The organism is Brevibacillus choshinensis (assembly GCF_001420695.1).
Taxonomy (GTDB): Bacteria; Bacillota; Bacilli; order Brevibacillales; family Brevibacillaceae; genus Brevibacillus; species Brevibacillus choshinensis.
Genome location: NZ_LJJB01000010.1, coordinates 725,474 through 783,144, shown reverse-complemented (window position 1 = coordinate 783,144; position 57,671 = coordinate 725,474). Strand labels below are relative to the sequence as shown.

At 48.2% G+C, this 57,671-nt stretch carries 58 protein-coding genes (2 of these 58 running past the window's edge); 45 read left to right on the top strand and 13 right to left on the bottom strand.

Annotated elements, in window-relative coordinates:
- The 3 genes from AN963_RS14015 to AN963_RS14005 all read left to right on the top strand — a co-directional run.
- Positions 1-379: the 3' portion of a DUF86 domain-containing protein gene (locus tag AN963_RS14015; protein WP_055745186.1), read on the top strand. The gene continues 56 nt to the left of window position 1, outside the view; the window shows 379 of its 435 coding nt (coding positions 57-435); its start codon lies off the left edge, out of view; its stop codon occupies positions 377-379.
- 96 nt (positions 380-475) lie between these two features.
- Positions 476-1,105 (top strand): helix-turn-helix transcriptional regulator, encoded by a 630-nt coding sequence (locus AN963_RS14010; RefSeq protein WP_055746301.1) that lies wholly within the window; start codon positions 476-478, stop codon positions 1,103-1,105.
- Positions 1,106-1,217: 112 nt separating this feature from the next.
- On the top strand, positions 1,218-2,006 hold the full coding sequence (locus AN963_RS14005) for a TIGR01457 family HAD-type hydrolase (RefSeq protein WP_055745185.1): 789 nt from the start codon (positions 1,218-1,220) through the stop codon (positions 2,004-2,006).
- Here AN963_RS14005 and AN963_RS14000 read toward each other — a convergent pair.
- Entirely contained in the window at positions 1,995-2,510 is a 516-nt protein-coding gene (locus AN963_RS14000) for a phosphatidylglycerophosphatase A family protein (protein WP_055745184.1), read from the bottom strand. The two genes, AN963_RS14005 and AN963_RS14000, sit on opposite strands and share 12 nt — an antisense overlap.
- 119 nt (positions 2,511-2,629) lie before the next feature.
- On the opposite strand from AN963_RS14000, the gene AN963_RS13995 reads away from it, so the two are divergent.
- Genes AN963_RS13995 through AN963_RS13985 form a run of 3 tightly spaced genes read left to right on the top strand, consistent with a single transcriptional unit; the run spans position 2,630 to position 5,548 of the window.
- On the top strand, positions 2,630-3,715 hold the full coding sequence (locus AN963_RS13995; protein ID WP_055745183.1) for a hypothetical protein: 1,086 nt from the start codon (positions 2,630-2,632) through the stop codon (positions 3,713-3,715).
- Complete coding sequence (locus AN963_RS13990) at positions 3,672-4,631, top strand: 2-hydroxyacid dehydrogenase (RefSeq protein ID WP_055745182.1); 960 nt, start codon at positions 3,672-3,674, stop codon at positions 4,629-4,631. The genes AN963_RS13995 and AN963_RS13990 overlap by 44 nt, the downstream gene beginning before the upstream one ends.
- A complete protein-coding gene (locus AN963_RS13985) occupies positions 4,628-5,548 on the top strand; it encodes an alpha/beta hydrolase (protein ID WP_055745181.1) in 921 nt (306 codons plus the stop codon). Before AN963_RS13990 ends, AN963_RS13985 begins: the two co-directional genes overlap by 4 nt.
- A gap of 72 nt (positions 5,549-5,620) precedes the next feature.
- On the opposite strand, the gene AN963_RS13980 is transcribed toward AN963_RS13985, so the two are convergent.
- Positions 5,621-5,848, bottom strand: a complete 228-nt coding sequence (locus AN963_RS13980; RefSeq protein ID WP_049741606.1) for a NifU family protein — start codon at positions 5,846-5,848, stop codon at positions 5,621-5,623.
- 187 nt (positions 5,849-6,035) lie between these two features.
- On the opposite strand from AN963_RS13980, the gene cysK reads away from it, so the two are divergent.
- The 5 genes from cysK (at position 6,036) to AN963_RS13950 (ending at position 10,461) form a co-directional block, all read left to right on the top strand.
- A complete protein-coding gene (gene cysK, locus AN963_RS13975) occupies positions 6,036-6,959 on the top strand; it encodes a cysteine synthase A (protein WP_055745179.1) in 924 nt (307 codons plus the stop codon).
- A gap of 1 nt (position 6,960) precedes the next feature.
- Entirely contained in the window at positions 6,961-8,094 is a 1,134-nt protein-coding gene (locus AN963_RS13970; protein ID WP_055745178.1) for a bifunctional cystathionine gamma-lyase/homocysteine desulfhydrase, read from the top strand.
- A gap of 36 nt (positions 8,095-8,130) precedes the next feature.
- Positions 8,131-8,469, top strand: coding sequence for a YuzD family protein (locus AN963_RS13965; protein WP_055745177.1), 339 nt, complete (start codon positions 8,131-8,133; stop codon positions 8,467-8,469).
- A 630-nt stretch (positions 8,470-9,099) separates the two neighbouring features.
- On the top strand, positions 9,100-9,993 hold the full coding sequence (locus AN963_RS13955) for a hypothetical protein (RefSeq protein WP_055745175.1): 894 nt from the start codon (positions 9,100-9,102) through the stop codon (positions 9,991-9,993).
- 126 nt (positions 9,994-10,119) lie between these two features.
- Positions 10,120-10,461: a hypothetical protein gene (locus tag AN963_RS13950; RefSeq protein WP_055745174.1), complete on the top strand. Its 342-nt coding sequence runs from the start codon at positions 10,120-10,122 to the stop codon at positions 10,459-10,461.
- A gap of 156 nt (positions 10,462-10,617) precedes the next feature.
- Here AN963_RS13950 and AN963_RS13945 read toward each other — a convergent pair whose 3' ends face one another.
- The gene (locus AN963_RS13945) at positions 10,618-11,685 is read right to left on the bottom strand and encodes an NAD(P)/FAD-dependent oxidoreductase (RefSeq protein ID WP_055745173.1); all 1,068 of its coding nucleotides are present in this window, start codon (positions 11,683-11,685) and stop codon (positions 10,618-10,620) included.
- Positions 11,686-11,858: 173 nt separating this feature from the next.
- On the opposite strand from AN963_RS13945, the gene AN963_RS13940 reads away from it, so the two are divergent.
- The gene (locus AN963_RS13940) at positions 11,859-12,122 is read left to right on the top strand and encodes a DUF1450 domain-containing protein (RefSeq protein WP_055745172.1); all 264 of its coding nucleotides are present in this window, start codon (positions 11,859-11,861) and stop codon (positions 12,120-12,122) included.
- A 164-nt stretch (positions 12,123-12,286) separates the two neighbouring features.
- Here AN963_RS13940 and mqnE read toward each other — a convergent pair whose 3' ends face one another.
- A complete protein-coding gene (gene mqnE / locus AN963_RS13935; protein ID WP_055746300.1) occupies positions 12,287-13,390 on the bottom strand; it encodes an aminofutalosine synthase MqnE in 1,104 nt (367 codons plus the stop codon).
- 412 nt (positions 13,391-13,802) lie between these two features.
- Here mqnE and AN963_RS13930 point away from each other — a divergent pair, with 412 nt between their 5' ends.
- The 4 genes from AN963_RS13930 to AN963_RS13915 all read left to right on the top strand — a co-directional run bounded on the left by AN963_RS13930 (position 13,803) and on the right by AN963_RS13915 (position 17,003).
- Positions 13,803-14,024 (top strand): aspartyl-phosphate phosphatase Spo0E family protein, encoded by a 222-nt coding sequence (locus AN963_RS13930; RefSeq protein ID WP_055745171.1) that lies wholly within the window; start codon positions 13,803-13,805, stop codon positions 14,022-14,024.
- Positions 14,025-14,175: 151 nt separating this feature from the next.
- Complete coding sequence (erpA, locus tag AN963_RS13925) at positions 14,176-14,535, top strand: iron-sulfur cluster insertion protein ErpA (protein WP_055745170.1); 360 nt, start codon at positions 14,176-14,178, stop codon at positions 14,533-14,535.
- 154 nt (positions 14,536-14,689) lie between these two features.
- Complete coding sequence (locus AN963_RS13920; protein ID WP_055745169.1) at positions 14,690-16,177, top strand: DUF4153 domain-containing protein; 1,488 nt, start codon at positions 14,690-14,692, stop codon at positions 16,175-16,177.
- 19 nt (positions 16,178-16,196) lie between these two features.
- A complete protein-coding gene (locus AN963_RS13915) occupies positions 16,197-17,003 on the top strand; it encodes a metallophosphoesterase (protein ID WP_055745168.1) in 807 nt (268 codons plus the stop codon).
- A 63-nt stretch (positions 17,004-17,066) separates the two neighbouring features.
- Here the strand turns inward: AN963_RS13915 and AN963_RS13910 are convergent, their stop codons facing one another.
- Positions 17,067-18,509: a M20 family metallopeptidase gene (locus tag AN963_RS13910; protein ID WP_055745167.1), complete on the bottom strand. Its 1,443-nt coding sequence runs from the start codon at positions 18,507-18,509 to the stop codon at positions 17,067-17,069.
- A gap of 49 nt (positions 18,510-18,558) precedes the next feature.
- Positions 18,559-19,800 carry an MFS transporter gene (locus AN963_RS13905; protein WP_055745166.1) on the bottom strand — a complete coding sequence of 414 codons (1,242 nt, stop codon included), beginning with the start codon at positions 19,798-19,800 and terminating at the stop codon, positions 18,559-18,561.
- Between the two features lie 242 nt (positions 19,801-20,042).
- Here AN963_RS13905 and AN963_RS13900 point away from each other — a divergent pair, with 242 nt between their 5' ends.
- Both AN963_RS13900 and AN963_RS13895 read left to right on the top strand, forming a co-directional pair.
- On the top strand, positions 20,043-21,359 hold the full coding sequence (locus AN963_RS13900; RefSeq protein WP_055745165.1) for a helix-turn-helix domain-containing protein: 1,317 nt from the start codon (positions 20,043-20,045) through the stop codon (positions 21,357-21,359).
- Between the two features lie 131 nt (positions 21,360-21,490).
- Entirely contained in the window at positions 21,491-21,886 is a 396-nt protein-coding gene (locus AN963_RS13895) for a cupredoxin domain-containing protein (RefSeq protein ID WP_236707985.1), read from the top strand.
- A gap of 331 nt (positions 21,887-22,217) precedes the next feature.
- Here the strand turns inward: AN963_RS13895 and AN963_RS13890 are convergent, their stop codons facing one another.
- On the bottom strand, positions 22,218-22,643 hold the full coding sequence (locus AN963_RS13890; protein ID WP_236707984.1) for a DUF6157 family protein: 426 nt from the start codon (positions 22,641-22,643) through the stop codon (positions 22,218-22,220).
- A 203-nt stretch (positions 22,644-22,846) separates the two neighbouring features.
- On the opposite strand from AN963_RS13890, the gene AN963_RS13885 reads away from it, so the two are divergent.
- Together AN963_RS13885 and AN963_RS13880 are read left to right on the top strand one after the other, a co-directional pair.
- Entirely contained in the window at positions 22,847-23,206 is a 360-nt protein-coding gene (locus AN963_RS13885) for a hypothetical protein (RefSeq protein ID WP_055745163.1), read from the top strand.
- A 166-nt stretch (positions 23,207-23,372) separates the two neighbouring features.
- A complete protein-coding gene (locus AN963_RS13880; protein ID WP_083496940.1) occupies positions 23,373-23,981 on the top strand; it encodes a coiled-coil domain-containing protein in 609 nt (202 codons plus the stop codon).
- Between the two features lie 20 nt (positions 23,982-24,001).
- On the opposite strand, the gene AN963_RS13875 is transcribed toward AN963_RS13880, so the two are convergent.
- Together AN963_RS13875 and AN963_RS13870 are read right to left on the bottom strand one after the other, a co-directional pair.
- Complete coding sequence (locus tag AN963_RS13875; RefSeq protein ID WP_055745162.1) at positions 24,002-24,286, bottom strand: hypothetical protein; 285 nt, start codon at positions 24,284-24,286, stop codon at positions 24,002-24,004.
- Between the two features lie 223 nt (positions 24,287-24,509).
- Positions 24,510-25,520: an NAD(P)/FAD-dependent oxidoreductase gene (locus AN963_RS13870; protein WP_055745161.1), complete on the bottom strand. Its 1,011-nt coding sequence runs from the start codon at positions 25,518-25,520 to the stop codon at positions 24,510-24,512.
- Between the two features lie 331 nt (positions 25,521-25,851).
- Here AN963_RS13870 and AN963_RS13865 point away from each other — a divergent pair, with 331 nt between their 5' ends.
- The 7 genes from AN963_RS13865 to AN963_RS13840 all read left to right on the top strand — a co-directional run bounded on the left by AN963_RS13865 (position 25,852) and on the right by AN963_RS13840 (position 30,614).
- A complete protein-coding gene (locus AN963_RS13865) occupies positions 25,852-27,042 on the top strand; it encodes an NAD(P)/FAD-dependent oxidoreductase (protein ID WP_055745160.1) in 1,191 nt (396 codons plus the stop codon).
- A 3-nt stretch (positions 27,043-27,045) separates the two neighbouring features.
- On the top strand, positions 27,046-27,297 hold the full coding sequence (locus tag AN963_RS13860) for a hypothetical protein (RefSeq protein ID WP_055745159.1): 252 nt from the start codon (positions 27,046-27,048) through the stop codon (positions 27,295-27,297).
- 146 nt (positions 27,298-27,443) lie between these two features.
- Entirely contained in the window at positions 27,444-27,920 is a 477-nt protein-coding gene (locus AN963_RS13855) for an NUDIX domain-containing protein (RefSeq protein ID WP_055746297.1), read from the top strand.
- Between the two features lie 182 nt (positions 27,921-28,102).
- Positions 28,103-28,243 carry a YuiA family protein gene (locus AN963_RS31190; protein WP_161827283.1) on the top strand — a complete coding sequence of 47 codons (141 nt, stop codon included), beginning with the start codon at positions 28,103-28,105 and terminating at the stop codon, positions 28,241-28,243.
- Positions 28,244-28,440: 197 nt separating this feature from the next.
- Positions 28,441-28,701: a YuiB family protein gene (locus AN963_RS13850; RefSeq protein WP_055745158.1), complete on the top strand. Its 261-nt coding sequence runs from the start codon at positions 28,441-28,443 to the stop codon at positions 28,699-28,701.
- A gap of 222 nt (positions 28,702-28,923) precedes the next feature.
- Positions 28,924-29,871 (top strand): MBL fold metallo-hydrolase, encoded by a 948-nt coding sequence (locus tag AN963_RS13845; protein WP_055745157.1) that lies wholly within the window; start codon positions 28,924-28,926, stop codon positions 29,869-29,871.
- Between the two features lie 125 nt (positions 29,872-29,996).
- Positions 29,997-30,614, top strand: a complete 618-nt coding sequence (locus AN963_RS13840) for a 3D domain-containing protein (protein WP_055745156.1) — start codon at positions 29,997-29,999, stop codon at positions 30,612-30,614.
- 107 nt (positions 30,615-30,721) lie between these two features.
- Here the strand turns inward: AN963_RS13840 and AN963_RS13835 are convergent, their stop codons facing one another.
- Both AN963_RS13835 and AN963_RS13830 read right to left on the bottom strand, forming a co-directional pair.
- On the bottom strand, positions 30,722-31,489 hold the full coding sequence (locus AN963_RS13835; RefSeq protein ID WP_055745155.1) for a cobalamin-binding protein: 768 nt from the start codon (positions 31,487-31,489) through the stop codon (positions 30,722-30,724).
- Positions 31,490-31,513: 24 nt separating this feature from the next.
- The gene (locus tag AN963_RS13830) at positions 31,514-31,990 is read right to left on the bottom strand and encodes a divergent PAP2 family protein (RefSeq protein ID WP_055746296.1); all 477 of its coding nucleotides are present in this window, start codon (positions 31,988-31,990) and stop codon (positions 31,514-31,516) included.
- A 188-nt stretch (positions 31,991-32,178) separates the two neighbouring features.
- Between AN963_RS13830 and AN963_RS13825 the strand changes: the two genes are divergently transcribed.
- From AN963_RS13825 to glsA, 9 genes are all read left to right on the top strand, one after another.
- Complete coding sequence (locus tag AN963_RS13825; protein ID WP_055745154.1) at positions 32,179-32,550, top strand: DUF309 domain-containing protein; 372 nt, start codon at positions 32,179-32,181, stop codon at positions 32,548-32,550.
- Between the two features lie 69 nt (positions 32,551-32,619).
- Positions 32,620-34,119, top strand: coding sequence for a leucyl aminopeptidase (locus AN963_RS13820; protein WP_055745153.1), 1,500 nt, complete (start codon positions 32,620-32,622; stop codon positions 34,117-34,119).
- A gap of 21 nt (positions 34,120-34,140) precedes the next feature.
- Positions 34,141-34,572 carry a CoA-binding protein gene (locus AN963_RS13815; RefSeq protein ID WP_055745152.1) on the top strand — a complete coding sequence of 144 codons (432 nt, stop codon included), beginning with the start codon at positions 34,141-34,143 and terminating at the stop codon, positions 34,570-34,572.
- A 159-nt stretch (positions 34,573-34,731) separates the two neighbouring features.
- A complete protein-coding gene (locus AN963_RS13810; protein WP_055745151.1) occupies positions 34,732-35,331 on the top strand; it encodes a sulfite oxidase-like oxidoreductase in 600 nt (199 codons plus the stop codon).
- A gap of 242 nt (positions 35,332-35,573) precedes the next feature.
- Positions 35,574-38,933 carry a right-handed parallel beta-helix repeat-containing protein gene (locus AN963_RS13805; RefSeq protein ID WP_055745150.1) on the top strand — a complete coding sequence of 1,120 codons (3,360 nt, stop codon included), beginning with the start codon at positions 35,574-35,576 and terminating at the stop codon, positions 38,931-38,933.
- A 325-nt stretch (positions 38,934-39,258) separates the two neighbouring features.
- Entirely contained in the window at positions 39,259-42,609 is a 3,351-nt protein-coding gene (locus AN963_RS13800; RefSeq protein WP_055745149.1) for a right-handed parallel beta-helix repeat-containing protein, read from the top strand.
- A gap of 243 nt (positions 42,610-42,852) precedes the next feature.
- A complete protein-coding gene (locus AN963_RS13795) occupies positions 42,853-44,277 on the top strand; it encodes an aldehyde dehydrogenase family protein (protein WP_055745148.1) in 1,425 nt (474 codons plus the stop codon).
- Between the two features lie 19 nt (positions 44,278-44,296).
- Positions 44,297-45,958 (top strand): acetolactate synthase large subunit, encoded by a 1,662-nt coding sequence (locus tag AN963_RS13790; RefSeq protein WP_236707983.1) that lies wholly within the window; start codon positions 44,297-44,299, stop codon positions 45,956-45,958.
- A gap of 30 nt (positions 45,959-45,988) precedes the next feature.
- On the top strand, positions 45,989-46,927 hold the full coding sequence (glsA, locus tag AN963_RS13785; protein WP_055745146.1) for a glutaminase A: 939 nt from the start codon (positions 45,989-45,991) through the stop codon (positions 46,925-46,927).
- Positions 46,928-46,979: 52 nt separating this feature from the next.
- Here glsA and AN963_RS13780 read toward each other — a convergent pair whose 3' ends face one another.
- Both AN963_RS13780 and AN963_RS13775 read right to left on the bottom strand, forming a co-directional pair.
- Entirely contained in the window at positions 46,980-47,405 is a 426-nt protein-coding gene (locus tag AN963_RS13780; protein WP_055745145.1) for a hypothetical protein, read from the bottom strand.
- A gap of 17 nt (positions 47,406-47,422) precedes the next feature.
- Positions 47,423-48,904, bottom strand: a complete 1,482-nt coding sequence (locus AN963_RS13775; RefSeq protein ID WP_055745144.1) for an FTR1 family iron permease — start codon at positions 48,902-48,904, stop codon at positions 47,423-47,425.
- Positions 48,905-49,234: 330 nt separating this feature from the next.
- On the opposite strand from AN963_RS13775, the gene AN963_RS13770 reads away from it, so the two are divergent.
- The 9 genes from AN963_RS13770 to AN963_RS13730 form a co-directional block, all read left to right on the top strand.
- Positions 49,235-49,549: a metal-sulfur cluster assembly factor gene (locus AN963_RS13770; protein WP_055745143.1), complete on the top strand. Its 315-nt coding sequence runs from the start codon at positions 49,235-49,237 to the stop codon at positions 49,547-49,549.
- A gap of 364 nt (positions 49,550-49,913) precedes the next feature.
- Positions 49,914-50,675, top strand: coding sequence for a DeoR/GlpR family DNA-binding transcription regulator (locus tag AN963_RS13765; protein ID WP_055745142.1), 762 nt, complete (start codon positions 49,914-49,916; stop codon positions 50,673-50,675).
- 76 nt (positions 50,676-50,751) lie between these two features.
- Positions 50,752-51,846 carry a zinc-binding dehydrogenase gene (locus tag AN963_RS13760; protein WP_236707982.1) on the top strand — a complete coding sequence of 365 codons (1,095 nt, stop codon included), beginning with the start codon at positions 50,752-50,754 and terminating at the stop codon, positions 51,844-51,846.
- 291 nt (positions 51,847-52,137) lie between these two features.
- Positions 52,138-53,190: an ABC transporter ATP-binding protein gene (locus tag AN963_RS13755; RefSeq protein ID WP_055745140.1), complete on the top strand. Its 1,053-nt coding sequence runs from the start codon at positions 52,138-52,140 to the stop codon at positions 53,188-53,190.
- A complete protein-coding gene (locus AN963_RS13750; RefSeq protein WP_055745139.1) occupies positions 53,183-54,061 on the top strand; it encodes a carbohydrate ABC transporter permease in 879 nt (292 codons plus the stop codon). Before AN963_RS13755 ends, AN963_RS13750 begins: the two co-directional genes overlap by 8 nt.
- A 129-nt stretch (positions 54,062-54,190) precedes the next feature.
- Positions 54,191-54,982: a carbohydrate ABC transporter permease gene (locus AN963_RS13745; protein WP_055746295.1), complete on the top strand. Its 792-nt coding sequence runs from the start codon at positions 54,191-54,193 to the stop codon at positions 54,980-54,982.
- A gap of 21 nt (positions 54,983-55,003) precedes the next feature.
- Entirely contained in the window at positions 55,004-56,317 is a 1,314-nt protein-coding gene (locus AN963_RS13740; RefSeq protein WP_055745138.1) for an ABC transporter substrate-binding protein, read from the top strand.
- Positions 56,318-56,335: 18 nt separating this feature from the next.
- Positions 56,336-57,097, top strand: coding sequence for a glycerophosphodiester phosphodiesterase family protein (locus AN963_RS13735; RefSeq protein WP_055745137.1), 762 nt, complete (start codon positions 56,336-56,338; stop codon positions 57,095-57,097).
- A 50-nt stretch (positions 57,098-57,147) separates the two neighbouring features.
- A protein-coding gene (locus AN963_RS13730) for a ribulokinase (protein ID WP_055745136.1) crosses the window boundary here: on the top strand, positions 57,148-57,671 show its beginning. The gene runs 1,147 nt beyond the window's last position; the window shows 524 of its 1,671 coding nt (coding positions 1-524); it begins with the start codon at positions 57,148-57,150; the stop codon falls past the right edge of the window.

Here is a 57,671-nt window from a genome sequence, read left to right as displayed (position 1 = left end):
GCTTGACTTGTTAGACAAGCTAAAGGAACGGGGAGCGGAAGCGGTTTTGGCGGACGAAGTGGCTGTTGCAGCGATGGAGCGGGCCCTGCACTTGTCCATCGAGGGGATTGTTGACGTAGGAAATGCCTTGATCGACGGCTTTATCATGCGTGATCCAGGCAGCTACAGTGATATCGTGGAAATTTTGCGTGATGAGCAAGTCATTACGGGGGATCAGGCCATCATCTTGACTCGTGTCACCGAATTCCGCAAGCATTTGGTCAATGAGTACACCAGTGTACCGAGCGCCGAGATGTTTGCATTAGTTGTAGAAGCAGGATCTGCGCTACGCGAGTTCGATCCGGCTGTGCGTGCCTTTTTGGACAAAGAACTCTTTTAAAAAGATGGCTCCAGCGGATTTTTTATACAAAACACTTTCATTAGTTTACTAAAGCCACCTAATCCGCTACAATTAGGAGAAAGGGCGGTGATACGTATGACAAACGAAGGAACGTCCACCCGTGACCAAATTCTCCACATGCTCAAGGTGAAAGGCTCACTGTCAGTTAGTGACATGGCTGTAGAGCTGGGAATTACAGAAATGGCTGTAAGACGCCATCTGAATACCCTCGAGAGGGACAACTTGATCAAGTCTACGCTTGTTCGGCAAGCGATGGGACGTCCAACCAATGTATATTCCTTGTCGCAGGAGGCAGACGAACTGTTTCCGCGCAATTATTCTCATTTGACGTTAGATTTTCTGCAAGACCTAAAGGATATGGACGGCATCGGTAAAGTAGAGATGCTGTTTCGCCGTCGGGAGAACCGTCTCGAAGAAACCTATCGCACTCACATGCAAGGCGACCTGGAAGAGAGAGTAGCCAAGCTTGCTGAGCTGCAAAACGATAAAGGGTACATGGTGGAATGGGAAAAGGATCCGGAAACAGAAAACTACCGTATTCAAGAGTTTAACTGTCCGATCTCGCAAGTTGCCCGCGAATTCAACCAGGCTTGTAACTGTGAGCTGTCCTTGTTCCGACGCGTGCTAGATGCCAATGTGGAACAGACTTCCTGTATGGCAAAAGGCGGAGATAAATGCGTGTTTGAAGTGAAGCAAGGACGCTAACGCTTATGGCTACGAATCGATAAAAAATCCACTCCATGGCGGGTGGATTTTTGTTTGAACGGACAAATCAGTGCTACGGCAAACGACATGATTAACAAAGGGGACCGATAGGATGACGACGGCGACAGCGTACAAAGGCTATTTGCTTGATTTGGATGGCACGATTTACCGGGGAGGAGAAGCCATTCCCGGGGCAGCAGCATTTATCTCCTATCTAAAGGAACAGCGAATTCCCTACCTGTATTTGACGAATAATTCGTCTGCATCTCCGGAGCATGTAGCAGACCGGCTATGTGCAATGGGAATCGATGCGAAGCCTGCAGACGTATACACCTCCAGTATGGCAACAGCCACATACCTGAAAGAACGTGCGTCTGCAGGAACGAAAGTTTATATGATCGGCGAGCAAGGCTTGCGTGAACAATTGACCGTGAGCAGTTTCGAGATCACGGAAGACTCGCCAGCGTATGTCGTGGTAGGGATCGATCGTGAATTCACCTATGAAAAGCTGGCGACAGCCGCTCGTGCTGTACGCGCTGGTGCAGTCTTGCTCGCGACCAACACGGATGCTGCCTTGCCGACTGAAATAGGCTTGTACCCGGGGAATGGTTCCCTCGTAGCTGCTGTCTCAGTGGCAGCTGCGACAAAACCAATCGTGATCGGGAAGCCGCAGTCCATTATCGTCAATTATGCGCTGGATATTCTCGGTATCCGTGCGGAAGAGACCCTGATCGTCGGAGACAATCTCTATACCGATATTGAAGCGGGTGCCAATAGTGGGCTGGACAGTATGCTCGTGCTGACGGGGTACTCGAACCGAGAGGAAGCAGCTGTACATCCTGCCCGCCCTACGCATATTGCCGAGGATTTGACGGATTGGATGAAGAAGTTAACCCTCTAGGCATTCTTCTTGTTGTTTTTGGCGGTGGGCGATTCGGCTCGAGGCAGCAGCAGCAATCGCCCCCACCAGATCATCGAGGAATGTGTGTACACCGTTTCGGCGGTCATTGAGAAATTCTAATTTTCCATGCTTCAATTTGTCTACATAACCAAAGTTCGTAAACCCGATGCTGCCATATAGATTGACGATGGCGAGCGCCAGTACTTCATCCACGCCGTACAGAGGTTCATCTGCCTCAATGATGGATTGAAGAGGCTGCAGCAGCTTGTTTTCTTCCGCTAATATATCCAGCTGAATGCCAGTTAAGAGTGCATTTTGCACTTCCCTCTTTTTCAACACTGCCCCTACACTCTCCAGACACATTTCCTTTGTCAGATCAGGAACGTAGTTGATTTGCAGGAACTTCACGATCTCAGCGATGTCATCCAGACTGACACCACGTTTCCCCAACAGATCAATCACGACCTCCAGACACGAATCACTATTAAGTGGATGCTCGCTCATGCGTATTCCCTCCTTATGCTCCCAACCGTGCGACTAGTATCTGCAACGAGATAGGCACCTATCCCGATGCTTCTACATATTATGCGCCATGTGAAGGTCTGCAAGGAGAGTGAAAATCGATGGAAGACAAAGACTTATTGCAAGAGGAATACGGGTTTGTCCTGGAAGATGTTCGCTCGAATGGGGCGAGCAAGGTACTGAAGACGGATAAAGGATTGTTTTACCTGTTCGCAGCACCGGAAGGATATAAATATAAGAGCAAGTTTATCGACCGAGTTCGAAAGCATGTAAATGAGCAGCAGGACATCGGGATGCTCAAGCTGGTAAAAACAGTCGGGGGTCTGGGACATATCGTCTCGGATGAACAGCTGTATTACTTGTACAGGGGAGTACGAGAAAGAACGCCAGAGGATCCTTACTTTACGATCGGTCAGTCATTGGCGAAGTTCCATCTGGCCACTAGCTCGTTCAAAGGCGACAAATTGTTCATCCCATACAGTTCTTTGGGTAGCTGGCCCAGCATGTGGAGACGGAAACTGCGTCATTACAATGAATTCCGGGATGAGCTGGATGAGCTGGAAGGCGAACTAACTTCCATGGATGAGTTTTTGCTGACCAGCTTTACGTACGTGCACCAGCTGGGTGAAATCGCCGTTCACTATTTGCTCGCGTCCGGGTACGACAAGGTCGTAAAGGAAACCGCCAAGTATGGCAAAGTTGCCTACCAAAATTTTGATCAAGGGTATATGCTATGGAATGAGAAGGATGCACGACTGGTGGCTGGAGAATGGAACTGGGTGCTCGACATGCGAGCTCGTGACATTGGTCAATGGCTGAAGGCGGAAACGAAGCGCAGCGGATGGCAGAATGAAAAAGCGGCAAGCTTTCTCGATGGCTACAACAGCGTATCACCGCTCTTGCCTGACGAATATGCGGTCGTCTACGGGCTAATGCTCTATCCAGGAAGATTTCTCAAGCTGGTGGAGGCGTACCAAGAGCTTCCTTATGAAGAAAAGCTGGAAGTAAACGGAGAACTATGGCATTCCCAGCTGGAAGACGAGCTGGCGCGTATGGAAGAGGCACTCCGTCAGTATCCACATCTGGTCGCACAGCGGTACGGCGCGTCCATTCCACAAATTGATTGGTTGTGGAGGCCGGAAGATGAAGAAGCCAAAGGTGTTAGTGACGAGGCAAGTAGCGAATGAAGCCATTTCTCTCTTGAAGACAGTGGCAGATGTAGAAGTTTGGGTGCAGGATGAGCCAATTCCCCGAGAGCTCTTGTTGGAAAAGGTGGAGCAGGCAGACGCGATTTTGACGATGCTGACAGAACGAATAGACGAGGAATTGCTGAGTCGGGCAAAGCAATTGCGGATCGTGGCAAATATGGCAGTGGGTTACGATAACATCGACCTCGCTGCATGCAAGAAGCGTGATATCTGGGTCACCAATACGCCTGATGTATTGACAGAAGCGACAGCTGATTTGGCGTTTGCACTGCTGATGGCAACAGGAAGGCGATTAACAGAGGCAAATCGTTTTTTGTTGAACGGGGAGTGGACGTCGTGGAGTCCATCTCTGATGGCGGGTCAAAATGTATACGGAGCCACACTGGGGATCATTGGCATGGGAAGAATTGGCGAAGCAGTCGCCAGACGTGCCAAAGGATTTGGTATGCGGATTCTTTATCACAACCGCAATCGCAAACAACAGGCAGAGGCTGAGACGGGAGCACAACAGGCCACTCTAGAAGCATTGCTACGTGAGTCTGATTACGTGCTGCTGCTGACCCCTTTGACGGCTGAAACCCGTTTGCTGATGGGTGAGCAGGAATTTTCCTGGATGAAGCCCACCTCTGTCTTTATCAATGTGTCTCGAGGGGGCACGGTGGATGAGGCAGCACTTTATCAGGCTCTGGTAAAGAAGCAGATCTGGGCGGCGGGTCTGGATGTTTTCCAGCAAGAGCCGGTTCCTCAGGATCATCCATTGCTATCTTTACCGAACGTAGTGGCATTGCCTCATATCGGTAGTGCCACTGAGCAGACAAGAGGGGAAATGGCGAGACTGGCAGCAGCGAATATCGTAGCTGTATTGGAAGGCCAAAGGCCACTGACGGCGTTATGAGCACCTTCCTTCTGAGTGTTGCAGGACTCTTGGTGTTGTTTGTACTCTGCGCTTCCGGTATTGCCTTTCACGTCACGTGGAAGCTGACCCATCCGGCACGCAAGGCGGTAGACATGGTCCCTGCTGATTTTGGCATCAAACATACAGAGGAAGTCAGCTTTCCCAGTCGAGAAGGAGCGATTTCACTTTCAGGCTGGTATTTCTCAGCGGAACAAAATGGGTATGATCCACACAGACGCACACTTATTTTTGCCCATGGGTACAGTCAAAACCGTCTGGAACCGCATCTCCCAGCCTTATCATTGGCCGCAAAGCTTTTGGCAGGCGGCTACGATGTGCTGATGTTTGATTTTCGCAATGCTGGCCATTCAAGCCCATCCTTGACGACGATCGGACTTCGTGAGCAGCATGACTTACTAGGGGCGATCGACTTCGTTGCCACTACTCGTCCTGGGCAGGAGATGGGGCTAATCGGTTTTTCCATGGGGGCGGCCACCTCGCTCTTGGTAGGGGGCAAGGACGAGCGGATTGCGGCGATTGTCGCAGACTCTCCGTTTTACTCTCTACGAGAATACTTGCAAGAAAATTTGCCGCAATGGACGGGCCTGCCCCGTTTTCCCTTCAACTGGTTGATCTTGACGCTGTGTCCGATTCTGTTGGGAGCCAATCCGCGTGAAGTAAAGCCATATTTGGCCGTGAAGCTGGCAAAGAAACCGATCTTCTTTATCCATGGGACAGGGGATTCCACCATTCCTTTTGACAACAGCGAACGGCTGCGGGCATTGGTTTCAGACAAAAAAGCTTCCATCTGGCTCGTCCCGCACGCCGGTCATGTTCGTAGCTATGCGTTGGTCCCTGACGAATACGCTGAGCGTGTCATCAATTTTCTGGAAAAAGCGTTGGGAAACGTAAAGTAAGGGTGTCCACTCGCGGGAATGAAAAAAAGCAGCTACGTCTCACCTGTAGCTGCTTTCATGTCGGTACCCTGATTAGAATACTTGTTGTACTTCTTTGATGCCTGGAATTTCTTCGACCAGGGCGCGCTCGATACCCGCTTTCAGGGTGATGGTAGAGGAAGGGCAGCTTCCGCATGCACCCATCAGACGCAGCTTCACAATACCTTCTTCCACATCAACGAGTTGTACGTCGCCACCGTCACGTTGCAGGTACGGACGCAGTTTATCGAGAACTTCTTGTACTTGATCCATTATATCCATGAAACATTCACTCCTTTCCAACCTCACCTTTATTATAATCATAGACGAGTGAGAAATCCATGGCTTACATGCCCTGTTGACACTTTCCAAAGAAGGTGTTTGCGATGTGCACCTTGCATGGACTTTTTGTCTAAGCCACATGTTATAATGAAACGGCAAGTACTTCAACATAAGGAGTAAGATTTACGTGAATGTATTTGGCAATGTAAAAGAATTGATTGGCAACACGCCCATCGTAGAAATTACACAATTTGATTTGCCAGAGGGTGTCCGCTTGTTTGCCAAGCTGGAGTACTTCAATCCAGGCGGCAGCGTCAAGGACAGATTGGGCATGGAATTGATCCGCGCAGCAGAGGAAAACGGACAGCTGAAACCAGGCGGGACTATCATCGAACCAACGGCTGGGAATACAGGAATCGGAGTTGCGTTGGCCGCTGTAGGAACAGGTTATAAAGTAATTTTTTGCGTGCCTGAAAAGTTCTCTGAGGAAAAACAGGAGCTGATGCGCGCCCTCGGGGCAGAAGTGGTCAATACGCCGACGGAGCAAGGCATCAAGGGAGCGATCGCGAAGGCACAGGAATTGGCAGCTTCGATCCCAGGCTCTTTTGTACCGCAGCAGTTTGCAAATCCTGCAAATCCAGACGCTCATTACAAGACCACAGGGCCTGAAATCTGGAAACAGATGGATGGTGCGGTGAACGTTTTTGTTGCTGGTGCAGGCTCCGGCGGAACGTTCATGGGGGTCGCCCGCTATTTGAAAGAACAAAATCCTTCGGTCAAGACCGTGATTGTGGAGCCAGAAGGGTCGATCGTGAATGGCGGAGAACCTGGTCCGCACAAAACAGAAGGAATTGGCATGGAGTTTTTGCCGCCTTTCATGGACACGAGCTATTTCGACGCGATTCACACGATTATGGATACAGAAGCATTCGATCTGGTGAAGCAGCTGGCTGCCAAGGAAGGGATGCTGGTGGGAAGCTCCGCCGGTGCAGCGATGGCAGCAGCCCTGCGTGAAGCCAAGGAAGCCGCTCCAGGAACCAACATCGTCATCCTGTTTGCAGACAGCAGCGAGCGCTATCTCAGCAAAAAAATCTATCAGGGAGGAATCTAAGATGCGTATCAAGACGCGTTTGATCCATGGCGGTATCGAGGGAGATCCACACACAGGAGCTGTATCTGTTCCGATTTATCAAGTGAGCACCTACAAACAGGAAGCGATCGGCAAGCACAAAGGATTTGAGTATTCCCGTACAGGTAATCCGACTCGCCATGCTCTGGAGACGTACATCGCTGAGCTCGAAGGTGGCGCTCGTGGCTTTGCATTTGGATCCGGTATGGCAGCACTGTCCACGATCCTTTCGCTGTTCAACAAAGGGGATCATCTCGTAGTGGGTGACGACGTTTACGGCGGTACGTACCGTGTCATTACCCGCGTATTTTCTCGTCTCGGTCTGGAAGCTACGTACGTAGATACCAATGATTTGCAAGCTGTCGAGGCAGCCGTGCGCCCCGAAACGAAGGCAATCATTATGGAAACTCCGACTAATCCGCTCTTAAAAGTAAATGATATCAGCGCATTGTCTGGCATTGCAAAAGCAAAGGGCTTGCTCTTGGTAGTCGACAATACGTTTATGACTCCGTATTGGCAAAACCCGCTCGATCTGGGGGCCGACATCGTGTTCCATAGTGCGACCAAATATCTGGGCGGACATAGTGACGTCGTGGCAGGCTTGGTTGTTGCCAAAGATGAACAGCTGGGCGAAGATCTGCATTTCGTGCAAAATGCAATCGGAGGCATTCTCGGTCCACAAGACTCCTGGCTTTTGCTGCGCGGTATGAAAACACTGGGTGTCCGTATGGAAGAGCATGAGCAAAATGCGCGCACTCTCGCGAAATGGCTCGCAGAACGCAGCGACATCGAGCGTGTTATCTACCCTGGTTTGTCCAGCCATCCAGGTCACGAGCTGATTCAAAAACAAGCTCGCGGCTTTGGCGGTATGATTTCCTTTGATGTTGGAAGCGCAGAGCGTGCAGACCAAGTACTGTCCAAAGTGAAGCTCTACACACTGGCGGAATCTCTGGGGGCCGTCGAAAGTCTGATCAGCGTACCAGCACGCATGACTCATGCTTCCATTCCGGTTGAGCGTCGCGCTGAGCTGGGCATTACGGAGGGCTTGGTACGCATTTCCGTAGGTATTGAGGATGTAGAAGATTTGATCGAGGATCTGGAACAAGCACTCTCCTAAGGTTGAGAGAACAGTCCACATGGGGAGGCCGGGAGCATGAGCGTAGAAATCAAGGTGTTTGGGACTGAGCAATTGTGCGCGAGCTGCGTCAATCTGCCGTCTGCCAAGGAAACAGCTGAATGGCTGCAAGCAGCGCTCTCCCGCAAATATGGAAGCGACAGTATCCGCATCCTGTACAGTGACTTTCAACAGTCTCAGACAGACGATGACAAAAACTGGGCGGAACGGATTGTTGAGGAAGATCTATGGTATCCACTTGTCGTAATTTCCGGGGAAATTGTCGGTGAGGGAAATCCGAAGCTCAAAGACATTTACGCCAAGCTGGAAAGCATGGGATTGAGGCCATTGGCTGATCTCGTGGACAGCGAATCGTAATGATAGAAAACGGTCAGGCGAAGCATTCGTCTGATCGTTTTTTTTGGAAACAGAAAAGGTATGGTGATACCAACTTAGCGGAGGTGGGGGGAAGCAGGTTTCCGATCTTCGCTCCGCCTGGAAACCTGCTTCCCCTTCGAGCTGTAGTGGTTTCTACTTATCAGGTAATAAGATATTCAAGGAAAAAGCTTATTCTGTCTATCGTTTGAGCTTCGAAGGGCGTTGAAACAAAAGAAGAACGAGGTCATCCAATTTGTTGGACGTATCACAAAAACTACGGGATAGGGACAACCAAGCTTTCGTTCTTCGTAGGCATTCTCCCGGGTGGAATTTTTCTCAAAAAAACTACTTGGAAAGCCCGCAGAATAAGGCAAGTGGGAGAGCCAAAGCTGGCCGAGGAAAAAAGGGGAAAAAGCGAAGATCTTTGGAGCCGGACAGGGATGACCCCAAATGGGTGTTCCTATGAAGCTGGAGCGTTTTCTCCCTTTTCCTCTCCTCCACTACAGTTAGAATCATTCAATTTTCCCGCCTTTTTCTAATTTGTAATCCCTCTGTAAATCATTTGTAACGATATTTCACCGGATTCGTCCTATAGTTGTGAATGTAACCAACTACTAGGGGGAAAACGCAATGAACAAAAAATGGATGAAGCCTGTTACATTTCTACTGCTTGCTGGAGTAATCGGAGGTTCCGGTCTCGCAGCTTCCCATACAAAGGTCGCTCATGCAGAAACCGAAGTAGGCAAACCTTTTGCCGCAGCTTCTGAATTGAAAATGGATAAAAACTATTATGTCATCGACCAAAAATCGACAGATGTGACCGGAGACAAGGTAGCAGATACTGTCTACTTGCTGGGCATCAAGGAAAAACAAGACGACATTTTCGCTTCCAACATGAACATCGTTGTTCAAGATGGGAAAACGAAAGCATACAGCAAAACAGAATTAGGCGATCTGGGCGGTTATGAAGGGACTTTGACACTCGTTGACTTCACAGGTGATCATGTAGCAGACGCCTTTGTAAAAACCGCAACAGGCGGCAGTGGAGGCATCTACGAACACGTTATTGCGACATTTGCAGACAAACAATCCAAAGTTATTTTTGGCGAAGATGAAAACGAAGGAATCAAATACGAAGGAACTTTCGTGGATGGTTTTAAAGTGGAAGGAAAAGGGAAGCATCTCGACAAATCGCTCACTTTTGATGTCAGTGCGAACAAGGATCTGTATGTAGCTGCCAAACTGTACGATCAAGCCGGGAAACTGGTAGCAAATAAAGAAGATTTGTCTGTCTATTCCTATCCGTTCAGTGCATTGACTCCGATCGACATGGATGGCAACGGAACGTTTGAACTGGTGGGGGAACAACGCGTCGTAGGAATCAATAACGCCGACACTGTCTCCCACATCAACTCTGTTTGGGGCTTTGGCGCAGACGGAAAATGGAATCCGTGGGAAGTAGAGTACTCGACCTTCCTGATCAAACATCCAGGTGAAGCGATTCAGACCCAAATCGGGAAATAAAGCATGAAAATCAACCCTCGCTCTGGAAGGAATGGAGCGGGGGTTTCATGTTTCGGCAGCGTTCTACAGCCCTCTTCCAACTCATATACTTCATGGGTGCGACCAACCCCAAAGGAGGACGAGCGGATGGAAGAGCATCTGGCCCGTTATTACGAACTCAAGGAAACACAGAAACGGGTGGAGGAAGAGCTGAATGATTTGCGGAACAAGCTGGTGGAGAGCTGCCAAAACACGGACAGCCTAGAGGAAGGGGCCTACAAACTGACGATTTCCTATCAGGAGCGTCGGGAGTACAACGATGATCGGCTGTACAATGCATTGCCAGATCCTACTCTCTGGCGACTGTTGTCGAGAGCGGATACCGGGAAAATCACCAGTCTGATCAAACTAAATGTCATTCATGAACGTGTGCTGGCTGGCACTTACGAGACGAAAAGGGTACCCGTGGTGCGAGTCCAAAAGAGATGATTGAGAAGTGTCCTTCCATCGAGAAGGGCACTTCTTTTTGTACAGATAAGAATTTATAAGATTCTTATCCAGTTTTTCTAATGAAAGGAAGGTTGTGGGGAGAGGATTCGAACAAAAAGAAAACCTGTTAGACCACGGTCAACAGGTTTTGGTTCACTATCCCATATGCTTTTTGTACATCCACAGCTGACCGCTCTTGATGACGCGAGCCATTTGACCAACCAGAGATACTTTCCCCATGCTAGCAAAGCCTTCTTTTTTGCCGAGGGAACCGAGGAAGCCTTTGTGCTTGAGAGCTGGCAAGGAGGTTGGATAGTCCTCTCCTTTAATATCCTTCTTCAGCATCATGGCAATTTGTTCGCCCTGTATCTCAGCCGTTTGAGCGCTTGGTGCGATAATGGTGCTCGCACAGTCACCCACGACGTAGACGTTCGGATGGGATGGGATTTGATGATACTGATTCAATTTGGCGCGTCCAATGTTGTCTGTCTCGATCGGTAGTGAGCGCACAATCCGGTTCGCTTGGATACCGGCCGTCCATACGATCACATCGCTCTCCACAGGTTGGTTGTGGTTGTACACAACACCAGGCTCGATACCGGTTACACAAGCCATGGAGACGAGCTGTACTTCATGCTCGATGAACCATTGAGAAGCATACTCCTGCAGTTTTTTCGGGAATGGGCTTAGAATACTTTGCCCGCGGTCTACAATGCGTACGTTCAGGTCTGGGCGACTCTCACGCAACTCAGCAGCCATTTCTACGCCACTCAGTCCTCCACCCACAACAGTAACTGTACCGTACGGATTCACATTATTAATGGCCGAATAAGTGCTGCGGGTCGCTCCCATGGATTGAATCGAGCAAGTATACTGCTCAGCACCAGGGATATCGTGGTAACGGTCCTCACAGCCCAAGCCAATTACGAGCCAGTCGTAGGAAATGGTGTCCCCATTGGAAAAATTAACTACCTGCTCGTCCATATCCAATCCGGAAATTTCCCCGTATTTGATCGTCAGGCGAGGATCATTGGGAAAAGTGACTCGCAAGTGAGATTCCGGTGTTGTCCCTGCAGCCAGAGCATAGTACTCTGTTTTCAAGCCGTGAAACGGCATCCTGTCTACGAGGGTAATAAACACGTCGTCTGGTAATTCAGGGGACAGGACTCGCTCAATAATACGAAGACCCCCGTATCCTCCACCAAGGATCACAAGTCGTTTCATAGAAGGTCTAGTCCTTTCTTCTGTCCGTTTTATACAGCACCCATTCTATTTTTAGTCTCTTTCGCCAAAAATGCAAGCAGAATCTTTTTCCCGTTTTCTCCGCTGGATTTTTACAGCAGACGCGGTACAATAAAGGACGTGACGATGTCGAAATTATCGGTAGGTGAAGATAGATGAAGCCTTTAGTAGAATTTTGTGCGAGCAACGTTTCTTCCTATACCCAATCCGTCGTAGATGCGCTGGAAAACGATCCGGAGCTGGACGTCGATGTACTGGAGTATGGCTGTTTGGGTTATTGCGGCGAATGTTATATGCAGCCGTTTGCGTTGGTCAATGGCAATCTGGTGCAAGCCGAGACCGCCGAAGAGCTGTTAACGAAGATCAAGAACAAGCTGCGTGAGGAAGACGAAATGATGAACTTGGACTTTCCTCTGTAAAGCAGCTTCTCTTTACTATGTTCAACCCGATCCATTCAAAAACATGGAAATATCATTAATGAACAGTCTACAATACGTACCATTACGGATTGTCCAAATAGAAAGAAGCTGATGCCACTTTGTCGAGGCACCAGCTTCTTTTATTTATACATGGAGATAAGGAATTAATGTTCTTTTACGACATTGTAGAAGGTGTCGCGTTCCAGAGCACGTTTGCCTGCACCTTTGATCAGCCAAACCAATTCATCGACTGTCAAAGCTTGTTGAGTCAGGGCACCGGCAGCATGGCTGATGCGCTCTTCCACGAGTGTACCGTGAGCATCGGACATCCCCATCGTCAATGACAGCTGAGTCAATTGCGTACCAATATTAATGAAGTACGCTTTGATGTGTTGGAAGTTATCCATCATCAGACGGCTGATCGCCATTGTTTTCAAGTCGTCGATCGCGGAGTTGCGGCGCTTGATACCTGCACTAGCTTTGATTGGTTGTACAGCGAGTGGAATAAAGACCAGGAACCCGTTGGTTTCATCCTGCAGCTCGCGCAGACGCATCATGTGGATCACGCGCTCTTCCAAAGTCTCGATCGAACCGTAGAGCATGGTGGAGTGTGTTTTCAGCCCCAATTGATGAGCGGTACGGTGTACTTGCAGGTACATGTCTGTGCTTGCTTTCTCCGGGCTCATTTTCATCCGATAGCGCTCGGTCAAGATTTCAGCACCACCGCCTGTCAAGCTTTCCAGACCAGCGTTCATCAGTTCTTTTAACACGCCTTCGATAGAAAGACCAGAGATACGGGAGAAGAACTCGATTTCAGCACCGGTATACGATTTGATGGTTACATCTGGATACGCTTTTTTCAATGTACGCAGCGTGTCGATGTAATACTCGAAAGGCATGTGCTGATTGTGTCCGCCTACGATGTGGAATTCGCGAATCCCAGGATGGAAGCGAGTTTCTACGTAGTGTAGCAACTCTTCGGTGCTCATAGTGTAAGCTCCGTCTTCATCCTTGTCACGACGGAAGCCACAGAATTTGCAATGGGCTTCACAGACGTTTGTCGGGTTAATGTACATATTTTGTACAAAATACACATTGTTGCCATTCTTCCGCTGATTCACGAGGTTCGCGAGCTGGCCGATCGTCAACAGATCGTGGGAATTGAAAAGAGTAACACCGTCTTCCAAAGTGAGGCGTTCGCCGTGCTGTACTTTTTCTGCGATACCGGCGAGCGATTTGTCTTGGATGGCAATGGTTTCAAGCGCCATACCAAACACTTCCTTTCTTTCATTAAATAAAGTGTAATTTTTGTGAGGTTCGTCCAATTTTACCCAATCGTGTACGTTCATGGGATTGGAGTCGTCTCTGATGTATGAAGATGATCCCCCTGCTTCTTCAGTGGAGATTCGGCTGCATTTCGGTCGCGATAGGCGTAAAAATGAGACCTAAACGATCGACGAGAGAATGCAAAAATCGGGCAACAAGGCACCTATATTATAAACCTCTTGGATGGAGGGAACAATATCATAAGTTCACCAACTCTCGACTGTAAAAAAATTACAATTCTCGGCAAAATATTGCGCTGTAGTAGGGGAATGTAGGAAATTTTGTTTGCGAAATCTTAGGTAATCTTGTAAAATATAGGTAGTTAGCCTGATCTACTATTAGGAGGAGCTTCAAATGCGGGACGTTTTACTCGAAAAAATCGAACTCCTTCGACAGCGTATGGTAAATATGGGGTTAGAGTTTGGGTTAGATCATCCAGAAGTCCTAGAATATAGTATACAAATTGATCAACTACACAACGAACTGAACCAAATAGATCATGGTCTGTCTAAGGTAGGAACGAGCAAGAAAACATATCGCTTTTATCTACTTGAAAATCATGCCTATTTCGCATAAGAAGGGGAAACCCTTCTTTTCTTCATTTTGGATACAAGTAATCTGCAGAATGGGCCTTAGAAGTGCAGGGGAACCTTGTGAGAGAGCACGATTGTTTTGTATACTGGAGATAAGCAATAATAAGAAGTAGCCTGTAAAGGAGGAAAGAAGCATGATTACAATGACAGAGCAAGCCAGCCTGAAGGTAAAGGAAATGCTGGCAGCAGAAGATAAACCCAATCTGTTCCTGCGGGTCGGAGTTAGACCAGGTGGTTGCAGTGGCTTCACCTACGGTATGGGCTGGGATCAAGAAATGAAAGAAGGCGACGAGGTCTTCGAGCAGCATGGTGTCAAAATTGTTGTCGATAAAGACAGTTATCTATACATTAAAGGTACCGAAATTGACTTCAAGGAATCCATGATGGGCGGAGGCTTTTCCATCGAGAATCCGAACGCAGTTGCTTCCTGCGGCTGTGGGTCGTCGTTCAAGACGGCGCTGGCAGCGGGTAAGGCAGAGAAGTGTGACGACTAATCAACCGTATTATCTAAAGTAGACCTCTATGGCTCATGAATCGAGCCAGGGAGGTTTTTTGTTTGGAAGTGATTTTCCACTCTTTGTATCGATCCATAGTCTTTCCACGTATTTACAATTTGTAGGACGAATACGCGGCAAGGAGTGGAAACGTGTGGCTTTAGAGACACAAAGACAGAGCAGCCTTCCATGGCTGTTGATTGGTTCCGTAGCAATCGGTATTTTAGGTGATTACTTGTTCTATGGCAAGGCATTTGGCATCTCCTATCCGTTGTTTGTGATTGGGCTATACGCCTTGTTCTTTTGGCAAGCCAAGCAACGAATCCATCTGACATTTTCGCGGGATCAGTTCTACGCATGGTCGCTAACCTTGCCGATTTTTCTGCTCGCGTTGACCTTTTTTCTGTATGACAATGCGTTTTTCCATCTACTGAATTTTGTGATCGTCCCGTTTCTCTTGGTCGCTCAAACGATGCTACTGACAAAAAGGCATCAGCAGAGCTGGTTTTCTCTCGGATTCTTGGGTGAGATGATCGAGACGGTGCTTTTGTACACGATCAAGTACACGAGCATCCCTTTTCTTCTGCTTCGTGAATGGATAAAGAACAGAGTGGATCGTACCAAATACGGAGTAGCAATGAAGGTGCTGACCGGTATCGGGATCTCGCTGCCCATTCTTTTAGTAGTACTGTCCTTGCTCTCACAGGCAGATGGGGTATTCGGACATTTTCTGGCGGAAATCCCGCGCATGTTGTTTGACTGGAATTCGGCAGAGGCACTCTTTCGCCTGTTCCTGATCGGATTGGTGGCGCTCGTGACCTTCGGCTATATGTACTCCATTTTGGGGCCAAGACAGCAAGGGGTGGCAGTCCTGGTACCTGCACAATCGGAGGAGAATAAGATCGCGTGGGACGGCATCATCCTGGTAACGATCCTGACGATCATCAATGTGGTGTATATCGTCTTTACAGTCATTCAGATCTCGTATTTGTTCGGTGGCGCACAGGCAATCTTGCCAGAGGATATGACATACGCGGAGTACGCGAAAAAAGGGTTTAATGAGCTGGTCACCGTGACGATCATCAATTTTATCTTGCTTGTGAGCTTCATGTACCTCGCGTCGAGGGCACAGAAGCTGATCTACAGAATCGTTCAGGTCATGCTCAGCCTTTTGACTGTCTGTACGAGCTGTATGCTGATTTCCGCATACTTCCGCTTGTCTCTGTACGAAGAGGCGTACGGCTATACCCATACAAGGTTTTTGGCGCATGCCTTCATGATCTTTTTGTTAGTGCTGTTTGTGATCGCTTTTCTGAAAATCTGGAGAAATGGCTTTTCCCTGATGAAATATTACGGGGTAGCGGGGATCGTCGCGTATGTGGTCTTGAACTACATCAATGTGGATGTGCTGATAGCGAAAAACAACATTCAGCGCTATCACGACACCGGACGAATTGACATGGAGTATTTAGCCGAGCTCTCCTATGATGCGATTCCGGTGATCATGACGTTAAAGAATGATAAGGCAGTGGCTAGTACACTCCAGTACAATCTCCAGGAGAAGGCGGAAGATCTGCAGGAAGAGAGGAGCTGGCAGTCGTTTAATGTAGCTAGATACGTGGCCAAAAGCTATTTGGAATAGAAGGGAGATCGTTCCTCCAATGATTGGCATCACCATCTTATTTCTCCTGTGTATAGTTGCAGGGGGATACTTTCTTACCTTTCAAACGCTGTATGTGCAGACCTCATCCGTTCATCTGACAGTGCCCCGAATGCCTCCATTGACCTTGATCCACATAACTGATCTGCATGGGAGGACCCGCTATCTCAACGGTTCCTTGCATCATCTCCTCAATCGTTGGAAGCCGGATATCGTTTGTGTGACAGGCGATTTGGTGCAAAATAGCGGCCAGCTAGCTCGGCTGATGGAGGAAATCGCCAAGATCGAAGCGAGGCATGGGATCTATTTTGTACCAGGCAATTACGAGCGGGAGGAAATTCGGGGCTGGCAAAAGAGATTGTATACGACTGGTGAGATCGCCGCCTGTAAAAAGCAGTGGGAGTCGCAGATGACCGTACTGGAAAATGAAGACAGTCTCATAAAAATCGGTGAGGCTCTGATACGGGTGTACGGCTTTGATAATTCCACGTACGGCAACGAACAGTATGATACTCATAGGGAGGTAGAGCACGCAGACTGGACGGTGTTCCTCGCACATTCACCGAATATCATTTCGCTCATCCATGAAAAAGGTATTCATGCCAATCTCTTGCTCACGGGTCATACACATGGCGGGCAGGTCAGGTTGTTCGGGAGGACCTTTGGTGCGTACAAGGATTTTCACATCGGGCAGAAAAAGGACAAGCTTGTCGGTCTTTTTTCGATTAGTAGGGGACTCGGGACAGCCAAGATTCCCTTGCGGCTGAATTGCTTTCCGGAAATCACAGTATTTTTGATCAACCATTAAATCAGAAAAATGCCCTCGTCGTTGCCGTGATGCAACTTCGAGGGCTTTCTTCTTTAAAAATGATTAGCGGCGCGCAGCTGGCTTGATCTCTGCAGGAATGGGGCAGACGTAGGAGTGCCCATCCAAGCGTTCTTTCAGCTCGGCTTTGGCTTCTTCGATCACTTCAGGGCGTAGCAGTACGTCGATAGCGGTAGCGGCCATGACCTTACCGGCGTGCAGCATTCCTTTCTGACCGATAGACATTCCACCCTGGGAAACGGCCTGCCAAGAATGTAGCTGCGTGCCCATAGCAAAGCACGTAGTCGAGCATTGGACCGTTGGTGTGATCCAGCTGACATCCCCGACATCGGTAGAACCGGACATCAGGCGTGGGGTTTGCATGTGAGGAAGGAGGAAGCTCGACAGCTCCTGTTCCTTCAGTTGATTCAACAAGTCTTTAGAGCCCGGACCTTTTAGTTTGGCGAGCATCTGCAGCTCGCTGTTCTTGTCTGCATCAGGGATGGTCGTGCGAATTTGACGGGCGAACTCTTTTTCCGCGTCATCAAACAAAGGGACTCCGAGCTCGCGGAAGTTTTCGTACATGACACGCTCCAGTGCTTGGTTCGGGATGAGATTGGAGCACGCTTTGTCAAAAATGATCTCGACTTCTGTCTCTGTCATCATGGCAGCGCCTTGCGCGATTTTGCAGACGCGCTGGTAGATTTCTTCTACCTGCTGGGTTTGCGGAGCGCGGATCAAATACAAGACATCCGCTTCTGCCTGCACGACATTGGGAGAAAATCCACCGGTATTGGTGATGGCATAATGCATGCGTGCTTCTGGAATGACGTGCTCACGCAAATAGTTGACACCGACATTCATCAGCTCGACCGCATCCAGTGCACTCCGTCCGAGATGGGGAGCGGCGGCAGCATGGGCAGCTTTGCCTTTGAACTTGAAGTACACCTGATAATTCGCCAGGCTGCTGATCGACATGATCGCATTGAAATTTTGCGGATGCCAGCAGATGGCAAAGTCTACATCGTCGAACAGACCTTCGCGGGCCATATAGGCTTTACCGGATCCGCCTTCTTCCGCAGGGCAGCCGTAGTAGCGAACCGTACCTTGGATCTGGTTTTCTTCCATATAATAGCGGATGGCGATAGCAGCCGCCAGCGAGCCAGTTCCCAATAGATTGTGACCACATCCGTGTCCGTTGCCACCTGCTTGGATAGGCTTGTGAACGGGATTTCCGCGTTCCTGGCTCAAACCAGAGAGGGCGTCGAATTCCCCGAGGATGGCAATGACAGGACCACCACTTCCGTAGGTGCCGACAAAAGCTGTTTGGATGTCCGCGAGATCTTTCTCTACCGTAAAGCCCTCTTGTTCGAGCGTCTGGCAGAGCAGTTCGGCAGAGCGGACCTCCTCAAAGCGAGTCTCGGCAAACTCCCAGATACGATCGCTTACATGTGTAAGGAGTTCACTTTTTTGTTCAATGATTTCTGAAATTCTGTCGCGATTTACCATGTAGAACACCTCGCTATAGCAATTTTTTTCTCGAAAGCCCCAGCGAAAATCAGACGCTAGGAGTCACTGCCTGTGGTGGTTCTTGTCTGGAAGTGGACCCTGTGCGCAGCGTCATGCCTACTACGAATGGGATCGCCGTCGCAATGATCAACAACCAGAAAGCTGCATCATAAGAGCCGTTAAACTGTTGAATCATAAAGCCCATGGCTGTCGGTGCTATGACCCCAGCAATTTGTCCCCCGAGATAAATCAGGCCAGAAGCAGCCCCTACGGAAGACGGAGATATGTACTTGAGGGGCATGGTCAGAGTGGTCGTAACCGCTGCGCCGAGACCGATGCTGGCAAATGCCTGATACGTGACGACGAGGGCAACAGTTGGTGCTTTTGACAACAGATAAAGCGATATGATACCAATGACTGAGCCGATCGAGATCAAATACTTTTCGCGTCCGACCATTCGTTTATCCAGCATCCAACCTGTACCCAAGACGGTGAAGAAAGACAAAATCGCTGGAATGGAAGCCAAAGCACCCATGGATACCATATCGAGATGGCGTACTTTGACCATGTAGGAAGGCATCCAGGACATCATGCCCCAGTTCACCATGGAAATGCCGAAATAGATGGCCATCAGCTTCCACAGCATAGAAATTTTCAACAGATCTTTGAGCGGGAGCTTATCAGTAGAGCTTTTGGCTTTGACTGCTTGGGAGCCAGTGGGATGCAAAAATTTGGCGTAGAGTAGAGCTAGAAACAATCCGAGTACCCCGAGAATGACGAACATGGTTTGCCAGCCGTATTGCTTGGACAGGCTAGCGGCGACCAAGGTAGCCAACACGGCACCGATCGTCGTAGCGGAGGTCAAAATCGATTTGGCACGAGCACGCTCATGCTGTGGAAAGCTTTCGGCGACAGCTACAGAGCTGGCGGAAGGATAGCTGCCTTCGCCGATCCCGAAAAGGAAACGAATCACAATCAGAGAAAGGAACGACCAAGCGGTACCCGTGAGAATCGTAAACACGGACCAACAGATGACGGAAATCAAGATGACTTTGCGCGAGCCGAATTTGTCAGCCAGACTGCCTCCGATTGGCTGCATGATTGCATAGCTGAGGAAAAAGCTGCTAAGAATAAGCCCGACCTGTGTTTCAGAGAGGCCAAACTCTTGAGAGATCGGAATGACAGCCACGTTGATCGCGACTTTGTCGAAGTAGTTGATGATCCATCCCAGACAAAGAAGCCCCAGGACCAGGTATTTGTGTTTACTGTTTGCAGCAGGCGTGACGTTCATCGAGATCCCCCTTGGTAGCGTTTTCAATGTTTTTAGCCAAAAGCGAGAAGACGAGAGCTCAAATTACAGTAGAGAAATGATCACCACCTTAGGAATCTTTACGAATATATTTTTAGACATGTTTAAGACGTTTTCTAAAAATACTTTAAAGCAATGTTTTCTGTATTTCAAGTCTTTTATAAATATTTTCAAAGGGGGTTGAATCTCCTATAATAAGCTAGTGAGTGAAAGGAGGGATTTCTATGATCCGTTTGGGTGCGATCATCGCCCAGCACTCTCTAAAAGAATTGACAACGGTGCCTGCCCGTGTCTCAGATACCTGCGAGGTCGTGCTGTTGCCCTATCATCGATTGCACGAGACTCCCGATCTGTACCGGCAAAACGAGCAGCTGGTCGATGGCTTTGTCTTGACTGAGCTGGCTTATTTCTACTTAACGGACCAATGGGGAAGCTTCACGGTACCGACCTACACCTTCCAGATCAGTGAGCAGGAGTTCTACAAAAAATTGTTTCAGCTCAGCATGAATCATCGGGATCTCGACTTTTCCCGTGTCTATATTGATTTTCTCTCCAAATATAACAACTTCTTTGGGATCAAAGAGGTCATTCACGCTGATTCCATGCCCTACACCGTTTCACCATTCCCCGTTACCGACAAGATTCATGAAGAAGTGCTGAACGAACACATACAACTGTGGCAGGAAGGCAAGATCGATCTGTCGCTGACGCGGATGAGTAATATCGTGCAAGATTTGACGACGCAAGGGATACCCCACATTTACCTGTTTCCTTCGCCTGACTCGATAGTTCAACAGTTTGAGCAGATCATCAGTGAACTGGCTGCCATCAAGCTGGCGGAGAGTCGGATTGCGATCGGGCACGTCACCATGGGTAGCGTGGAGACAGCCAAGGAGAGCCTAAACGAATGGGAGCTGCGGCAGATGCTGCTGCACAAATCTTTACTGGAGTTCAGCACAGAACAGAAGATACCGTTCATCATCCAAAAGTCGAACAACAGCTTTGAAATCATTAGCTCGTTTAAAGACTTGAAGACATTGACGGACAACCTCACGCAATGCTTACTGCTGACCTATCTGCAGAAGACGCTGCCCTTCCCTGTCCATATCGGATGGGGGGTAGGGAATAGCATGTACAAGGCGAGGATCAATGCCCAATCCGCGAATAGTATGTCTTATGCCAGCAAGACGAGTGGCACCTTTGTGGTGACAGACAGTGACCAGATCATCGGGCCATTGGGAGAAGAAAGCTGTCTGACTTACCGCAATCAGGTCAATGAATTTGTGCAGCGCAAGAGTGAAGAGACCGACCTGTCCACCTTGCAGCTACAAAAGATCATGGCCGTGCTCGCAAAGACTGAACGCAACGAGCTGACCGCTGAAGAGCTCGCTTATCATCTGGGGATTACGGTTCGTAGCGCCAATCGCATGCTGAATCAGCTCGAGGAAAAGGGAGTCGCGCGTATTCTTTACAAGAAACAGGAGAAATTGCGGGGAAGACCCAAGAAGATCTACCAGATTCAGCTGACCAGCGAGGAATAGGCGGAAAAGATTAGGATATCAACGTTAGCTAATTCGTCACCATTCAGTCACGATTCAGTCACAGACTCCCAGATTTTGGACAACAATCTTTCAGTAAAATGGAAGTGTAGAACAATCAGAAAGAAGGGGTCATGATGACAAAGAAGTGGGGATTGCTAGTTTCAGCTGTTGCTTTTTCAGCGATGCTGATGACGGCATGTGGTGGCGAAAGCAAAGATCAGGCAGCGAGTGGTACCCAAACCACCTCGACTCCAGCTGCTACCACAGGTACAGCGATCAATATTGAGGCGAGCAACTGGAAATTCAATCAAGATACATTTGAAGTAAAAGCAGGGGAAGAGTTCACGGTTAACTTCAAGTCTGCTGAAGGCTTCCATGGCATCGGCATCGAAGGAACGGATTTTGAGCTCCAAAAAGAAGGCAGCAAAACACTGAAAATCGATAAGGCTGGCGAATACACCATTTTTTGTAGCGTGATTTGTGGTCCAGACCACGGTAAAATGGTTTCCAAACTTGTTGTGAAATAGATTTGACGCATGGAGAAAGAAAAGAAAAGCACGACCACCCAAACACTTTGGCCTGCAACGCGGGTCAGGGTGTTTTTCCATTCTGCCGTAGGACATACTACAGAGGATGCACCCTACACGCAGGAGGAGATTGTAATGGCAAAGCACAACAACAAGAACAAACGACCAACAGAGGCATCAGCAGGTTCTCGGAGTACGCCTCCCAATACAGGGGAAAATACGGGGCACAATTTGCGGCAAGGAAAATAAGAAGTGGCGTAGCAAAAAAGAAAAGCGCGGCAGCGAGAACAGAAGGAAATGTTCTTGCATGCCACGCTTTCTTTCTATGAATTTAAGCCCTTTTGTTACGCATCGCGTATACCACATTGGGCCCATCACTTGTTCCGGCTATGTAATCGCGGTATGGCTCCGTCTCCATTCCATAGAGCGCCAGTTTGCCTTCTGAATCGTAATGTACGCCCCAGCCGAATTTTTTCGGTAGCATGGATGCCCGCATGCAAGGATGACTTTTCTGAAACAGCTCTGCGCGTATTCTGTCCCCATGTTGTTCTACCTGCTCGACGGGAATCTCCTTATGTCGAATGTGTACTTCGTAAATGAGATCTTCCAACGTGTAATGGTAGGGGGAGGCTGACAGCAGTTCGTATTGGATCATGTGAATGGAAGGTTTCGCGTTCTTTTTGGTGGTCGGTACCACGCCTACCGTTACCGGACAATCCTGAGCCACTTGGACGAAAGTATCGAGGATGGCATTCACTGCATCTTCACCCGCTTTTTGGAATAATCGCTTTTGAACAATAGCTTAGCGGATTTCGAAGCATGGGGCAATGCTGGGAAATTTTCTTCGGATTACGAAATACATATTTTGCCTCTTTGTGGAGAAAAGTATAGAGGGAATGTTTTCGTGATACCTCCAATGGCTCCGCTAACGGCAGGGCCGAGTTCTAAGCGAAGGAGAGGGTGGCCCTGGATAAAAATCGATATTACATCACGTTGCAGAGTGGAACGACTGTTGCTGAGATTCGCGATGAAAAAGGCTCTTCCACGTACGATTTTGAGATTGAAGCAACAGACGTAGAAGTGGGAATGCTGCGCGACTTACTGAACAATTGCGTGCATGGAGACTTCATGATGTGGATGCATGGACATACGCTATGGTCTGATATGCCTGACCGGGACAATGATGAATACGATGACAACCTGCGCGCAATCTACCAGATTATTTATCAGCATGGTACTTCCAAAACGAAGCAAGACTTGGAGCAAATGGGACTAGTGAAGACTTTGGGTCTAGATCGGAATGAATTGCGTCCGATTTAGGCACAAAATTATTTTTACACATTTTTCCACAATCCTTCAACAATCGTGCCACATTCAGTGGACACACTTTGGAAGGAAAGCGGGCAGCCAGCCCTTATGAAAAGAGCGCTGACCGTTTTCCTCTCACGCGAGGAATATCGTGCAGACAGGAAAAGGAGTGAACAGCATGAAGCAATGGAAAAAAGGAATGATGGTGACAGCGCTGGTCATGGGCTTGGCGATACCAGCAGGCGTTCAGGCTGCGGGGGGTCAATCCACCGTAGAAAACACGTTGATGCACAACCATGGCGATCATGGAAATGGGCAGGGAAAAATGCGGTATGCCATGAACATGGGGGCTCATCAGCGGATGTACATGACCCTCTTGGCGGAAAAGTACACACCGAATCAGGTGGGCGAGTGGCAAGCAGTACTCAAAGAGCGGGAAAAATTGATCGAACAACTTCGCGCTGCTCGAGAAACCGTCAGTGAAGAAAAAAGTCAGATGAGAGCCAAGCTGAGAGAACAGGTGCAAACCGGAGCAATCACCAACGATCAAATGGAGCAGCAATACAAGGAGTGGAAGGAAAAAAATCGCGGCGGTCAGGACCAGGCAGGGGAGAACGAAGACAGAAAGGCGCAAATCGAGAAATTCAAGCAGACGCATGAAGAGTTCGACGCAGCCATCGCCTCTGGTGATGCTACCAAGATCAAAACCGTTCTGCCCAAACTGCTTGAGCAAATGAAGGCCAAGAATGAAAGGCTGTCCAAAAAGCTGGCCGAGAAGAAAAAATAATCAGGTTGAAAAAGGACGTGTCATTTGTACGCGTCCTTTTGTGCGTTCAGCATCGTGACCGTCCATTCTCGGACGCTGACAGTCTGCTCTACGCGGCACTGTGGACACCAGCCCGTATGCAGACACTGATGTTGCACCCGATCAGGAAAGCCGTTATCCATTTTCGCATCATCAATCTCTTGATACGGACTATAGTCCCCATAATAATCGTACAAACGCCCCCCGTCCTCCAAGCGATTCCCACAGTGGGAGCATGCCTGCTCCAAGGAAACCAAACCATTGCAAACCGGACAAAGATGGTCCATGAGATCCTCCTAGAAGAGTCGTTCTGGGTGTCTGTTCTACTGTGCGCTGGATGATGGGGGAGTATACAGGAAGAGCCCGGCAGGTGACCTCAGCATAAGTGTCCCTACTAATCTGGAGCGTTTTCTCCTTTTTCCGCCACGCCGCAACAGTACCGAACGGTAGAACTAGGGCAAACAAAAAGCGCGAAGATTATCCTCCGCGCTTCCTCCTAAATCTCAAACACTAAGATTTAAAGTTGTCCATACTTGAAGAATGCCCAGGCTGCAGCTTCGCATCCGGGTTGAAGTAGCCAACTGCATTGTTTACAGCAGTAGGTGCTTCCCCAAAGCCGACAGCGATCAGCTTCACCTTGCCTGGGTACGTCGCGATGTCGCCTGCTGCGAAAATACCCGGGATATTCGACTCCATCTTACTATTTACCACGATCGAGCCCTTCTCCAGCTCCAGCCCCCAATTTTTGATAGGGCCAAGTGAAGAAATAAAGCCAAAGTTCACGATCACTGCATCCACTTCCAGATCAAGCTCTTCCTTGGTGGTGCAGTTGGAAAGGGTGAGACGTTCAATTTTTTCGGTACCATGCAAGGCAGCAACCTCAAACGGAGTCGTGACCTTGACTTTCGAAGACATCAGCATTTCCACACTGTGTTCATGGGCGCGGAATTTATCTCTGCGATGGATGAGGTGGACTTCTTTTGCGATCGGTTCGAGCATCAGGGACCAGTCTAGGGCAGAATCGCCCCCACCGATGACGGCAACACGTTGGCCCTTGAAGGAGTTCAGGTCGGTAACAAAATAGTGCAGATTGGATTTTTCGTATTTGACGGCATCTGGATGTTCCAGCCTGCGGGGTTCAAAAGCACCTACACCTGCCGTAATAATCACGGCCTTGGAGAAATGAGTGCCTTTGTCCGTAGTGATTTCAAACACGTCGTCCGCTTTCTTCACGACGTTTTCCACTTTTTCCTCTAAGCAGACAGATTGTTGGAAACGTGAAATCTGATCTTTCAGATTATTGATCAGGTCTTGAGCCAAAACCTTGGGAAATCCGGCTACATCGTATATGTACTTCTCCGGATAAAGAGCAGACAATTGCCCGCCGAGCTGGGGCATGCTCTCAATAATCTTTACACTCGCCTGACGCATGCCACCATAAAATGCGGTGAACAAGCCGGCTGGTCCGCCTCCAATGATTGTGATGTCGTAGATTTGCTCATCCTTTTGCAGAAAATTCAATCCAAAGCACCTCCGAAATTATCTGAACCGAACTCACCCATCATTATACCGTAAACTTCCAATCGAAAAAAAGCAGGGAAAATTCGGTCGACTAGGTAAAAAACCCTTGCAAATCAGATCTGCACTGGATAATATGATGGTGACTGTAAAGAAATTGCCACATTTTCATCTAGCTTTGTGCATTTTTTCACAGGTTGGAATCTATCTCATTACAGGGCAATCATTGCGAGACGACACGCATTCGGACTTGGGGCATCTTATTTTGTAACAGACCACGTGAAATTTCGCACAAACTTCTTTTACAATTATCCTGATGAATGGAAGGGATATCATGAGCACACCCAAAATCCTCATCCTTGGCGCCGGCTACGGAGGCCTGCTCACCACGTTGCAACTGCAGAAAAAGCTGAATTATAACGAAGCAGAAGTGACCTTGGTCAACAAGCACAATTACCACTACATCACGACCTGGCTCCATGAGCCTGCGGCGGGAACGGCCTCTGCCGACCATGCTCGCGTAGATCTGGACAGGATCATTAACAAGGATAAAGTGAATTTTGTTAAAGGGACGGTACAGTCCATCCAGTCCGAAGAGCAGACGGTCACGCTGGAAAGTGGCGAAGTCCTCTCCTATGATTACCTCGTTATCGGTCTGGGCAGTGAGCCGGAAACGTTCGGCATCGAAGGGCTCAAGGAGCACGCGTTCAGCATCCGCAGCATCAATGCCGTGCGCAATATTCGAGAGCACATTCAGTACATGTTCTCGAAGTTCAAACAAGAGCCAGACCGCACGGATTACGTCACGTTCGTAGTCGGTGGAGCAGGATTTACCGGTATCGAGTTCTGCGGTGAACTTGGCGATCGACTGCCTGAGCTCTGCGAAGAATTCGACGTCGATCCGAGCCAGGTGAAAGTATATTGCATCGAAGCGGCTCCAACGGCATTGCCTGGCTTTGATCCGGAGCTGGTCAGCTATGCGATGGATGTACTCGGCAAGAAGGGGATCGAATTCAAGATCGCGACTCCGATCAAGCAATGCACGCCAGATGGCGTCTTGCTGGCAAGCGGAGAAGAAATCAAGTCCAAAACGGTGGTCTGGGCAGCGGGTGTACGTGGCAACAGCATCGTAGAGAAAGCAGGCTTCGAAGTCATGCGAGGTCGCGTCAAGGTGGATGAATACTTGCGTGCTCCAGGTCATGAGAATGTCTTTGTGGTCGGGGATTGCGCCCTGATCTTTAATGAGGAAGGTCGTCCGTACCCACCGACGGCTCAAATCGCGGTACAAGAAGGCGAAACACTCGGCGAAAACCTCGCTGCTATGATTCGTGGAGAACTCACCCAAAAGTTTACTCCACATCTCCAAGGAACACTCGCATCCCTCGGAAAAGGGGAAGGCATCGGTCAGGTCGGATCGAAAAAGCTGTTTGGCAGTACAGCAGCTATGATGAAAAAGGCGAGCGATCTGCGTTACCTTTATAAAATCGGTGGCGTTGGTCTGGCCCTGAAGAAAGTAAAGCTGTAAACGATGCGCCACGCAAGTATTCAGGTCAGAGGGTTGATGACCCGTGAAGAAATGGACCGCTACAATGCCATGATGGAAGTAGGGGCGTATCTGGAAGAGCAAGGGCGCCACGACCTCGCCTGGCATGTGCAGCACGAAGTAGATATTCTGATCCTACCTGCCATCGACCGTCTCAAGGAAAAAGGACGGGAACGGGATCGGGAAAATCTACGCTACATGATCGATAACGGACTATTGGATGACGATGACGAGTGACTTGGCCCACCGGTGGATACGCCGGTGGGTTTCATTAATGGCCGGTGGATTTAAATATTCGCCGGGGGTTAGTTATGAACGTTGGAGGTCACGTATTTGGTGGTATACTCAAAGCACAGCATCGGACTAGAAGGGAAGCGATACGTGTGCGAGAAGGGAAAGTATGGCTGGGTGCCTGCGGAATCGTCATTCGCGGGGAAGAGGCGCTCGTGGTCAAAAAAGCGTACAGCGGGTTAAAAGGACAATGGTCGTTTCCAGCGGGCTTTGTTCAAGAGGGCGAGACAGTGGACGAGGCAGCGGTTCGGGAAGTACTGGAGGAAACAGGGGTGGAAGCCGTTGTGCAGCAGGTAGCTGGCATTCGCTCTGGCGTCATCCGAGAATCGATCAGCGACAACATGGTTGTCTTTTGGATGGATTACGTGAGTGGTGAGCCTCGGCCCCAGGAGGGAGAGATCGCGGAGACGCGTTTTATGCCGATCCAGGAGCTGCTTACCGATCCGTTGTCCTCGACCTATCTAAAGATCGTCTTGCCTGGATATAGAGAACGGGAACGCGGCATGCCTGGCCAAACGTTCGACATCGATCCCGTCTTTCAATACACTTCCTATAAGATCTTTAAGTAATTGTGAGAAAAAAGTAGCTAGACCGTGATGTTTCCGCTTACATCGCGGTTTTTTCTGTTTTTTCAGATAAATACTGAATTGTGCAAAAGATGCTTTTTCTGATAAAGTAAGACACATCAAAATTATCAGAAAATACATGCAATTATTCCCAACGCATGTAAGATAGGAAAGGGGAGCTCACCATGAGATCAAAACAAGAACAATGCCCGTACTGCGAAGGACAAGGGTATTTCCATCTGCTCCTGGGCGGAACGGAAAACTGTCCAAACTGTGAGGGATCTGGTACTCATCATCAGCAAGAGCCAGTCGCTACCAACAAATAATCACAATAGCGTACAAAAGCCGATCGCGTGAACAGCGAATCGGCTTTTTTGTACGGAGATAAAGGAAGCTAAGACTACGCCAAAAACTTGTTCAGACATTGACCTGTCCGGCTCATTTAGGCTACACTAAAATACGAATAAAGCCATCTTTTTCATCATCTGCGATGGTGAGTGAGTAGGCAGGAGGGCGTACGTCGATGAGCTTGCTTCAGTTTGTAGTATCCATCGTTCTTTTTACCGTGCTGGGATTTGGCATCGGATTTATTTTAAACATGATCTTGAAAACAACCTGGCTACCTGTTGTGATCGCGATCGGTGTGCTGGTAGGTGCACTGGTCTATCAAAAAATTGTCCCAGGCGTTTGGGACGCGCTTATTCTCGGCTGCGGAATGGCCGGTACAGTAGCCAGTGGCTGGACGATTCATACGCTGCGCAAAAAAGGATATCGGATGTTTTAAGCTTGTACAAAGGATGTTTTCCCCGCGGGAGTAAGGGGAGGCATCCTCTTTTTTTGCCTGTAAATTCAACTCTCAACACCGCTTTTATACACAGTAGTGTCTATATAAAACGATGTTTCAAAATTTTTTGTCATCCGGCAGGAAAAATGACAGACGTGCAAGAAAGTTCCGTTGTAGGTGTTGATCGAATCAAAATGTTTAAGACATTAAGGGGATGATTGGATGGAAACGAAAGGGTTGTATCAGGTATCATTGCCGCTTTCTTTTTGGAATGATCAAGTTCACGCCTATCTTGGGAAAAGAGACGGTAAGTGGACGATCGTCGATACGGGGATTTATGGTGTCGATACGAGAAAACGATGGGAATCGGTGTTTGCCCAGTACGGGATTGATCCGACCAAAGATATCGAACGCATTTTGGTGACCCATCACCACGCGGATCATTTCGGATTTGCGGGTGAAATGCAGGAATGGACAGGGGTAGAGGTATTGTTGCCCGAAGCCGAGCAAGAGCTGGCTGAACGTGCCTGGACGAAGGAAGGATTCCGTCGGTTTTACCAAACGACAGGACTGCCAGATGCGATGATCGATGAGCTACAGGACAATGCCACTGCCAGGAACCAACAGATCCTCCCTGTTCCTTCGCGAGTAATGGCCCTTCAGGAGGGTGACTCATTTTTCCTTGGCGAACTTCTATTTGAAGCAATCAACATGCCTGGTCATACAAGTGGGCATATCTGTTTTTACAATCGGGAAGAACAAATTCTGATCTCGGGAGATCACTTCACACGCGAGGTCGTACCTTATATTTCTTACCATGGCTATGGAGATACGAATCCGCTTGCAACTTATTTAGCTACGCTCAGACAGATGAAGAGTATGGAGATATCCCTTGTCCTGCCAGGGCATGGCCCTGCTTTTGCAGATGCGCCGGAACGGCTAAACGAGCTCATCTCTCATTTTGAGTCGAGGTTGGGCTTCGTTTGCCAGCAAGTGACGAAAGAAATGACTGCCTACGAAGTATCCCACACATTGGCGACGAAAGAACTGGCAACGTTCCAGCAGTGGATTCTGCTCGGGGAGACGAACGCGTACTTGCGCTATCTCGTCGCATCAGGCGAGCTTTGCGTTGCTACAGAATCAGGCGTTTGCAAATACAGCCGGACATAAAGAACACTGAGCTGTAACATTCCCGCAACACCTAACATACAGAATTTTTCATAAACAATCCAAAATTTGTGTATAGTTTCCTCCTCTTCGGGACATGACTAGAACCGAGAGGAGGTTTACCAGAAATGAATGGAAAGCTGTCAGTAAGTTTCTTCGCTCTACTCATCATGGTGCTGACGGGATTTGCGAGCGATGGATATGGCTATAATGCAGTAGGAGATCGCAGCATCCAAGCTGCCTTTGGAATCAGGGAAACCAAAGAGGGGCAGAGGGTCGTCAAAAAACGGACCGTCTCGGCCAGCTCATTCACTCAAGTCATCGATAAAACGGACGTGCTGCTGGATCAGTATCCAAAAGTGCGTGTTGTAGCGACAGGCTATTACGCCGGATTCGAGTCGACGGGGAAAAATCCGTCTCATCCGTCTTATGGAATTACATATTCAGGCGTTAAAGTGCGAAGAGACGATTACTCGACGATTGCTGCTGACCTGCGCATCTTTCCCATCGGAACGGTTCTGTACATTCCCGGTTACGGCTACGGAGTGGTGGCTGACAAGGGTGGCGCGATTCGCGGACATAAGATTGACCTGTATTTTGAGACCAAGCAAGACGTGTTCAAGCAATGGGGTAAAAAATCGCTGGATGTCTATGTCGTACGACGCGGTGATGGCAAGCTGACGGAAGCCTTTCTGAATAACCTGAACCAGAAAGGAATCGCCGCGATGGCGGAAGTCGTAAAGTAACACACAAAATTGAATAGCAAAAGCAAACCAAAGATGCTGCGTAGGCGGCATGAAAGAAAAAAGAAAAAACGTTCAGACCGTGATTCGGTTCTGAACGTTTTTGTACGTTATGGGTGAATGAGTGCGACGAGCTTTTCCAGTCCTTCGAGAATACGGGGAGAAGGACGGCAGTACAATCCTTCTTCGAGTAAATGAACGTGATTATTTCGGATGGCAGTCATGTCTTCCCATTCGGGGCGTTCGGTGATCATGGCTGGCTTAATTCGTTTGAGCTCGATGCCGCACCAGACGACGCAGATGTGATCGGGATCTCGCTCCATGACCATCTCCCGAGTCGCTTTCACATTTGCTACGGGATAGTCACTGAACACATTGATCGCTCCGGCAATTTCACTGACATCCGTGAGCCAGTTTTCCTGACCGGGTGTGTAGATCGGATTGGGCCACCATTCCCAGAACAGCTTGGGCTTGTATCCAAACTGCGAGGTCTGTTGTCGGATGGTTTCTACTCTTTCGTCAAAGTGAGTCGCGAGCTCTTCCGCTTGCTTGCGCGTTCCCGTCGCTTCTCCAACCAGGCGGATATCGGCGGCAATGTCCTTGATCCGTGACGGGTTCAGGACGATATGAGGAATCCCTCGTGCTTGCAGAGCATCCACGTTTGCTTCCATACCTGGAACGCTGAGGGAAGCGATGACCAAGTCAGGTGTAAGCGCCGCAACCCGATCCATATCGATCGTCAGATCCGGTCCCACTTTGGGCAAGTGCTGCCATTCCTCTGGCCAGTCGGAATGATCGTCCAATCCGACTACCTGATCACCGAGGCCAAGGTAATAGAGGATTTCCGTATTGCTCGGACAGATGGAAACGATGCGCATGCGAATTCCCCCTTTGGATACGCCTTAGAAAAACGGATGCACGAGGAGCGCAATCATGACTCCCAGCCATCCGCCGATCAATACTTCAATCGGTTGATGCCCGAGCAGCTCCTTCAGTTTCTTTGCTTTTTCTTGGTTTGGACGTACTTTGAGCGACCTCATCCCTTCCAGGAGATGGTTAAATTCATCGACTAGCTTGTTCAATACGACAGCCTGCATCCCGGCATGACGACGAACGCCGGCCGCATCAAACATGACGATGACGCCAAGAATGGCGGAGATGGCAAACATGTTGCTGGAAAAGCCTTCACGAAGGCCGACCGCAGTCGAGAGAGCGGTTACAGCCGAAGAGTGCGAACTAGGCATGCCGCCAGTACTCAACATCAGCGACCATTGCCATGTCTTGGTAGCGAAATAATTGAGGGGAATTTTGATAAATTGGGCGATTCCTATGGCAAGCAGCGCAGCCCATAAGGGGAAGTTTTCTAAAATATCCGCCACGGAAAATCCATTCCTTTCTACTGTACGCTTCTTTCGTATATTGTAACAGAAGGGCGTTGTCTCCATCCGTGAAGTTTTCGTTTGGATTTTAAGGACTGCCAATCTGTGATACCATAAGGAGGGCATCATGAAGCGTTTCACGAAGTTTTTCTTTTTTTGCAATGGTGAAACGGAAGGTGTGAACATCCATGCGGTATCCCGAACAGTATCTGCAGTTCATTGAGAAGTTCAATGAAGGTGAGTACTACGAATGCCATGATCTGCTAGAAGAGATCTGGATGGAAAACAAATCCGACAAATTCCTGCAAGGGCTCTTGCAAATGGCTGTCGGCCTGTATCATCGGGAATACGGCAATATCAAGGGTGCTCGCTGGATGATTGGCAACGCGCGAAAGTACCTGACCCGTTACGGTCCCATTCATTGGGGACTGGACGTAGAAGAAGTCATTCGATACATAGAAGCTTGCGAGAGTGCCCTACCTGATGCTGACGACATTCCGTATGTAGAAGCCAAAGCCATGGCGTTTCCGTCATTGCGTTTGCGTATCGACACATCGTAAGTAAACAATCGTTAAAACTACAAATGTGCACATAATTGTATCCTATCACAGAGAAAGAGGGAAGAGTATATGGAAGTAACCGTAGAAAAACGGATCCAACTGGTGAGTGTAGAATGCGATGAATTGATCGTTCCACTGTGGAAAGGGGAAGAACTGGCACAGGTATACCCTGAGCTCGAGCAAGCCTTTGGTGGCAGTCTAAGTGTATTGCAACAGGAGAAAGAAATCAGCGGGGACGCAAAAGCCGTTGCCGTGGTTCATGGGATGGGCAAGCTGACAGCGAAAAAACTGATCGTCGTCGGCATGGGCGCTCCGGAAAAATTTGATTTTGTTGCCGCTCGCAATGCATGGGGACGCGCTGCCAAGACAGTGGTATCCAAAGGCAAAGGAAAAAAGATCGCAATCGATTTGCCTACGACAGATAAACTTGCTGCAGACCGTTTGGCACAAGCTGTCACCGAAGCATTTGGATTGGCTGAATACAATTATGAAGGCTACCGTCAAAAGCCAAAGCGTGAATCAGCTCCAGTCGCATCTGTGCGTGTTCTGGCCGCCGATGATGCCCAAGAGCTGGTGCAGGCGGGGGTTCATGTCGGCCGAGCGCTCGTATCAGGTACCAATCTGGCACGGACGCTGGTGAACGAGCCAGCCAACTATTTGACCCCTCGCGCGTTAAAAGACGCTGCGGTAGAGGTAGCCAATCGATATGGCATGACCGTAGAAGTGCTGGAGCAGGCCAAGCTGGAAGAGCTGGGCATGGGGGGCGTTCTTTCTGTCGCAAAAGGAAGCGTGCTCGAGCCTTACGTGATTGCCGTCAAATATCAAGGAAGAGAAACCTGGGATGACGTGATTGGCCTTATCGGAAAAGGGGTAACGTTTGACACAGGTGGTATTTCCATCAAGCCAGTAGCGGGCATGGAAGATATGAAGTCGGACATGGGTGGAGCTGCCGCGATGATCGGTACGCTCGAAGCTCTGGGTCAGATCAAACCAAAAGTAAACGTGCTGGCAGTCATCGGCACCGTTGAAAATATGCCGTCTGGTACTGCTTTCCGTCCAGGCGATGTCATCACAACCATGAGTGGCAAAACCGTGGAAATCATTACGACGGATGCGGAAGGCCGTCTCGTACTGGCGGATTGCATCACGTATGCAAAAGAGCAAGGTGTTACGTGTCTGGTAGATGCGGCTACTTTGACCGGAGGCATCGTGGTGGCATTGGGTCACTTCTGCTCGGGTGCGATGACGAATGACAAGGCGCTCATGGATGAATTGCTCGAAGCCGCTGACGTTGCAGGTGAGCGTCTGTGGCAGCTGCCGACATTCGATGAGTATCGTGACCTGAACAAAAGCCGTTTTGCCGACTTGAAAAACTCGGGTGGCCGCTACGGACACGGGATCATCGGTGGCGTGTTCCTGCAGGAATTCGTGGGAGATACGCCATGGGTTCACCTGGATATCGCAGGGACAGCTTACAATGCCAACACAGGCGACATGCAGCCTTCTGGCGGTACCGGCGTCATGACCCGGACGATTGTTCAGTTTGTATCCAACCGCAGCCAATCCTAATTCCAAAAGGAGTGTTGAAATATGGTACAAAATCCAAGTAACGAAGTACGTAAAGGGCTACTGGAAGAGGCGAAAACAATTGCTGTGGTAGGCCTCTCCAACAAGCCGGATCGCACCAGCTACATGATCGCTGACGCTATGCAGCATGCAGGCTACCGTATCATCCCGGTCAACCCAATCATCGCGGGTGAAACCGTTCTGGGCGAAAAAGTAGTGGCTAGCCTGACGGAGATCGACGAGCAAGTCGACATCGTAAATGTATTCCGTAAGAGCGAAGACATCGTCCCAGTGGCTGAGGAAACCAAGAAAATGAAGCACAAGCCAAAAGTATTCTGGATGCAGCAAGGAATCTCCAACGATGATGCCGCTGCCTTAATGAGTGAAGAGGGCATCGCTGTCGTCAACGACATGTGCATCAAAGTGGATCACGCTCTGCTGCGTGTCGGCAAATAAGACTCGCACAAACGCAGGAAGCAGCAAACCCTCGCATGATCGCGAGGGTTTTTGTGCACGGATTCCTAAGAGCCATGGAGTGTGCAAATCTACCTTGCAGGTTTGTGCAGGATATGGTAAGAAGGGAAGAATAGAAGGAAGACAGGAGGAGTGGGCTACATGTTTTTTAATCAAACAACAACGAATACACAACGTGACCGCATCCCGCCCAATCAGAAGCAAACGACAGGCTTTCCGGTACTCCATTACGGAGATGTCCCTCAATATACGGATCTATCCACGCAGTGGAGCTTTCGTCTGTTTGGCCTGGTAGAAGAGGAAGTCACGCTGTCTTACGAGCAAATGATGGCAATGCCAAGAGGCGGCACAACCAACGACATCCACTGCGTGACGGGCTGGAGCAAGCTCGACAACGAATGGGAAGGCATCCCGGTGGAAGAAGTACTCAAGCTGGTCAAGGTAAAGCCGGAAGCAAAATACGTCATGCTGCACGCGGAGCACGGCTGGACAGCGAATGTGCCGCTAAAAGACTTCATGACCGCAGGCAACTTGTTTGCCAACAAGCACAATGGACAGGAATTGACTCCTGATCATGGCTGGCCGTTGCGCTTTGTCATTCCCCATCTCTATTTCTGGAAGAGCGCCAAATGGGTGCGCGGGATCGAATTTTTGGAGAAAGACAAGCAGGGCTTCTGGGAGAAAAACGGGTACAACATGTATGGCGATCCTTGGAAGGAACAGCGGTTTGCGTGGGATTGATGAGTTGACGCTGTAATAGTAAAGAAATAATTCGTAGGGGTATCGTATGCAAGCTCTTTGGAGAGCGAGCATGGGATACCCCTATTTGTTATCTTAGATTGGCCAAATGCTTTTTGTCATATATAGTCAGATATTCGTCTCCAAGATTCGTTGATCTACATACATTAAGAAGGAATTTAAGGGTACGCAACTACGAGAATGGATAATTGTGAACAATCATGAGTTAAAAAGAAGGTGAAAAAATGTCAGTCATTAGAGTCCCAAGAGATCAGCCGACCATTCAAGACGGAGTGAATGCTGCAGGCGGTGGCGACGTTGTTCTGGTCGCAGACGGCATATACCATGAAGATGTTGTACTGGCTGAGAAACTCAATATCCGTGTCATCGCGGATGGTGACAACGTCGTACTTGATGGAGGGGGGATCCTGGCGATTGCTTTCACCCTCCAGGTTTCCTTGGGAATCGAAATCAAAGGCTTTACAATCCAGAACTATGTAAATGTCGGCATTTTTTTAGACGATAGTTCGGAAAACAATTTAATTCGTAACAGCATTAAGAACGTGGGTGCTAATGGAATTGAGCTTGGGGGTAGTGTTGGGGTTTTAGTTTGGCAAAACAAGATAGAAAATGCTAGTGGGAGTGGTATTAAGGTTTTTGGCAAGTCTTCCTTTCTAGTAGAGAATCACATTCTAAATGCCGGGAATCACGGAATTGAGACTGCTTCTACATCAAGTCTTTTGGTAGCGGAAAACAGCATAGAGGGAGCTGTTGGCAATGGACTTCAAATTTCTTCAAGCTCCAATAACTTTATCGTTAAGAACCGCATCCAAAAAAGCCAAGGAAACGGGATCTCACTTGATGCTTTCAGTGGTGTCATTTCGGATAATCATGTGAAGAAGAATCAGCAAAATGGAATCTTTGTCGATGTAAACAGCGAGGCAAACAGCATAGAGGAGAATGTAATTGAAGAAAACAATCAAAATGGAATCGAGATTAACGGAAACAATAATGCTTTCATTCGAAACAGGGTAGACAACAATGCCATCTTCGACATTGTTGATAACGGAACAAACAACCGCTTTGTTGACAATCAATGCATGACCAGCTCCCCCGCCAGTATTTGCTTGGAGAAAGTAATCGGAGTCATTCGAGTTCCAGTCGATCAACCTTCTATTCAAGCGGCGGTTGATGTTGCCCAAGCTGGAGATGTCATCCTTGTCGCAGATGGGGTATACCATGAAGCGGTTGAAGTATTTACACCTTTTATCCGTATCATCTCGGAAGGAAGCAATGCCGTCCTTGATGGAAAGGGAATCCGTTCCAATGCGTTTTTTCTTAAGTTTGCTCCCAACATCGATTTTGTCTCGGGGATAGAGATTAAAGGGTTTACTATCAAAAACTATGTAAATGACGGGATTTTTGTTCAATTCGGGTCGGGTAATAGTTTCATCCGTAATAAGATCAAGAACGTTGAGGGGAATGGAATCGAGTTTCTGAATGCTGGCAATATTGGAGCCAATCTCATTTGGCAAAATACGATAAATGAAAGCGCCAGCGGTATACGCATGGAAGAAAGCTTCGTGCTAAGCAGTATTCTTGAAAATAAAATAACATCCGTTCGCAATCATGGAATTGATCTCAATACTACATCTAACCATTTGATTTGGAAAAACAAAGTAGAACATGCAGGAGGTGCCGGTATACGAGCTTTTACCAGTAGTCCGACTGGAATTTTAAAAAATGATGTGCAAAACAACAAGAGCAACGGGATTCACCTTGAAGGTACTCTCTTTGCTAGAGCAACTACCGGTAATCTGGTTGCAAATAATATCAGTAAGAGTAACAAAGGAAAAGGCATCTTTATTGACAAGAGTGTCGTCAGCATTATCGAGGAAAACAACGTTGAAGAAAACAAGAGAAATGGAATTGAGTTTAATATACAAGGTACTTCTCTCATTCGAAACAGGATAAAGAATAATACGCCTTTTGATATGGTGGACAGCAACAATCACTATGTTGACAATCAATGCATGGCCAGTAATCCTGCGGGCATCTGTGTCCAAAAAATACTGTCGGTCATTCAAGTTCCGCGCGATCAGCCTACCATTCAACAGGCAGTCCAGGTTGCCCAAGCTGGCGATGTTATTTTGGTGTCGGATGGGGTATATCATGAAACCGTCGAAGTGAACACAGACTTTATCCGTATCATAGCCAAAGACGACAATGTCATTCTGGATGGCGAGGGAAAACGGGCCAATGCGTTCTTCCTGTTTCCATCTGCAATCCCTAACGCAATCTCGGGAGTGGAAATCAAAGGGTTTAAGATAAAAAACTACTGTAATGACGGCATCCTCGTCGTGAACGGTATTGTTAACAGTCTTATCAATAACCGAATCAATGAGGTCAGCGGCAACGGGATTGAGCTTCTCACCACAAATGGCAGCCTGGTTTGGAGAAGCAAAGTGGAAGAATCCGGGATAGATGGAATCCGGGATTTTGGATCGGAAAACTATATCATCGAAAATCATGTACGGAAGAACAAGGAAGAGGGAATATCTATCGAAGGAATGAATTCGCTCGACAACGTGATTACGGATAATGATATCGAGAAGAATGACGGAAGCGGAATCTTGATTAACGCTAACAGCACGTTCAACGTCATCCAGGAAAATAAGATAAAAGAGAATGACAATGGGATAGAAATAAACGGGAATCAAAACGCTATCATTCGAAACAGGCTTAAGCAAAATAGGCGCACCGACATCAAAGATAACGGAGCTGGTAACCACTACGTCAAAAACCGATGCATGAACAGTGATCCGTCAAGCATTTGCAGCCAAAAAATCATTAGAGTAATCAGAGTCCCTGGCGATCAGCCTACGATCCAAAAGGCAGTCAATGTTGCCCAAGAGGGCGATGTCATCCTGGTGGCAGATGGCGTATACCATGAAGCCATTGAAATAAATACAAACTTTATTCGTATCGTCGCGGAAGGTGACCATGCTGTCCTTGATGGTGAGGGTGCGCTCTCCAATGCATTTTCGCTGGAAGCAAGAGGAGTCGAGATTAAAGGATTTACGATCCGGAATTATGTAAATGATGGATTCCTGTTGATATTTGCTGAAGCGATCATTTTGATTCGCAACCATATCAAAAACGTTGGGGGAAATGGAATCAAGCTTTCGGATTTTAACACAGTATGCTTAATCAGGCAAAACAAAATAGAAGAAGCAGGCGGCAGCGGTATCCAAATGGATAGCCTTAGCTCCCAAAATTACATCCTGCAGAACGATATTCGAAACAATCAAGGCAGCGGGATTACTGCTTTAGGGTTTGGCGGGGACGTGATCGCGAAAAACGTAATCACGGAGAATAAAAGAAGCGGAATCTTTGTCGGTGCAGGTACAGACTTTACCGTCATCCAGGAGAACACGCTGAAGGAAAACAAAGAGAACGGAATAGAACTGCACGGAAGCAATCACGCTATCATTCGAAACAAGTTAAAAAACAATACCCCCTTTGACATTGATGACCTCAGCAACAACTTTGTTGAAAATAGTTGCGCAACCAGTAATCCTCAGGGGATTTGCGGAAGGAATTAGTAGAGTAGAGCTGTTACATCAGGGTAGCCAAGACGATTCGTTGAAAGAGCAGCGGTTTGCGTGGGACTGATGACCTGACAGTTTCATCATAAGGGGATTAAGAAAATGGGTATTGTATGTTAGCTCTTTAAGAAGCGAGCATATAATACCCATTTAGACATTTACGGCTAAGTGACCGGACCACCAATCGTCTATTTTTTAATACATAGACAAGTGTTCTTCTCCAACTCTTGTTGATTTACATACATTGGTATCTGCGGGGACAAAAAAATTCCTCCTGGAAATGGATGATTGTTAGATAAATATGTAAATAGAAGGTGGAAAAATGACGGTCATCAAAGTCCCGAGCGATCAGGCTACGATTCAAGACGCCGTGAATGTTTCACGAGGTGGGGACGTCATTCTTGTCGCAGACGGCATTTATCGCGAAGAAGTAGCTGTAGTTGAAAAATTCGATATCCGTCTGATAGCAGATGGTGACAATGTCGTGCTTGATGGAGAGGGTGTTCGGTCGAATGCATTTACACTCCAATTTTCCCTGGGAATCGAGATCAAGGGATTTACAATCGAGAACTATGGTAATGTCGGCGTTTTATTAGAGAACTCGGAGTGCAGATTGATTCGTAACAGCATTAGGAACATCGGTGCCAATGGTATTGAGCTTCAAGAGGGCCTTGCGCTCTTTGCCTGGCAAAACACAATAGAAAACGTTAGCGGGAGCGGTATCTTGATTTTCCGTCAATCTTCCTTTCTTATCGAGAATCAGATACGAAACGTTGGCACTCATGGAATTGAGGCCGTTAATACAACCGGTTTATTAGTTTTGGAAAACCACATAGAGGGAGTTGGTGGAAACGGACTTCAACTCTCCTTTAGTTCCAATAACTATATCGTCAAGAATCAAATACAAAACAACAGAGGAAACGGGATATCACTTGATTCTTTTAGTGGCGTCATTACGGCAAATCATGTTAAGAAGAATGAGGGAAATGGAATATTCGTTGAGGCAACCAGCGAGGTAACCATCATCGAGGAAAACGTGATCGAAGAAAACAATCAAAACGGGATCGAAATAAACGGAAACAATAATGCTTTTATTCGGAACAGAGTAGAGCGTAATGCGATCGTTGACATCGTTGATCATGGAACAAACAACCACTTTGTGAACAACCAATGCAAGACCAGCGTCCCCGCCAGCATTTGCTCGGAGAAAGTAATCGGAGTCATTCGAGTTCCAAGCGATCAACCTTCTATTCAAGTGGCGGTTGATGTTGCGCAAAGGGGTGATGTGATCCTTGTCGCGGATGGGGTTTACCATGAAGCGGTTGAAGTATTCACACCTTTTATCCGTATCATCGCGGAAGGAAACGATGCCGTCCTTGACGGAAAGGGGATCCGTTCCAATGCGTTCTTCCTTACGTTTGTTCCTTTCTTCGATCTTGTTTCGGGAGTGGAGATTAAAGGTTTTACAATCAAAAACTATGTAAATGACGGAATTTTCGTTCGATTTGGTGCTGGCAACAGTTTCATCAACAATAAGATCAAGAATGTGGGGGGGAATGGAATTGAGGTTGTGAATACAAGTGTATCAGGAGGTAACCTCATTTGGCAAAATCACATACAAAAAAGCGGCAACGGTATCCGCGTTGACGATAGCAACACTGACATCAATATTCTTGAGAATCACATAACAGACGTTCGTAAAAGTGGTATTGATCTCAATTTTACAGTTGACCATTTCCTTTGGAAAAACACGGTAAAGGATGCAGGGGGTAACGGCATACGTGCTTTTGCCAGTGCTGCGACAAGTATTCTTAATAACGATGTGCAGTGCAATGATAGCAACGGGATTATTCTTGAATTCACTCTGTTACTAAGAGGAATAAGTGGCAGTCTCATAGCGAATAACAATGTTCGAGGGAACAAAGGAAGAGGTATCTTTATCAACAAAAGCCCCTTGAGTATCGTCGAGGAAAATAACGTTACCGAAAACAAAGGAAATGGAATCGAGTTTAACATCGGAAACACCTCTCTGATTCGAAACAAGGTAGAGAATAATAAACCCTTTGACATCGTCGATAGCAACAACCACTTTGTCAACAACAGATGCAAGGCCAGTAATCCTACGGGCATCTGTGCTGAAAAAGTAGTAGCGGTCATTAAAGTCCCCGACGATCAGCCTACCATCCAAAAGGCAGTCAATGCTGCCCAAGAGGGCGATGTCATCCTGGTGGCAGATGGGGTGTACCATGAAGCAGTTGAAGTGGCTACAAGTTTTATTCGTATCATCGCGGAAGGTGACGATGCTGTCCTTGATGGTAAGGGAAAACGGGCGAATGGATTCTTCCTTTTTCCAGCCTCGCAATTTACTGAAATTTCGGGTGTAGAGATTAAAGGATTCAAGATAAAAAACTACTGCAATGACGGCATTCTCGCTGTAAGCGGTTCTTTTAACAGCTTTATCAATAACCGTATAAAAGAGGTCAGGGGAAACGGGATCGAGCTTTTGAACTCAACGGGCAGCCTGGTTTGGAGAAGCATAGTGGAAGAATCCGGGGCGGATGGAATCCGGGATTTTGGACAGGAAAACTATATCATCGATAATCATGTGCGGAAGAACAAGCAAGAGGGAATCTCTATTGAAGGAATCGATTCTTTCGATAACGTGATTGCGGATAATTATATCGAGAAGAATGCCGGAAGTGGAATCTTGATCAGCGCTGACAGCACGCTCAACCTCATCGAAGAGAATAAGATAAAAAAGAATGACGAAGATGGGATTGAAATAAACGGAAATAATAACGCTATCATTCAGAACAGGTTCAAAAAGAATAGACGTGTAGACATCGATGATAACGGCACCGGTAACCACTTCGTCAATAACAAATGCAAGACCAGCGACCCGTCAAGAATTTGCCGCCAAAAAATCATTCGGGTCATTCGAGTTCCCTCCGATCAGCCTACGATTCAACGGGCAGTCAATATTGCCCAACCTGGGGATGTCATCCTGGTGGCAGATGGGGTATTCCATGAAGCGGTTGAAGTGAGCACAAACTTTATTCGCATCATCGCGAAAGGTGACAATGCTGTCCTTGATGGGGAGGGTACGCTCTCCAATGCATTTGTTCTGGCCGCTACAGGAGTTGAGATTAAAGGATTTACGATCCGAAACTATGTAAAAGATGGTATCCTGATGAATTTTGGTGTAGCGAACAGTTTGATTCGCAACCATATCAAGAACGTTGGGGGAAATGGAATACTTCTTACCAGCATGAACTTACTCTGGCAAAACAAAATAGAGGAAGCAGGCGGTAATGGTATACAAACGAATGGCCTAAGCGACCGTAATTACATCCTGCAGAACGAGATTCGAAACAATCAAGGCAGCGGGATTGCTACTTTCGGAGATGGCATGGACGTGATCGCGAAAAACGTGATCACCGAGAATAAAAGAAGCGGAATCTTTCTCGGTGGGAGTACAGACTTTACTGTCATCCAGGAGAACACGCTGAATGAAAACGAAGAGAACGGAATAGAACTGCACGGAAGCAATCACGCTATCATTCGAAACAGGCTAAAAAACAATACCCCCTTTGACATTAATGATCTGAGTAACAACCTTGTTGAAAATCGTTGCAGAACCAGTAATCCTGCGGGTATTTGTGGGAGGACTTAGTAGACTGGAGCGGTTGCTTTGGGATAGCCACGGAGATCCGTGGAAGGAACAGAGATTTGCCTGGGACTGATACAAAATATAAAAATAGCTGTCATTGGTTGGTCGAGCAACGGACCGACCATATGACAGCTATTTTTATTGGAAAAGTGCTACATAAAAACGGAGCCAGATGAAACACTAATGCCGACTGTTTCACTCGACAGTATATGTCAGGCCGACGGATTCGAAGGGAGAGACTGCTTTATGGATAAATGGCATCTGTGGATCAATGGAAAGTGGGTGGAGGGTAAACAGTATGAACCGTTACACTCTCCCTCTAATGGAGCGGTCATCGCCCATATCGCCCAAGCCACAGTAGAAGATGCAAAAATAGCCATTGAAGGGGCACATTCCGCCTTTCAAGAATTCAAACACATGCCCGCCCATGAGAGATCCCAGATTCTATCGAACGCCGTTCAGCTTTTGGAGCAAAGAAAAGAAGAAGCCGCACGGATTATTGCCTCGGAGGCGGCAAAGCCGATGAAATCCGCTCGCACAGAAATCATACGTACCATCCAGACGTACCAATTTGCTGCCGAAGAAGCCAAACGGATATACGGTGAGCGGATTCCTATGGATGCGGCTGTGGGTGGGGAAAATCGAGTCGGTTTCACGATGAGAGTGCCTATGGGCGTGGTTTCGGCGATTACTCCGTTCAATTTTCCCTTTAATTTGGTCGCGCACAAAGTGGGACCAGCGATCGCTGCAGGCAATTCCATCGTATTGAAACCGGCAGAGAAGACACCGCTCAGTTCTCTATTTCTTGCAGAGCTTTTTCAAGAGGCGGGATTGCCGGATGGCGTACTCAATATCATTCCTGGGTTGGGGCCAGAATTGGGGCCAGTCCTGAACACACACCCGTACGTAAAGAACATTACGTTTACCGGGAGTCCCAGAGTGGGCAAGGAGATCCGCAAGCTTGCTGAATTTCGTAAAGTAACATTAGAACTGGGATCCAACTCTGCCTTGATCGTCGATGAAGGAATGGATGCAGACGCCATTATGGATCGAGTCGTAGAGGGGGCGTTTTCGTATAACGGCCAAGTATGCATTTCCATCCAACGTATTTATGTGCATCGCTCCTTGTATGAAACGTTCCTGAAAAAAATGGTTACCCGTACAAAGCAGTTGGTAATCGGTTCTCCTTTCGATGAAAATACGGATATTACTGCGGTGATCAACAAGGATTCATTGGATCGTTTGGCCACTTGGATTTCGGAGGCGGTAGGGCTAGGTGCAAAGGTGGAGTACGGAGGAACCGTGGAGGGGCCAATCATGATACCCGCTATATTGACTGACGTCCCCCATCAAGCCAAGGTCATCCAGGAAGAAGTGTTCGGTCCGATCGTTAGCGTAATGCCATTTGAAAGATTAGAAGAGGCAATCCAATTGGTCAATGATTCCCGGTACGGACTGAATGCTGGAGTGTATACCCGCGACATCAATCGAGCGTTTACGTGTATCCATGAGATCGAAACGGGTGGAGTACTGATTAATGATATCCCTACCTTTCGCTTGGATCACATGCCGTATGGCGGAATCAAAGACAGTGGGACAGGCAGAGAAGGCGTCAAGTTTGCAATGATGGATATGATGGAGGAAAAGTTTGTGAGTTTCCATTGGCGCTAAATTCATTCTTGGGGGTGAAATGATGAAAGCGACGGATTTGATGGTCGAGTGTTTGGAAAATGAAGGGGTACAGTACATATTTGGAATTCCAGGGGAAGAAAATATCGATTTTGTTCATTCGTTAGCTTCTTCTGACCAAATTCAATTTGTGGCTGTCAGGCATGAGCAAGGGGCGGCCTTCATGGCTGACGTTTACGGAAGGTTAACCGGGAAGGCAGGAGTTTGCCTCGCCACTTTGGGACCGGGGGCAACCAATTTGCTTACAGGCATAGGTGACGCCAATCTGGATCATGCCCCTGTGGTCGCGATTACGGGACAAGCCGGTTTGGAACGGATGCATAAAGAATCGCACCAATATATTGATGTCGTGGCCATGTTCAAACCTGTGACAAAATGGTCGATCCAGGTAAAGCGGCCTGAGACGATCCCGGAAATCGTCCGGAAAGCTTTTAAACTGGCGGAAATGGAGAAGCCTGGAGCAGTTCATATCGAGCTTCCTGAAGATATGGCAGCAGATGATATCGACAAGAAGACGCTTCCTAAAACAGAGCTGCCGCGAACCGTACCCTCTGCGGATAGCATGGAAAAAGCCTTGGAATTGATAGCTGCTAGCAAAAAACCGTTCATTATTGCCGGGAACGGTGTGATAAGGCAGCAGGCTTCCAAAGAATTGCAAGCATTTGCTGAGTCGCTGAAGGCACCAGTCGCCCATACGTTCATGGCAAAAGGAGTATTGCCTCCCGATCATCCCTTGAACATGTATACGGTAGGACTGCAAATGAAGGATTATGTATTGTGCGGGATTCATGAAGCGGATCTGATCATTGCGATCGGCTACGATTTTGTGGAATACCTGCCTATCTACTGGAACGAAAATAATCTCACGCCAATCATTCATATGGATACGCTACCAGCTGAGGTGGATGAGCATTATCCAGTCGTGGCGGAATTAGTTGGGGATATCCAGGCCGCATTGGGGTATCTGACGGAACATCACAAAGGCGCGAAGGCGTGGATGCCTGGCGGAGAACTTCATCAAAAACTAAAGCAGGAACTGGCGCAGATCAATGAAGAGGCTTCCATTCATTTGGAAGATGGGGGCGTCAGGATCAAACTGATGACTATTCTGGATGAAGTTTCCAAAAACGCAAATGACAACACGATTGTGATATCCGATGTGGGTGCCCATAAACTTTGGATCGCGCGTAATTACCAACCCAAGCTCCCGAATCGCGTCGTCATCTCCAATGGTTTTGCATCCATGGGGATCGCCGTTCCAGGAGCGATCGGTGCAAAAATAGCTTGTCCCGATGATCCAGTCATTTGCATTACAGGAGACGGCGGATTCTTAATGAATGGAGTAGAAATAGAAACCGCGAAACGTTTGGGTATAGCATTCACCATCCTTCTGCTCAATGACTCCAAGTATGGATTAATTGATTGGAAGTTGAAAAATCGTTTCGACGCAAGCTATGGGGTAGAATTTGAAAATCCTGATTTTGTCCGTTTTGCCGAAAGCTTTGGCATCACTGGCATGCGTGTCAGCCATGTCACCGAACTGGAAGCTGCATTGAAAAAAGCGCTTAGCATGAATGAGATTGTGCTCGTTGAAATACCCGTAGATTCCGAGGAGAATCTAAAGCTGAGCCAACATCTGGGCAAACTGGTTTGCCGGCAGTAGAGATACCGGCCGAAGGGGAAAAAGCAGCGCATGATACAAGCAGACAAAAAAACGCTACAGCGCATCTTGGATGACAACCGCAAGTACACAGCGGACGGGAAAGTCGCAGATTATATTCCGGAGTTAGGCCATGCCAATCCGGCCGCCCTCGGATTTACTGTCGCGACGAAGAACGATGGCATCGCTTCAGTAGGGGATTGCGGTACGACCTTTACGCTGCAAAGCATCTCGAAAGTAATCAGCCTGCTGGTCGCTTTATTGGATCATGGACCGAAGAAAGTATTTGCAAAGGTAGGCATGGAACCGAGCGGAGACCCTTTCAACTCGATCATAAAATTGGAAACCATGGACCATCACAAGCCTTTAAACCCTATGATAAACGCCGGCGCGATTGCCATTGCCTCCATGATTGCCGGCAACCATGTAGAAGAGCGTTTCCAGCGCGTGTGTGAACTGCTTCATCTGATGACCGCAAACACTCACATTTCGCTGAATGAACAGGTGTACCGTTCAGAAAAGGCGACTGGAGACCGAAACCGCTCACTCGCTTATTTCATGAAGAGCACCGGTATTATTGAAACCGATGTGGAAGAAGCGCTTGATCTGTATTTTCAACTTTGTTCCATCCAGGTACGCTGCAGTGACTTGGCAAAAATCGGGTTGTTCCTCGCCAATTGGGGCCGAATAGAGGGGAAAGATTCCCCGCTGGTTGATCCATGCATCGTACAGATTCTGTTAACGATCATGATGACATCCGGTATGTATAATGCTTCCGGTGAATTTGCCATACATGTCGGCATTCCTGCCAAAAGCGGCGTAAGCGGCGGAATTCTGGCCGTGGTGCCGAACAAAATGGGGATCGGAGTCATTGGCCCCGCGATCGATGACAAAGGTAACAGTGTAGCAGGAATGCGGATATTGGAGGATTTGTCCAAGGAATATGGATTGCATGTTTTTTCGGAAGGATAATCCCCAAAATAGGAAGAGCAACGGATCATCCGTTGCTCTTTCGTCTTCCTTTTTACTTTTCTTTTTCAGCGAGTTCTGTCAGCGCTTGGGTTAATTGGTCGTTAAACTTGCCGACAGCGGCTTTATCCAGCGGACTTGCCTCTGTTCCAGCGATCGTTGGATCAAGCGCATCTTCCACTTTTTTATAGAGATCAGCGTATTTCTCTTTTACTTTATCTTCAAATGGCGCCCACGCTTCTTCCAGTTTTGGGCCAAGCGCTTTTACGTTTGACTCGTCTCCTGCTTCAATGGCTTTTTTCAATTCAGCTGTCATTTCAAGCATTTTTGCAGTACCAGCTTTGATTTCTGAAGCTTTTTCTTCTGCTGCAGGAGCAGGTGCGGAAGCTGCATTGGGAGATTGTGTAGTGGCGGATGCGCAGCCAGTTAAACTAATGATTCCTGCAAGTGCCAGAGCGAGAAAAGTGCGAGTAGAATTCATGTTAGTTCCTCCAATTTTCATTTAGAAAGATACTTTGATTGTGATTTGTTGCTATTGATTTTTTTCCACAGAACGACTGCCGCTGCTGCAACGATGAGAGTCACCTGAGGAATGGTACTTTCCAGAGATGGATAAAGCGCAAAAATGTCGATGCTTGGAATGCCAGGAGCAGTTGAGGACGGAATTACGCCAGCTAATTGCAAGCTGTGAATGCCCATTCCTGTAAACTTGATGCATAGATAAAAGACGATGATGCTAGAGATCATAAAAAATGGCCGAATAGGCAGCTTCAATCCAATAAATATCATCAGATAAGCTACTACACATAACAATCCTAGACCAATCAACATGCCGATCATCAGATCTTGCAAACTGATCTGGTTGACCATTCCGATGAAGAATAAAACCGTTTCTGTCCCTTCGCGGAAAACAGCGAGGAAAGATATCACACCTAGTGAGATCAGCTTTCCTGTATTTAGCGCCGTCTGGCTTTTTGCCTGAATAAACTTTTGCCATTCCGCGATATGAGAATGACTGTGCAGCCAGTAGCTCACATACAACAGCATGACAGATGCGATGACACCGGTCCAACCAGCAATCAATGCGTTATTGTTCCCAAAGGCGCCTGATGAAAATACTGACTTAATCATGACAGCTAGCAAAACACTCACTGCCAGGCCAACGGTAACGCCAGTCCAAATCCAGCCCTTTCCTTTAGACTGGTCTGACTTTTTCACAAAAGCGAGTAACGCGGTGACAACCAATAAGGCCTCCAAGCCTTCACGAATAATAATCATCGCTGCATCCCAGATCGTATAGCCTGACTTCGCCGCCAATGGGGTTAAGTACTGAATCATTTGGTCCAAAAGTTGAATGGCGCCTTGATAATCAGGTGGCTCTGAAGCCAGCATGGCATTAATGGTTACCATGTCTCTCTCAGAATCACTGTACACCTGTGCAGATTGTGCAACAACTATTCCTTCGACACTGAGCCAAGACTCCGTCACCTTGGCAATTCCTGCGAGCGCCTCTTGCCTAGCCCCGGTTTCTGCTTTCTCTTTTGTCCCTTCTAGGTACCCGATAAAATCGCTTAGAGAGATATTTTCCTGCTTGAATTGTTCACCCTTCGGAAATTCGCCGCGGATGAACTTCTCATTAACATCTCTCAAGCCTTCCAAAGCTTTTACTACTTCATCTTTTTTCTCTCTGGAAAAAGCGTACACGACTTTGCCCATATGAGATTCGATGTCTTTGTAGGCCTTGCCTGATTCTTCTTTTACGCCATCCTCGATCTCACGCCACGTCTCATTAAACTTCTGATAGGACAGCTTCGCCTCTGCTAGCTTTCCTAACTCAGCTTCCTGAATCGCTTGGGCAACAAAGGCTTCTGCATTGCTCATATCTTGAGCCGCTTGACTTTTTGCCCAGACTGACATTGGGGTAACGAATGATAAAGACAGCAGTAAAACCAGGAGTATCAAGTGAATTCGTTTCAGCATAGGTCCCCCTAATAAGCAAACGCTAATATTGATAATCATTATCAAATATGATTACAATGGAATGTTAGTGTATGAACGTATTCTTGTCAATATCATTTTTAGAACGAAGTTAGGGTGCCAGCAGTAGAGCTGGCAACCTTCATTTCGCTATGGAGTGTAATAAGCCGTTTTCTTACAAGGGCGATCACGAACAAGTAATTGTCTGTTGGGCAATGAAAAACGAGTACGTTCCTCGATCATCGAATCGTGGGATGTGCTCGTTTTTACATAAAACAGGAGCGCAATGGGGTATGTTAATGGGAAGAAAATAGTGGGAAAGAGGTGCTCTGCTTGAAGACGGAGGATGCCATATGGTCAGCTTTGGAGGAAGTAATAGATCCGGAAGTAGGAGTCAATATTGTGGATCTGGGACTAGTCTATGAGGTCAAGGTGGACGATAAAGGACGAGCTGATATTGAAATGACGCTGACCATTCCTGAGTGTCCCCTAGCCGATGAGATTGTCAAGAATGTGAAAGAGGCGACGGCCGCCATTTCCGGGATTCATGAGGTCAATGTCTCTCTTGTCTGGGAGCCGAAATGGAGTCCAGCGAGAATGAATGACCGCGCTAGAGAAGAGATAAGATCACGCCGGAGTCTTGTGTGATCGCTACATAGACAGATCGAAAAAAGGCATCGGTAGGTCAGGGTGAAGGAAAAGTCCTGGGCTGCCGTTGCCTTTTCTTCCATCTTTGTAACCCGTTCGCACAGGGGAAGCCATGGTCAATTTTTGATTTGCGCGTTTTTGCTTACTAGTCGAGCAAACAAATCTTAATCATAACTTCACAAAGACTTTGAAAACAGTTGGTACGATAGGCCTAATCTGACTTCGAGGCGAAAAGTTCGATATTGACAAGGAGAATTGTGGCAAGGTAATCTAAAAGTGCAATAATGAGCAAAAATGAACAAATCGAGCAGAGTGCGCAAATAGACTGGAAACGAACTTTATACACGGGAAAAGGATGAGGGTTATGCTGGCGGCAGAAAGAAAATTACGGATCGTTGAATATGTGAGGCAGTACCGGACGGCGTCGGTTTCCGTGCTCGCCAAGGAATTTGGTGTCCACGAAGCGACAATTCGGAGAGATCTGGCAGAAGTAGAGCAGGAAGGCTTGCTCAAAAGGACACATGGCGGAGTGATCGTAGAAAAATTGACGCATAACGAGCCGTCTTTCAATGAACGGACTAATGTCCAGCTCGAACAGAAGATGCGCATCGGCAAAATGGCTGCGAGTCTGGTCGAGGACGGCGACCACATCATCATCGATTCAGGGACGACTACGCTGCATATCGCGAAAAATTTGGTGAACCGCTCCAATCTCACGGTTGTTACGAATGATATCAACGTAGCGGCCGAGCTGCGGGATGCTCCAGGCGTAAAGGTCACGGTAACGGGTGGAGAGCTCTACCCATCGAGTTTTATGCTTAACGGAATGTTTACGGATCACGTGCTCCGTTCTCTGCATGTGTCCAAGGCGTTTATCGGCACACCCGCTATCCATCCCAAGCATGGTTTGATGCATCCAGAGGCGCAGCTGGTGCTGGCAAAACAGGGCATGATCGCCGCAGCTCAAGAGGTCATCGTCGTGGCTGATGATACGAAGATCGGCAAGCTTTCCTTATACAAGGTAGCCCCAAACAGCTCGATTCACACATTGATTACAGGTAGAGAAGTGCCGGAATACGACATTAAGCCCTTTCAGGATACGGGTGTCAATGTTATCACGGTCTAGCAGGTGAATCTCTCTGGGTGCTCTCATAGGCCCGGAATTCATAATCATAGAAACTTCAGATGGAGGTGTTCTGTTGGTGGGCACCACAACAACAGAAACAGTACATTCGCGAACGCTGCGCTTGACGGAGCCCCACGTGGTTTTGGAGCAGGATATCCATCGCAGTGTTCCCGAGGGGTATGTCGTAGTTGAACCGACTCTCGCCAGCATTTGTCACGCTGACCTTCGTTATTTTGGAGGGACCAGAAAGCCAGAAGTACTGGCGAAGAAACTGCCGATGGCTCTCTTGCACGAAGGGATCGGCACGATTGTAGGAGGGGAGTCCACGATTCTTCCGCATAGTCAGAAGGTTGTGATTGTTCCTTATGTGGCGGGCTTTTTGCTTCAGGATGTGGAGCCTGCGCTCTGCTGTCCGGCGTGTAGGGGGGAAATTGCGGATAATTACTGCTCGCACAGCCAGTTTTTAGGGAGTGGCACGGATGGAATCGCACAGAGTAGATTGGTCATTCCAGAAGAATGTGCCATCCCAATTCCGGAGTCCATCCCTGATGAAATCGCCGTGTTGACCGAGCTGTGCAGTGTTTCCTATCGAGCGCTAAGGCCAGTGAACGACTTGCTGAGTCGGGCAAAGATTGCTGTCTTTGGCGACGGACCAGTCGGGTATTTGACGGCAGCCATGCTCCATCACGCTTTTGGGATTGGAACAGATCGGTTGACTGTATTCGGAGCGATCCGGGAGAAGCTGGATCAAATCACGTTTGCCCGTACGGAAATGGTGCAGCATTACGATTTTCAAACAGGAGACAAAGTGGATATCGTCGTGGAATGCACGGGAGGAAAATTCAGCGAGAGTGCGATCAATCAAGGGATTAGCCTGTTGAATGCAGGGGGACATCTCATCGCGATGGGTGTCAGCGAGGATTTGGTTCCGATCAATACACGTGACGTGCTGGAGAAGGGACTTACCATCTGCGGTAGCAGCCGCAGTTCGATTCCGGACTTTGAGGAAGTATTACGGGTCATGGAGCAAAAGGATTGTCAGGATACCTTGAGGCATTTAATCCCTGAGTCCTACACAGTGGTGGCCAAGGCAGAAGACTTTGTTGGCGCAATGGAATCTGCCTTGGCACACAGAGACTGGAAAAAAACCTACCTCGACTTTCACTGGTAAACACAGTGCAAGTCTTACCAAGGATTATAGCACAGAGCAGATTTGACGAGTAAAAAACGACATAGAGGAGGAGAGGGCGATGTCACAAAAAGCTCCTCCTTTCCATGTCGCTAGAAAAAGACAAAAATGTAAGCGTCATCATGCAAGTTTACGATTTCTTAAAATGTGCTTAATATTTTCAGTAAAAAGCCCTTTTATAATAAAAACGAACACAAATGAACATTATCGAGCAAAACTGCTTCTCCCACAAGACGAGAGAATGCGGGGAGTGCAGGACGGGGAGGAGTACGATTGGCATCTATTGAGTTTGTTAATGTTACGCAAGCGTTTGAGAAAAATGTCATCATCAAAGATTTGAACCTGAAGATTGAGGATGGAAAGTTTACCGTGTTGGTTGGGCCTTCGGGTTGTGGGAAAACGACACTGCTGCGGATGATCGCAGGGCTGGATCGCCAGACCGCTGGCTCGGTGCTCATCGGTGGAGAGGATGTCACAGACATTGCTCCAGGGCAGAGAGGGGTAGCCATGGTGTTTCAAAACTACGCCCTGTACCCCACAATGACCGTACGAGAGAACATTGAATTTGGCTTGAAGAACAACAAGGTGGGAAAAGAGGAAAGAAACCGTTTGGTAGAAACCATCAGCGAGACAGTCGGATTAAGTCCGTACCTGAATCGCAGGCCGTCGATGCTCTCGGGTGGACAGAGACAGAGGGTAGCACTCGCCCGCGCGATGGTTAAAAAGCCGTCCGTCTTTCTCATGGATGAACCTTTATCCAATCTGGACGCCAAGCTTCGCGCACAAATGCGCATCGAACTGATAGAGCTACATAAAAAGCTGGGTACCACCTTTGTCTATGTGACGCATGATCAGGTGGAAGCGATGTCGATGGCAGACACGATTGTCTTGATGAATCAGGGACGCATTCAACAGGAGGCTGCTCCTGAAGTCATCTACCGCCAACCGAACAATCTGTTTGCGGCGCAGTTTATCGGGGTTCCTCCAATGAACGTGGGAGACTTGGGGGGAGACGAGGTGAAGTTCGGCTTCCGACCAGAGAGTGGTGTATTGACGTCTGAACGCCAGGATTCCCATTTTTCCGTCCGCGGTCTGATCGTGACGAGGGAGATGCTCGGTTCCGAAACGATCTATCAGGTAAAGACGAAGCAGCACTCGTTTATGATCAAATGCACGGAAGACCGCTTCACCGTCGATCAAGAGGTCTATCTCAGTGTCGATGCTTCCAAACTCTTCTTTTTTGGGCAAGACGAGCATCGCATCGCGCAGGATGACGTTCGCCATGGTGCATATTTGATGGCACTGCGAGGACAGCAGCATGAATAAGACGAGAGTCTGGCAAAAGGTCCGCCCGTATGCCTTGGTCCTGCCAGCCATGATCGGCATCCTCCTATTTGTCGTATACCCCATTCTTTATTTAATCAAGCTGAGTATGTTCAAGTACAACTTGTTGAACAAGGACAAAAGCAAGTTCATCGGGGCCGATAACTACACGGAAATCTTCTCCCGCGGCGATTTCTACAACGCTTTGACCACAACCGTTTTATACACGGTCGGAGTGGTCGCGGTAACGATGGTGCTGTCACTCGTCATCGCCTTATGGTTGAACCAAAATACCCGTTTCAACGCGATTGTGCAAGCTGGTATTTTTACCCCGCATATCATCTCGATCGTATCGATTGCGCTGGTGTGGATGTGGCTGATGGAACCCAATTACGGGCTGCTCAATTTTGCGCTGAAAGCGATTGGACTACCAGCTCTACCATGGCTGCAAAGCTCCAGTACCTCGCTTTTATCCGTCATCATCGTCTCGGTATGGCAAAACGTCGGTTACTACTCGTTGCTCATCGTAGCCGCCTTGAAAAACATCCCGCAGACGATCTATGAGGCTGCTGCGCTTGATAATGCCAGCAAATTCAAAGTGTTCTACAAAATTACGCTGCCGATGATTTCACCCCAGCTATTTTTCATTCTGGTGATCATGACCATTGGTTCGTTTAAAGTGTTCGATACTGTCAAAATCATGACGGGCGGGGGACCAAATGGCTCCACGACCACGCTCGTTTACTACATCTATGAATTCAGAACGAACAGCATCGGCTATGCGTCCGCCACTGGAGTAGTTTTGATGGCAATTATTACGGTGCTGACCTTCATCTACTTCCGTTTGCTGTCCAAAAAGGTTCACTACCAATAATCTCCCACGATACGACTTCGAAAAGGAGGTGCCATGCCGGTGCTGTCGCTACGAGAAAAACAAGCTGGCAAGAAGCAGCCGGGAGCCGGTCCTGAACCAGGAACCGGTCCTGTCCAAAAGACATGGAGCATGTTCTGGAAGGCCGTCGTCCTGATGGGGTTTATCTTTCCGTTTCTATGGATGATCTCTACCTCGCTCCAGACATTCGAGGAGACGATGACGTTCCCGCCTACCTGGGTCCCTTCTTCACCGCAATGGAGCAACTTTGTGGAAGCCATGAGCTCCGGACCATTCCTGACCTATTTTAAAAACTCCGTGATCGTCACGACCTCGATTATCGTGCTGCAGCTGGCGGTCATGATCCCAGCCGCCTACGCATTCGCGCAATACAGGTTTTTCGGGAACAAAATTCTGTTTGGCATGGTCTTGCTCGCCTTCATGATTCCGGGACAGGTCACTTTTATCCCTGTTTATCTGATGTTGGCGGATGCAGGCATGATCAAATCGCTTTGGCCCCAAATCCTTCCTTTTATGTCCAATGCATTTGGCATCTTCCTCCTCAGGCAGTATTTCATGCAGATCCCTCAGGAGATTATCGAGTCAGCCAGATTGGATAATGCGAGCGAATTCAAGATTATTTGGAAGATCATGATTCCGATGTCCATGCCTGCGATCTCCACTGTCGCACTGTTCAGCTTCGTCAGTCACTGGAATGACTATTTCTGGCCACTGGTTATGACAGATTCAGAGGCAGTCCGTCCGCTTACCATGGGAATTGCCATGCTGCGTGAGACAGAGGGTATCAGCAACTGGCACATCATCATGGCGGGCAACGTGGTTCTGGTCGTTCCGATCCTGATCGTGTACCTGTTTGCTTCCAGACAAATCGTCAAGGCATTCGTTTATTCCGGCATCAAATAAAAGATGAATGGAGGAATTTCTATGAACAAAAAGTTATCAGCTATCGTACTGGCGGCGACAACCGTGGTTTCCGGAGTACTCGCAGGATGTTCGGGAAGCGATCCGCAAGCCTCCTCGCCTGCGCCCTCCAACCAGCCCCCTGCTGCATCGAGCCCGGCAGGCAAGACTACTGTGCAATTCTGGCATTCCTTGGGCGGTAAAAACGGTGAATACATCAGTGCCATGATCAAGCGTTTTAATGATGCGCATGAAAATATCGAAGTAGTCGGGACGTTCCAAGGCAGCTACGACGAGACGGTCACCAAGCTGCAGCAGTCGATTGCGGCCAAGACAGCCCCAGACATTACCATGCTGGAGCGCGCGTACGTGCAGATGTTTGCCGAAGCAGAGGTCTTGGAAGACTTGACTCCATTCATGGCAAAGTCCAATACGAGCAAGGATGATTTTCCAGAAGGTCTGATGGGACACTCGGTATTTCATGACAAGCTAGTGTCGCTGCCACTCAATCGTTCGACGCCGATCATGCACATCAACAAGACGATGCTGGATGAAAAAGGTCTGGCAATCCCTACGACTTGGGATGAACTGAAGAAAGTATCCGAAGCGCTCGTCGTAAAAGAAAACGGGGAAGTCAAACGTTACGGTCTCAGCATGCCTTACGATACGTGGTATCCCATCGCCATGATCAGCCAAGCCGGAGGAAAGTTTTTCAATGACGAAGGCACTTCGATCGGCTTTGATAAGGGTGAAGGGGTAAAAGCGTTCCAATACTTGAAAGACTTGCAGAGCACAGGCGCCCTGTACTACCCGCCTGCACAGGACTCTGGCAATATCGTCAACCAGATGTTTACCAGTGAAAAGATCGGCATTATGTTCCAGTCCACAGGTGTGATGGGAACCGTGAAGAGCAACGCCAAATTTGATTACGTGACCGCCTTCCTGCCAAAAGATGCTGCTTTTGCGACGCCGACTGGTGGAGCCAACATCGCGATGCTGACTGACTCTAGCAAAAAGGACGCAGCTTGGGAGTTTATCAATTGGGTGAATACAGATCCAAAGGGTGGCCAGCAGTTTATTCTGGATTCCGGTTACTTGCCGTTCACGAAAAAGATGGTAGAATCCGAGCCAATCAAAGAACTTTGGGCAAAGGATCCAAATCGCAAGGTCGCTTATGACCAGCTGCAATACGCTGTAGATACGAATAAGGACGTAGCTTGGCCGCAGATCATGCAAGAGTTCTTCAAGGCGATTCAGGCGATCATGTACGACAATCAAAAAATCGAACCAACACTTGATACGTTCAAGAAAGAAGCCGATCGTCTACTCAGTGAGTAATGGAGGAGGAGCATCACCATGATCGAAAAACTGCAGAATCAGCAAACGATCATCGTATCTGCACACAGAGGCTGGAAGTCCGCTTATCCCGAGAATACACTGCTCGCCTTTCAACGGGCCATGGAGCTGGGAGCCGACATGCTGGAGTTTGATCTGCGCTTCTCCAAAGACCGGGTCATCATGGTCATTCACGATGAAACCGTAGACCGGACGACTGATGGATCAGGAAAAGTGAGCGACTACACGATGGAAGAGCTGAAACAACTCGATGCCGGCGGATGGTTCGGGAAGGTGTACGAGGGACTCAAGATTCCTACTTTAGTAGAGCTGTGCGAGCTGCTGGCCGCTTACCCGCATGTCCTGCTAAATGTGGAAATCAAGCCGAGCCCGGATGCCAAGGAGGTCGCGGATACCGCGGTCTCCATCCTCCGGGAGCGCGGGATTCTATCGAACTGTGTGTTCACTAGCTTTGATGCAGAAGTCATTGCTCATCTACATGATAGGTACCATTGTAAAACACAAGGCTTTCCCGGAGAGCTGATGTTCAACTATGTAGACGGACCAGACGGGACTTTGTCCAAAATGTGGGCGGTCGGCATCAGCATGAAGCTTTTGACTCCGCAGCTCGTACAGGAATATCGAGAGCGGGGAATACTCCCCTGGTGCTATTCCCCAGACGACGAGCAGCAAGTCTATTACGCGCTGGGATGCGGTTCTTCGCTGATGACGGTGAACAATCCGCTTCCTGCCATGCAAATACGAGAGCGAATGAATCAATAGAGAGACATCGTCTTCTCACACTAGCGAATGCTTGAGGAGAGGAAAAGCCCATGGAGAAACGATATGTCATAGGGATTGATTTTGGTACGGAGTCAGGCAGAGTTGTGATCGCGGATGTGGAGCTAGGGGGCGAGCTCGCCATTCACTCGACGCCGTACCGACATGGGACGATCGTGGAGAGACTGCCGGGATCGGGAAAAGCGCTTGGTCATGACTGGGCGCTGCAGCACCCGGATGATTATCTGGAAGTATTGAGGAGCTCTGTCCCCGAAGTCCTTCGTATATCCGGTGTGAGTCCATCGCAAGTCATCGGGATCGGAGTGGATTTTACTTCGTGCACGATATTGCCGGTGGATGTTGAGGGTCAGCCTTTGTGCGTACAGACACGTTATAGTGACGATCCACATGCGTACGTCAAGCTGTGGAAGCATCACGCTGCGCAAAAGGAGGCGGATCGAATCAACGAATGGGCAAAAGCCAGTGGCGAGACGTTCATGGAGCGATATGGCGGGAAAAGCTCCTCGGAGTGGATGGTGGCGAAAGTTTGGCAAGTGCTGAATGAAGCTCCTGACAT

Excerpts from the sequence above, each read along its gene's own strand:
- AN963_RS13965 (WP_055745177.1), top strand. The coding sequence starts at position 8,131 with ATGAGCGTAGAAATCAAGGTGTTTGGGACTGAGCAATTGTGCGCGAGC.
- AN963_RS13880 (WP_083496940.1), top strand. The coding sequence starts at position 23,373 with ATGAAGCAATGGAAAAAAGGAATGATGGTGACAGCGCTGGTCATGGGC.
- AN963_RS13860 (WP_055745159.1), top strand. The coding sequence starts at position 27,046 with ATGCGCCACGCAAGTATTCAGGTCAGAGGGTTGATGACCCGTGAAGAA.
- AN963_RS13845 (WP_055745157.1), top strand. The coding sequence starts at position 28,924 with ATGGAAACGAAAGGGTTGTATCAGGTATCATTGCCGCTTTCTTTTTGG.
- AN963_RS31190 (WP_161827283.1), top strand. The coding sequence starts at position 28,103 with ATGAGATCAAAACAAGAACAATGCCCGTACTGCGAAGGACAAGGGTAT.
- mqnE (WP_055746300.1), bottom strand. The coding sequence starts at position 13,390 with ATGGCGCTTGAAACCATTGCCATCCAAGACAAATCGCTCGCCGGTATC.
- erpA (WP_055745170.1), top strand. The coding sequence starts at position 14,176 with ATGATTACAATGACAGAGCAAGCCAGCCTGAAGGTAAAGGAAATGCTG.
- AN963_RS13900 (WP_055745165.1), top strand. The coding sequence starts at position 20,043 with ATGATCCGTTTGGGTGCGATCATCGCCCAGCACTCTCTAAAAGAATTG.
- AN963_RS13765 (WP_055745142.1), top strand. The coding sequence starts at position 49,914 with ATGCTGGCGGCAGAAAGAAAATTACGGATCGTTGAATATGTGAGGCAG.
- AN963_RS13795 (WP_055745148.1), top strand. The coding sequence starts at position 42,853 with ATGGATAAATGGCATCTGTGGATCAATGGAAAGTGGGTGGAGGGTAAA.
- AN963_RS13930 (WP_055745171.1), top strand. The coding sequence starts at position 13,803 with ATGCGGGACGTTTTACTCGAAAAAATCGAACTCCTTCGACAGCGTATG.
- AN963_RS13895 (WP_236707985.1), top strand. The coding sequence starts at position 21,491 with ATGATGACAAAGAAGTGGGGATTGCTAGTTTCAGCTGTTGCTTTTTCA.
- AN963_RS13905 (WP_055745166.1), bottom strand. The coding sequence starts at position 19,800 with ATGAACGTCACGCCTGCTGCAAACAGTAAACACAAATACCTGGTCCTG.
- AN963_RS13850 (WP_055745158.1), top strand. The coding sequence starts at position 28,441 with ATGAGCTTGCTTCAGTTTGTAGTATCCATCGTTCTTTTTACCGTGCTG.
- AN963_RS13970 (WP_055745178.1), top strand. The coding sequence starts at position 6,961 with ATGCGTATCAAGACGCGTTTGATCCATGGCGGTATCGAGGGAGATCCA.
- AN963_RS13735 (WP_055745137.1), top strand. The coding sequence starts at position 56,336 with ATGATCGAAAAACTGCAGAATCAGCAAACGATCATCGTATCTGCACAC.
- AN963_RS14010 (WP_055746301.1), top strand. The coding sequence starts at position 476 with ATGACAAACGAAGGAACGTCCACCCGTGACCAAATTCTCCACATGCTC.
- AN963_RS13825 (WP_055745154.1), top strand. The coding sequence starts at position 32,179 with ATGCGGTATCCCGAACAGTATCTGCAGTTCATTGAGAAGTTCAATGAA.
- AN963_RS14000 (WP_055745184.1), bottom strand. The coding sequence starts at position 2,510 with ATGAGCGAGCATCCACTTAATAGTGATTCGTGTCTGGAGGTCGTGATT.
- AN963_RS13740 (WP_055745138.1), top strand. The coding sequence starts at position 55,004 with ATGAACAAAAAGTTATCAGCTATCGTACTGGCGGCGACAACCGTGGTT.
- glsA (WP_055745146.1), top strand. The coding sequence starts at position 45,989 with ATGATACAAGCAGACAAAAAAACGCTACAGCGCATCTTGGATGACAAC.
- AN963_RS13995 (WP_055745183.1), top strand. The coding sequence starts at position 2,630 with ATGGAAGACAAAGACTTATTGCAAGAGGAATACGGGTTTGTCCTGGAA.
- AN963_RS13865 (WP_055745160.1), top strand. The coding sequence starts at position 25,852 with ATGAGCACACCCAAAATCCTCATCCTTGGCGCCGGCTACGGAGGCCTG.
- AN963_RS13910 (WP_055745167.1), bottom strand. The coding sequence starts at position 18,509 with ATGGTAAATCGCGACAGAATTTCAGAAATCATTGAACAAAAAAGTGAA.
- AN963_RS13750 (WP_055745139.1), top strand. The coding sequence starts at position 53,183 with ATGAATAAGACGAGAGTCTGGCAAAAGGTCCGCCCGTATGCCTTGGTC.
- AN963_RS13915 (WP_055745168.1), top strand. The coding sequence starts at position 16,197 with ATGATTGGCATCACCATCTTATTTCTCCTGTGTATAGTTGCAGGGGGA.
- AN963_RS13840 (WP_055745156.1), top strand. The coding sequence starts at position 29,997 with ATGAATGGAAAGCTGTCAGTAAGTTTCTTCGCTCTACTCATCATGGTG.
- AN963_RS13945 (WP_055745173.1), bottom strand. The coding sequence starts at position 11,685 with ATGAAACGACTTGTGATCCTTGGTGGAGGATACGGGGGTCTTCGTATT.
- AN963_RS13810 (WP_055745151.1), top strand. The coding sequence starts at position 34,732 with ATGTTTTTTAATCAAACAACAACGAATACACAACGTGACCGCATCCCG.
- AN963_RS14005 (WP_055745185.1), top strand. The coding sequence starts at position 1,218 with ATGACGACGGCGACAGCGTACAAAGGCTATTTGCTTGATTTGGATGGC.
- AN963_RS13835 (WP_055745155.1), bottom strand. The coding sequence starts at position 31,489 with ATGCGCATCGTTTCCATCTGTCCGAGCAATACGGAAATCCTCTATTAC.
- AN963_RS13745 (WP_055746295.1), top strand. The coding sequence starts at position 54,191 with ATGTTCTGGAAGGCCGTCGTCCTGATGGGGTTTATCTTTCCGTTTCTA.
- AN963_RS13815 (WP_055745152.1), top strand. The coding sequence starts at position 34,141 with ATGGTACAAAATCCAAGTAACGAAGTACGTAAAGGGCTACTGGAAGAG.
- AN963_RS13950 (WP_055745174.1), top strand. The coding sequence starts at position 10,120 with ATGGAAGAGCATCTGGCCCGTTATTACGAACTCAAGGAAACACAGAAA.
- AN963_RS13875 (WP_055745162.1), bottom strand. The coding sequence starts at position 24,286 with ATGGACCATCTTTGTCCGGTTTGCAATGGTTTGGTTTCCTTGGAGCAG.
- AN963_RS13955 (WP_055745175.1), top strand. The coding sequence starts at position 9,100 with ATGAACAAAAAATGGATGAAGCCTGTTACATTTCTACTGCTTGCTGGA.
- AN963_RS13940 (WP_055745172.1), top strand. The coding sequence starts at position 11,859 with ATGAAGCCTTTAGTAGAATTTTGTGCGAGCAACGTTTCTTCCTATACC.
- AN963_RS13800 (WP_055745149.1), top strand. The coding sequence starts at position 39,259 with ATGACGGTCATCAAAGTCCCGAGCGATCAGGCTACGATTCAAGACGCC.
- AN963_RS13820 (WP_055745153.1), top strand. The coding sequence starts at position 32,620 with ATGGAAGTAACCGTAGAAAAACGGATCCAACTGGTGAGTGTAGAATGC.
- AN963_RS13985 (WP_055745181.1), top strand. The coding sequence starts at position 4,628 with ATGAGCACCTTCCTTCTGAGTGTTGCAGGACTCTTGGTGTTGTTTGTA.
- AN963_RS13990 (WP_055745182.1), top strand. The coding sequence starts at position 3,672 with ATGAAGAAGCCAAAGGTGTTAGTGACGAGGCAAGTAGCGAATGAAGCC.
- AN963_RS13780 (WP_055745145.1), bottom strand. The coding sequence starts at position 47,405 with ATGAATTCTACTCGCACTTTTCTCGCTCTGGCACTTGCAGGAATCATT.
- AN963_RS13790 (WP_236707983.1), top strand. The coding sequence starts at position 44,297 with ATGATGAAAGCGACGGATTTGATGGTCGAGTGTTTGGAAAATGAAGGG.
- AN963_RS13980 (WP_049741606.1), bottom strand. The coding sequence starts at position 5,848 with ATGGATATAATGGATCAAGTACAAGAAGTTCTCGATAAACTGCGTCCG.
- AN963_RS13805 (WP_055745150.1), top strand. The coding sequence starts at position 35,574 with ATGTCAGTCATTAGAGTCCCAAGAGATCAGCCGACCATTCAAGACGGA.
- AN963_RS13775 (WP_055745144.1), bottom strand. The coding sequence starts at position 48,904 with ATGCTGAAACGAATTCACTTGATACTCCTGGTTTTACTGCTGTCTTTA.